Origin of the sequence: Streptomyces sp. NPDC052225, assembly GCF_040679615.1 — a bacterium.
Classification (GTDB): Bacteria; Actinomycetota; Actinomycetes; order Streptomycetales; family Streptomycetaceae; genus Streptomyces.
This window is the reverse complement of record NZ_JBFAVD010000002.1, coordinates 316,781-372,475: the sequence shown is the minus strand read 5'-3', so window position 1 is coordinate 372,475 and position 55,695 is coordinate 316,781. Positions and strand designations below refer to the sequence as shown.

At 73.3% G+C, this 55,695-nt stretch carries 50 protein-coding genes and 2 pseudogenes (2 of these 52 only partly in view); 25 read left to right on the top strand and 27 right to left on the bottom strand.

Features of this window, described 5'->3' with window-relative positions; all coding sequences use genetic code 11:
* Together AB0L37_RS04915 and AB0L37_RS04910 are read left to right on the top strand one after the other, a co-directional pair.
* Nucleotides 1–625: the 3' portion of an SAM-dependent methyltransferase gene (locus AB0L37_RS04915; RefSeq protein WP_365500185.1), read on the top strand. The gene continues 161 nt to the left of window position 1, outside the view; 625 of the gene's 786 nt are visible here — the last part of the coding sequence; its start codon lies off the left edge, out of view; it ends in the stop codon at nt 623–625.
* Between the two features lie 339 nt (nt 626–964).
* A complete protein-coding gene (locus AB0L37_RS04910) occupies nt 965–2,614 on the top strand; it encodes a GMC oxidoreductase (protein WP_365500182.1) in 1,650 nt (549 codons plus the stop codon).
* A 56-nt stretch (nt 2,615–2,670) separates the two neighbouring features.
* On the opposite strand, the gene AB0L37_RS04905 is transcribed toward AB0L37_RS04910, so the two are convergent.
* Genes AB0L37_RS04905 through AB0L37_RS04895 form a run of 3 tightly spaced genes read right to left on the bottom strand, consistent with a single transcriptional unit; the run spans nt 2,671 to nt 5,132 of the window.
* A complete protein-coding gene (locus AB0L37_RS04905; protein ID WP_365500583.1) occupies nt 2,671–3,150 on the bottom strand; it encodes a carboxymuconolactone decarboxylase family protein in 480 nt (159 codons plus the stop codon).
* Between the two features lie 5 nt (nt 3,151–3,155).
* The gene (locus tag AB0L37_RS04900; RefSeq protein WP_365500179.1) at nt 3,156–4,238 is read right to left on the bottom strand and encodes a dihydrodipicolinate reductase; all 1,083 of its coding nucleotides are present in this window, start codon (nt 4,236–4,238) and stop codon (nt 3,156–3,158) included.
* Between the two features lie 42 nt (nt 4,239–4,280).
* The gene (locus tag AB0L37_RS04895; RefSeq protein WP_365500176.1) at nt 4,281–5,132 is read right to left on the bottom strand and encodes a fructosamine kinase family protein; all 852 of its coding nucleotides are present in this window, start codon (nt 5,130–5,132) and stop codon (nt 4,281–4,283) included.
* 115 nt (nt 5,133–5,247) lie between these two features.
* Here AB0L37_RS04895 and AB0L37_RS04890 point away from each other — a divergent pair, with 115 nt between their 5' ends.
* Nucleotides 5,248–5,961, top strand: a complete 714-nt coding sequence (locus AB0L37_RS04890; protein ID WP_365500173.1) for a type 1 glutamine amidotransferase — start codon at nt 5,248–5,250, stop codon at nt 5,959–5,961.
* Nucleotides 5,962–6,544: 583 nt separating this feature from the next.
* On the opposite strand, the gene AB0L37_RS04885 is transcribed toward AB0L37_RS04890, so the two are convergent.
* A complete protein-coding gene (locus tag AB0L37_RS04885) occupies nt 6,545–7,798 on the bottom strand; it encodes a benzoate/H(+) symporter BenE family transporter (protein ID WP_365500170.1) in 1,254 nt (417 codons plus the stop codon).
* 153 nt (nt 7,799–7,951) lie between these two features.
* On the opposite strand from AB0L37_RS04885, the gene AB0L37_RS04880 reads away from it, so the two are divergent.
* Nucleotides 7,952–8,494 (top strand): XRE family transcriptional regulator, encoded by a 543-nt coding sequence (locus tag AB0L37_RS04880; protein ID WP_365500167.1) that lies wholly within the window; start codon nt 7,952–7,954, stop codon nt 8,492–8,494.
* Here AB0L37_RS04880 and AB0L37_RS04875 read toward each other — a convergent pair.
* A complete protein-coding gene (locus AB0L37_RS04875) occupies nt 8,491–9,294 on the bottom strand; it encodes a hypothetical protein (protein WP_365500164.1) in 804 nt (267 codons plus the stop codon). The two genes, AB0L37_RS04880 and AB0L37_RS04875, sit on opposite strands and share 4 nt — an antisense overlap.
* 115 nt (nt 9,295–9,409) lie before the next feature.
* The gene (locus AB0L37_RS04870; protein ID WP_365500161.1) at nt 9,410–9,880 is read right to left on the bottom strand and encodes a hypothetical protein; all 471 of its coding nucleotides are present in this window, start codon (nt 9,878–9,880) and stop codon (nt 9,410–9,412) included.
* A gap of 186 nt (nt 9,881–10,066) precedes the next feature.
* Between AB0L37_RS04870 and AB0L37_RS04865 the strand changes: the two genes are divergently transcribed.
* The gene (locus AB0L37_RS04865) at nt 10,067–11,005 is read left to right on the top strand and encodes a helix-turn-helix domain-containing protein (RefSeq protein ID WP_365500158.1); all 939 of its coding nucleotides are present in this window, start codon (nt 10,067–10,069) and stop codon (nt 11,003–11,005) included.
* A gap of 71 nt (nt 11,006–11,076) precedes the next feature.
* Nucleotides 11,077–11,463, top strand: a complete 387-nt coding sequence (locus tag AB0L37_RS04860) for a hypothetical protein (protein ID WP_365500155.1) — start codon at nt 11,077–11,079, stop codon at nt 11,461–11,463.
* On the opposite strand, the gene AB0L37_RS04855 is transcribed toward AB0L37_RS04860, so the two are convergent.
* The 4 genes from AB0L37_RS04855 to AB0L37_RS04840 all read right to left on the bottom strand — a co-directional run bounded on the left by AB0L37_RS04855 (nt 11,453) and on the right by AB0L37_RS04840 (nt 16,755).
* Complete coding sequence (locus AB0L37_RS04855; protein ID WP_365500152.1) at nt 11,453–12,094, bottom strand: DUF6629 family protein; 642 nt, start codon at nt 12,092–12,094, stop codon at nt 11,453–11,455. The two genes, AB0L37_RS04860 and AB0L37_RS04855, sit on opposite strands and share 11 nt — an antisense overlap.
* Nucleotides 12,095–12,140: 46 nt before the next feature.
* Entirely contained in the window at nt 12,141–13,556 is a 1,416-nt protein-coding gene (locus AB0L37_RS04850; protein WP_365500149.1) for an FAD-binding oxidoreductase, read from the bottom strand.
* Nucleotides 13,557–13,669: 113 nt separating this feature from the next.
* Nucleotides 13,670–16,270: an AAA family ATPase gene (locus AB0L37_RS04845; RefSeq protein WP_365500146.1), complete on the bottom strand. Its 2,601-nt coding sequence runs from the start codon at nt 16,268–16,270 to the stop codon at nt 13,670–13,672.
* A gap of 86 nt (nt 16,271–16,356) precedes the next feature.
* Nucleotides 16,357–16,755 (bottom strand): Ser-Thr-rich GPI-anchored membrane family protein, encoded by a 399-nt coding sequence (locus tag AB0L37_RS04840; protein ID WP_365500143.1) that lies wholly within the window; start codon nt 16,753–16,755, stop codon nt 16,357–16,359.
* A 220-nt stretch (nt 16,756–16,975) separates the two neighbouring features.
* Here AB0L37_RS04840 and AB0L37_RS04835 point away from each other — a divergent pair, with 220 nt between their 5' ends.
* The gene (locus AB0L37_RS04835) at nt 16,976–17,383 is read left to right on the top strand and encodes a hypothetical protein (RefSeq protein WP_365500140.1); all 408 of its coding nucleotides are present in this window, start codon (nt 16,976–16,978) and stop codon (nt 17,381–17,383) included.
* Between the two features lie 38 nt (nt 17,384–17,421).
* Nucleotides 17,422–17,934, top strand: coding sequence for a DUF5709 domain-containing protein (locus AB0L37_RS04830; RefSeq protein WP_365500137.1), 513 nt, complete (start codon nt 17,422–17,424; stop codon nt 17,932–17,934).
* A 13-nt stretch (nt 17,935–17,947) separates the two neighbouring features.
* Here the strand turns inward: AB0L37_RS04830 and AB0L37_RS04825 are convergent, their stop codons facing one another.
* Entirely contained in the window at nt 17,948–18,118 is a 171-nt protein-coding gene (locus AB0L37_RS04825; protein WP_365500134.1) for a hypothetical protein, read from the bottom strand.
* A 145-nt stretch (nt 18,119–18,263) separates the two neighbouring features.
* On the opposite strand from AB0L37_RS04825, the gene AB0L37_RS04820 reads away from it, so the two are divergent.
* Complete coding sequence (locus AB0L37_RS04820; protein ID WP_365500131.1) at nt 18,264–18,542, top strand: YkvA family protein; 279 nt, start codon at nt 18,264–18,266, stop codon at nt 18,540–18,542.
* Here the strand turns inward: AB0L37_RS04820 and AB0L37_RS04815 are convergent.
* Nucleotides 18,496–18,760, bottom strand: a pseudogene (locus tag AB0L37_RS04815) (helix-turn-helix domain-containing protein); the annotation flags it as partial. The gene AB0L37_RS04820 and the pseudogene AB0L37_RS04815 sit on opposite strands and share 47 nt — an antisense overlap.
* Before the next feature lie 175 nt (nt 18,761–18,935).
* Between AB0L37_RS04815 and AB0L37_RS04810 the strand changes: the two are divergent.
* Nucleotides 18,936–19,208, top strand: a pseudogene (locus AB0L37_RS04810) (thiamine pyrophosphate-dependent enzyme); the annotation flags it as partial.
* A 233-nt stretch (nt 19,209–19,441) separates the two neighbouring features.
* Nucleotides 19,442–22,459 (top strand): carbohydrate binding domain-containing protein, encoded by a 3,018-nt coding sequence (locus AB0L37_RS04805; RefSeq protein ID WP_365500128.1) that lies wholly within the window; start codon nt 19,442–19,444, stop codon nt 22,457–22,459.
* Between the two features lie 52 nt (nt 22,460–22,511).
* Here the strand turns inward: AB0L37_RS04805 and AB0L37_RS04800 are convergent, their stop codons facing one another.
* Both AB0L37_RS04800 and AB0L37_RS04795 read right to left on the bottom strand, forming a co-directional pair.
* Nucleotides 22,512–23,876, bottom strand: a complete 1,365-nt coding sequence (locus AB0L37_RS04800) for an MFS transporter (RefSeq protein ID WP_365500125.1) — start codon at nt 23,874–23,876, stop codon at nt 22,512–22,514.
* Nucleotides 23,877–24,059: 183 nt separating this feature from the next.
* Nucleotides 24,060–24,725 (bottom strand): TetR/AcrR family transcriptional regulator, encoded by a 666-nt coding sequence (locus AB0L37_RS04795; RefSeq protein WP_365500122.1) that lies wholly within the window; start codon nt 24,723–24,725, stop codon nt 24,060–24,062.
* A gap of 172 nt (nt 24,726–24,897) precedes the next feature.
* On the opposite strand from AB0L37_RS04795, the gene AB0L37_RS04790 reads away from it, so the two are divergent.
* From AB0L37_RS04790 to glsA, 3 genes are read left to right on the top strand one after another with little or no spacing between them, the layout of a single operon-like run.
* The gene (locus AB0L37_RS04790) at nt 24,898–25,803 is read left to right on the top strand and encodes a shikimate dehydrogenase (RefSeq protein ID WP_365500120.1); all 906 of its coding nucleotides are present in this window, start codon (nt 24,898–24,900) and stop codon (nt 25,801–25,803) included.
* Between the two features lie 35 nt (nt 25,804–25,838).
* Nucleotides 25,839–27,644 (top strand): TIM barrel protein, encoded by a 1,806-nt coding sequence (locus tag AB0L37_RS04785; protein WP_365500117.1) that lies wholly within the window; start codon nt 25,839–25,841, stop codon nt 27,642–27,644.
* A 57-nt stretch (nt 27,645–27,701) separates the two neighbouring features.
* Nucleotides 27,702–29,549: a glutaminase A gene (gene glsA, locus AB0L37_RS04780; protein WP_365500114.1), complete on the top strand. Its 1,848-nt coding sequence runs from the start codon at nt 27,702–27,704 to the stop codon at nt 29,547–29,549.
* Nucleotides 29,550–29,617: 68 nt separating this feature from the next.
* Here glsA and AB0L37_RS04775 read toward each other — a convergent pair whose 3' ends face one another.
* Nucleotides 29,618–30,349 carry a GntR family transcriptional regulator gene (locus AB0L37_RS04775; protein ID WP_365500111.1) on the bottom strand — a complete coding sequence of 244 codons (732 nt, stop codon included), beginning with the start codon at nt 30,347–30,349 and terminating at the stop codon, nt 29,618–29,620.
* Between the two features lie 169 nt (nt 30,350–30,518).
* Here AB0L37_RS04775 and AB0L37_RS04770 point away from each other — a divergent pair, with 169 nt between their 5' ends.
* The 5 genes from AB0L37_RS04770 to AB0L37_RS04750 are packed head-to-tail and all read left to right on the top strand — an operon-like array spanning nt 30,519 to nt 36,203.
* Complete coding sequence (locus AB0L37_RS04770) at nt 30,519–31,526, top strand: BMP family ABC transporter substrate-binding protein (RefSeq protein ID WP_365500108.1); 1,008 nt, start codon at nt 30,519–30,521, stop codon at nt 31,524–31,526.
* A complete protein-coding gene (locus tag AB0L37_RS04765; protein WP_365500105.1) occupies nt 31,523–33,058 on the top strand; it encodes an ATP-binding cassette domain-containing protein in 1,536 nt (511 codons plus the stop codon). The genes AB0L37_RS04770 and AB0L37_RS04765 overlap by 4 nt, the downstream gene beginning before the upstream one ends.
* Nucleotides 33,059–33,110: 52 nt before the next feature.
* Nucleotides 33,111–34,241, top strand: a complete 1,131-nt coding sequence (locus AB0L37_RS04760) for an ABC transporter permease (RefSeq protein ID WP_365500102.1) — start codon at nt 33,111–33,113, stop codon at nt 34,239–34,241.
* Nucleotides 34,238–35,164: an ABC transporter permease gene (locus AB0L37_RS04755; protein ID WP_365500099.1), complete on the top strand. Its 927-nt coding sequence runs from the start codon at nt 34,238–34,240 to the stop codon at nt 35,162–35,164. Before AB0L37_RS04760 ends, AB0L37_RS04755 begins: the two co-directional genes overlap by 4 nt.
* 43 nt (nt 35,165–35,207) lie before the next feature.
* Nucleotides 35,208–36,203 (top strand): ornithine cyclodeaminase family protein, encoded by a 996-nt coding sequence (locus AB0L37_RS04750; RefSeq protein ID WP_365500096.1) that lies wholly within the window; start codon nt 35,208–35,210, stop codon nt 36,201–36,203.
* 12 nt (nt 36,204–36,215) lie between these two features.
* Here AB0L37_RS04750 and AB0L37_RS04745 read toward each other — a convergent pair whose 3' ends face one another.
* The gene (locus tag AB0L37_RS04745; protein ID WP_365500580.1) at nt 36,216–36,977 is read right to left on the bottom strand and encodes a DUF1206 domain-containing protein; all 762 of its coding nucleotides are present in this window, start codon (nt 36,975–36,977) and stop codon (nt 36,216–36,218) included.
* 203 nt (nt 36,978–37,180) lie between these two features.
* Here AB0L37_RS04745 and AB0L37_RS04740 point away from each other — a divergent pair, with 203 nt between their 5' ends.
* Both AB0L37_RS04740 and AB0L37_RS04735 read left to right on the top strand, forming a co-directional pair.
* On the top strand, nt 37,181–37,648 hold the full coding sequence (locus AB0L37_RS04740; RefSeq protein WP_365500093.1) for a GNAT family N-acetyltransferase: 468 nt from the start codon (nt 37,181–37,183) through the stop codon (nt 37,646–37,648).
* A gap of 39 nt (nt 37,649–37,687) precedes the next feature.
* A complete protein-coding gene (locus tag AB0L37_RS04735; RefSeq protein WP_365500090.1) occupies nt 37,688–38,908 on the top strand; it encodes a 4-hydroxybenzoate 3-monooxygenase in 1,221 nt (406 codons plus the stop codon).
* 35 nt (nt 38,909–38,943) lie between these two features.
* On the opposite strand, the gene AB0L37_RS04730 is transcribed toward AB0L37_RS04735, so the two are convergent.
* The 4 genes from AB0L37_RS04730 to AB0L37_RS04715 all read right to left on the bottom strand — a co-directional run bounded on the left by AB0L37_RS04730 (nt 38,944) and on the right by AB0L37_RS04715 (nt 42,069).
* Nucleotides 38,944–40,407: a SulP family inorganic anion transporter gene (locus tag AB0L37_RS04730; RefSeq protein ID WP_365500087.1), complete on the bottom strand. Its 1,464-nt coding sequence runs from the start codon at nt 40,405–40,407 to the stop codon at nt 38,944–38,946.
* 8 nt (nt 40,408–40,415) lie between these two features.
* On the bottom strand, nt 40,416–40,997 hold the full coding sequence (locus AB0L37_RS04725; protein ID WP_365500084.1) for a carbonic anhydrase: 582 nt from the start codon (nt 40,995–40,997) through the stop codon (nt 40,416–40,418).
* A 71-nt stretch (nt 40,998–41,068) separates the two neighbouring features.
* Complete coding sequence (locus AB0L37_RS04720) at nt 41,069–41,419, bottom strand: hypothetical protein (RefSeq protein ID WP_365500081.1); 351 nt, start codon at nt 41,417–41,419, stop codon at nt 41,069–41,071.
* Between the two features lie 158 nt (nt 41,420–41,577).
* A complete protein-coding gene (locus tag AB0L37_RS04715; protein WP_365500078.1) occupies nt 41,578–42,069 on the bottom strand; it encodes an HPP family protein in 492 nt (163 codons plus the stop codon).
* 265 nt (nt 42,070–42,334) lie between these two features.
* Here AB0L37_RS04715 and AB0L37_RS04710 point away from each other — a divergent pair, with 265 nt between their 5' ends.
* Both AB0L37_RS04710 and AB0L37_RS04705 read left to right on the top strand, forming a co-directional pair.
* Nucleotides 42,335–43,660: a lipase family protein gene (locus AB0L37_RS04710; RefSeq protein ID WP_365500075.1), complete on the top strand. Its 1,326-nt coding sequence runs from the start codon at nt 42,335–42,337 to the stop codon at nt 43,658–43,660.
* A 101-nt stretch (nt 43,661–43,761) separates the two neighbouring features.
* On the top strand, nt 43,762–44,172 hold the full coding sequence (locus tag AB0L37_RS04705) for a RidA family protein (RefSeq protein WP_365500072.1): 411 nt from the start codon (nt 43,762–43,764) through the stop codon (nt 44,170–44,172).
* Between the two features lie 9 nt (nt 44,173–44,181).
* Here AB0L37_RS04705 and AB0L37_RS04700 read toward each other — a convergent pair whose 3' ends face one another.
* Nucleotides 44,182–44,649, bottom strand: coding sequence for a peroxiredoxin (locus AB0L37_RS04700; RefSeq protein WP_365500069.1), 468 nt, complete (start codon nt 44,647–44,649; stop codon nt 44,182–44,184).
* Nucleotides 44,650–44,817: 168 nt separating this feature from the next.
* Between AB0L37_RS04700 and AB0L37_RS04695 the strand changes: the two genes are divergently transcribed.
* Nucleotides 44,818–45,807 carry a hypothetical protein gene (locus tag AB0L37_RS04695; protein WP_365500066.1) on the top strand — a complete coding sequence of 330 codons (990 nt, stop codon included), beginning with the start codon at nt 44,818–44,820 and terminating at the stop codon, nt 45,805–45,807.
* Nucleotides 45,808–45,906: 99 nt separating this feature from the next.
* Here the strand turns inward: AB0L37_RS04695 and AB0L37_RS04690 are convergent, their stop codons facing one another.
* The 3 genes from AB0L37_RS04690 to AB0L37_RS04680 all read right to left on the bottom strand — a co-directional run bounded on the left by AB0L37_RS04690 (nt 45,907) and on the right by AB0L37_RS04680 (nt 51,261).
* Entirely contained in the window at nt 45,907–47,652 is a 1,746-nt protein-coding gene (locus AB0L37_RS04690; protein ID WP_365500063.1) for a GAF domain-containing sensor histidine kinase, read from the bottom strand.
* Between the two features lie 78 nt (nt 47,653–47,730).
* Nucleotides 47,731–50,403: a pyruvate, phosphate dikinase gene (gene ppdK, locus AB0L37_RS04685; RefSeq protein ID WP_365500061.1), complete on the bottom strand. Its 2,673-nt coding sequence runs from the start codon at nt 50,401–50,403 to the stop codon at nt 47,731–47,733.
* Between the two features lie 15 nt (nt 50,404–50,418).
* Nucleotides 50,419–51,261, bottom strand: coding sequence for a universal stress protein (locus tag AB0L37_RS04680; RefSeq protein WP_365500058.1), 843 nt, complete (start codon nt 51,259–51,261; stop codon nt 50,419–50,421).
* A gap of 348 nt (nt 51,262–51,609) precedes the next feature.
* On the opposite strand from AB0L37_RS04680, the gene AB0L37_RS04675 reads away from it, so the two are divergent.
* Nucleotides 51,610–52,305, top strand: a complete 696-nt coding sequence (locus AB0L37_RS04675) for a response regulator transcription factor (protein ID WP_365500055.1) — start codon at nt 51,610–51,612, stop codon at nt 52,303–52,305.
* A gap of 7 nt (nt 52,306–52,312) precedes the next feature.
* Here AB0L37_RS04675 and AB0L37_RS04670 read toward each other — a convergent pair whose 3' ends face one another.
* The 3 genes from AB0L37_RS04670 to AB0L37_RS04660 form a co-directional block, all read right to left on the bottom strand.
* Entirely contained in the window at nt 52,313–53,173 is an 861-nt protein-coding gene (locus tag AB0L37_RS04670) for a universal stress protein (protein ID WP_365500052.1), read from the bottom strand.
* A gap of 27 nt (nt 53,174–53,200) precedes the next feature.
* On the bottom strand, nt 53,201–55,570 hold the full coding sequence (locus tag AB0L37_RS04665) for a phosphoketolase family protein (protein ID WP_365500049.1): 2,370 nt from the start codon (nt 55,568–55,570) through the stop codon (nt 53,201–53,203).
* A gap of 92 nt (nt 55,571–55,662) precedes the next feature.
* Nucleotides 55,663–55,695, bottom strand: the end of a protein-coding gene (locus AB0L37_RS04660; protein ID WP_365500047.1) for a universal stress protein. The gene runs 831 nt beyond the window's last position; the window shows 33 of its 864 coding nt (coding positions 832–864); the start codon falls outside the window, past its right edge; the stop codon is at nt 55,663–55,665.

Sequence of the window (55,695 nt, the reverse complement as noted above, 5' to 3'; positions counted from 1 at the left end):
GTTCATGCAGCGGGCCACCCGCTGGCTCGCCGGACAGGGCGTCGACCAGTTCCTCGACATCGGCACCGGCATCCCCACCGCGCCCAACCTGCACCAGATCGTGCAGGGCGTCCTGCCGTCGGCCCGCGTCGTCTACACCGACAACGACCCGATCGTGCTGCGGCACGCGGAGGCGCTCCTGGTCAGCACCCCCGAGGGCACCACGGACTACATCCAGGCCGACGTCCGCGAACCGGGCACGATCATCGACCACGCCCGCACCGTCCTGGACTTCGACCGCCCCCTCGCGCTCTCCCTGATCGCGCTGATGCACTTCCTGCCGGACGAGCAGAAGCCGTACGAGATCGTCGCCGAGCTGGTCTCCGCCCTGCCCTCGGGCAGCCACCTGGTCCTCTCGCACGCCTCCTCGGACATCTTCCCGGAGCTGTCGGACCAGGTCACCGCCGAGTACGCGAAGGGCGGCATCAAGCTCGGCTTCCGCAGCCGCGCCGAGGTGGCCCGCTTCTTCGACGGCCTCGACCTGGTGGAGCCCGGCCTGGTGACGGCGACCGAGTGGTACCGCGAGGAGCCCGCCCCCGAGCAGGAGCCGAGCGGGATCTACGGCGGGGTGGCCCGGGTGCGCTGACCGGGCGGGACATCCGGGCGCTGCCGTACGGGTGGCGCGCCGCCGCCGCACTCGTCACCCCCGTGCGCCGCGTACGGGCGTGGCCTCAAGCTGACCCGTACGCTCCAGCTCACGGCCGGCGCGAGGGGGACGACGGGCTTGAGGTTCCTGAGGTCCCTGAGGGACTTGAGGCGCATGTGCCGCGGTCGCCGCCACCCGCGCGCCGTCATGATCAACGTGGTGCACAAGATCGGCAGAAGTTGGCGTGAAACGGACGCACATTACCAATCGGTATGCATTCACTTGATTCGCGATCAACAGTAGAACTCGTTCCCATTCCGTCGAGAGTGAGGAACCAGAATGACCGACGTAACACGCCCTGAAGTCGCGCGTAACGGAATCTCCCGCCGCGGCTTCCTCGCAGGAACGAGTTCTCTTCTCGGTACGGCCACGGCCATGGCGCTCAGTGGCCGCGCCGCTGCCGCCGCCGCGCCCGAACCCCGCACCGCGTCCGTCGCCGACGGCGCGCACCTGCCCGCCCTCGTCGTCGGCACCGGCTACGGCGGCTCCGTCGCCGCGCTGCGCCTGGCCGAGGCCGGGGTCGACGTCCAGATGGTCGAGATGGGCATGGCCTGGGACACCCCCGGCAGCGACGGCAAGATCTTCGCGAACACGACCAGTCCCGACTACAGATCCTTCTGGCTGCGCACCAGAACCAGGCAACCGCTGAGCAACTTCCTCGGCTTCCCCATCGACAAGGACGTGCCCCGCTACACCGGCATCCTCGACGCCGAGGAGTTCGCCGGGATCATCGTGTACCAGGGCCGCGGCGTCGGTGGCGGCTCCCTCGTCAACGGCGGCATGGCCGTCACGCCCCGGCAGGAGAACTTCGCCGCGATCCTGCCGTCCGTCGACCCCGCCGAGATGTACGGCACCTACTACCCGCGGGCCAACGCGGGACTCGGCGTCGCCACCATCGACCCGGACTGGTTCGAGTCGGCCGCCTGCTACCAGTACGCGCGCGTCGGCCGCAAGCACGCGCAGCGCTCCGGGTTCCCCTTCGTGTTCGTACCCGACGTCTACGACTGGGACTACATGGAGCAGGAGGCGGCCGGCACCGTCCCCAAGTCGGCCCTCGCCGGGGAGATCCTCTACGGCAACAACTACGGCAAGAAGACGCTGCAGAAGACCTACCTCCAGCGCGCCAGGGCCACGGGGCGGGTCTCCATCTCCGCCCTGCACAAGGTGACGGACATCGTCCCCGCCTCCGGCGGCGGCTACACCGTACGCATCGAGCAACTGGACACCGTGGGCGCGGTCATCGCGACCAAGGAGGTCACCGCCGACCGTGTCTTCCTCGCCGCGGGCAGCGTCGGCACCAGCAAGCTCCTGACCCGTCTCAAGGCCACCGGCCGGCTGCCCGCGCTGAACTCCGAGATCGGCCAGGGCTGGGGCGACAACGGCAACGTCATGTGCGGCCGGGCGAACCATCTGTGGGACCCGACCGGCGCGCTCCAGGCGTCGATCCCCACCGGCGGCATCGACAACTGGGCCGCGGGCGGCGCGTTCGCCGAGGTGGCACCACTGCCGACGGGCATCGAGACGTACGCGTCGTTCTACCTGTCCATCACGAAGAACCCCAACCGCGGCCGGTTCACGTACAACCCGGCGACCGGCGGGGTCGACCTGGACTGGCAGACCGCGTGGAAGCAGCCCGCCATCACCGCGGCCAAGACCATCTTCGACAAGATCAACGCGAAGGAGGGGACCATCTACCGCACCGATCTGTTCGGCACGTACAAGATCTGGGGCGACCATCTGACCTACCACCCGCTGGGCGGCGCCGTGTTGAACAAGGCGACCGACAACTACGGGCGGCTGCACGGGTATTCAGGGCTCTACGTGATCGACGGTGCGCTGATCCCGGGCAACACCAGCGTCAACCCGTTCGTCACCATCACGGCGCTCGCCGAGCGGAACATCGCGCGGATCGTCGCCGCCGACCTGTGACGGCTCCGGCGCGGTGAGGAAGGTGCCTGCCCAAGTCCTGAGGGCGTGAGGGGTGTTCAGGACTTGGGCAGGACGCACACGGCGTCGAGACCGAGGACGTGGTTGAGCCGTCCGAACGCCAGCCAGGAGCCGATCGCCATGCTCAGTTCCACGATCTCCGCCTGGCTGTAGCGCGCGGTCATCCGCTCCCAGAAGGCGTCGTCGAGCCCGTGGTGGTCGAGCGCGTACCGCTCCGCGTACTCGGCGGCGAGCCGGGTCCGCTCGTCGAAGGCGTCCGTCGTCCGCCACTGTTCGACGGCCCCGGCGAAGGACTCCTCGACCTTCGCGCCGTCCCGCTCGGTGCGCCAGTCCAGGCAGAACAGGCATCCGTTGATCTGGGCGATCCGCAGTCGCGCCGCCTCGAACTCCCGCAGCCCCAGCGTCGAACGGTCGTACACCGCCATCGAGAACTGCGCGGCCACGGGGCCGATCCCGGGCACCATCGTGCCCCACACGTACGGAATGGGCTCCTCGCCCTCGGGGATGTCGATCCGCAGAGCACTCATGCCTGTTTCCTTCCGAGGCGGCCGGTCGCGGGGAGCAGGGGCACATCGAGCGCGTCGTAGAGTCCGGGCTCCGCCGCCACCAGCCACTCGACGGCGCCGACGAGCCGGCCGACCGCCGTCGCGTTGCCGCCCGCCGCGTGGTTACCGTCCTCGTCGGTGGCCTGGACGGTGACCTCGATACGGGGGCGGCCCTCGATGACGACACGGTGGGCGCCGGCGCCGCCGCCGGGCGGGGTGGGCCAGTCCGGCGCGCAGGACGGATGGATGCGGGTGACGTGCTCGACGACGATGCGGGCCTCACCGGCGACGACGCCCTGCACCTCGAAGCGGACGGCACCCTGGGTGCCCGCCGCGAAGTCGCCCATGGCCGCCGTCGACACGTCGCTCTCCAGTGCCCGGCGCTCCAACGTCTCCCGGATCTCGTCGAGTTCGACGCCGAGCGCGCGGGCCATGAGCCGCAGCTGGCCTCCCCACACCATCGTCGGCACCGACTCGGCGAGCATCAGCGGCTCGTACTCCATGGGGTGCCCCATGCCGACCAGGTGACGGACCGAGTCCTCCTGGTCGTACGTCGAGTAGTCGAAGATCTCCTGGCAGCGCACCACGTCGACCCGGGAGCCGAGCCCGCTGACGAGCAGCGGCAGCACGTCGTTGGCCCAGCCCGGGTCGACGCCGGAGACGAACAGCGAACCGCCGCCCTCGGCGATCGCCGCGCGCACCGGGTCGGTGAACTCGGGCGGCGCGCTGCGCGGGTCGTACAGCGGGTAGAGCGCCGGGGTGACCACGACGGCCCCGGCGCGCAGGGCGCGGCAGACGTCGTCGAGGGCCTCGTCGGGGCGCAGATCGCCGGAGGCCGCGTAGACGACGGCGCCCGGCCGGGCGGCGAGCACCGCGTCGACGTCGGTCGTCGCGCTGACGCCGAGGGTGTGGCCGATCCCCGCGAGGTCGCCCGCGTCGCGGCCGTGCTTGGCGGGCTCGTGGACGAGCACGCCGGACAGTTCCAGCGCGGGGTGGGCGTCGACGGCCCGGATCGCCGCGCGCCCCACGTTCCCCGTGCCCCAGACCACCGTGGAAGTCATGCGCCGGAGCGTAACCTGACAGGCCGTCAGTTCATAGAGTCTTCACGCCAGTTGGGAGCGGGCGGCGGACACGGCCTGTTCTGCGTAGCCGCGACCGAAGAGGACGGTGTGCACCAGGAGAGGGAAGAGCTGGTGGAGGGCGATGCGCTCGCGCCAGCCGGCGGCGAGGGGCGTGCGCTGCTCGTAGCCCTCGACGATCCGCTCCAGGTGCGGGGCGCCGAACAGGTGCAGCATCGCCAGGTCGGTCTCGCGGTGCCCGCCGTGCGCGGCCGGGTCGATGAGCCAGGCGCGGCCGTCGTGGTCCCAGAGCACGTTGCCGTTCCACAGGTCGCCGTGGAGTCGGGCGGGGGGCTCGGCGGGCCCGGCGAGCTCGGGCAGCGACTCGCAGACCCTCTCGACGAGTTGAGCCTCCGCGCGGTCCACGGTCCCGTCGTCGACGGCGCGCCGAAGATACGGGAGCACGCGGTGCTCGGCGTACCACCGCGGCCAGTCGTCGCCCGGGACATTGCGCATGGGGGCGAGACCGATGTACGCGTCCTTCGGCCCGCCGGGGGGAGGGGAGCCGAACGCGGGCGCGCCCGTCGCGTGCAACGCGGCCAGCTCCCGGCCGAACCGGAGCGCACCCTCGGCGCTCGGCCGTCCGTCCGGGACCCGGTCGATGACCAGCCAGTGCGGGTCGTCGCCGTGCACCACGGGCACGGCGACCGTGCGCGCGGCCGCGAGCCAGCGCAGACCGGCCGCTTCCGCGCGCACCGCGTCCGGCTCGGCGGCGCGCTTCACGATCACCACGCGCCCGCCGTCGAGGGTGACTTCCGTCAGCTGACCGCTCAGGCGGCGCTCACCCCTGGCCGGGTGGCCGGTGCTGCGTGCCGCGACGGTGGAGGGCTCGGACATGCCGGACAGGGTACGGGGGACGCGGGGGCGTTGACGGGGTGCGCCGCGCCCTGATCTGCTGCGGTGATCACGCCCGGGCGATGTCCCGGCGGGCCCAGGGGAGTTGAGGCGGGGTATGGCGGCGGAGACGAGCGGACCCGGCACGGTGCTCGCCGTGCAGCACACGCCCGGCGGCGGACCCGGCCGTTTCGGCGACTGGCTGCGCGAGGCCGGACGCGACGTGCACGTGCTCCGCCCCTACGACGGTGAGGCCCTGCCCGACTCCCTCGACGGCCGTGCGCTGCTGGTCCTGGGCGGCGGCTATCTCCCGGACGACGACGAGCGCGCCCCGTGGCTCCCGTCGACCCGCAGGCTCACCCGCGAGGCGCTCGCGTCCGGCACCCCGTTCCTGGGCATCTGCCTCGGCGGGCAGCTGCTCGCCCAGGTCGCGGGCGGCACGGTGCGGGCCCGGCACGGGCGGCCCGAGTACGGCAGCACGCCGATCACCCTGCGCCCCGAGGCCGGATGGGACGCGCTGCTGCACGGCCTGGGGGAGACCGTCCCCGCGATCGAGCGCCATGTCGACGCCATCACCGAACTCCCGCCGGGCGCGGCCTGGTTGGCGTCCAGCGAGGCGTGCCCGCACCAGGCCTTCCGGATCGGCGACCGGGCCTGGGGCGTCCAGTTCCACCCGGAGGCGGACGCGGACCGGATCGCCGGGTGGGACAGCGCGGGCCTTGCGGCACTCGGCGTGGACCGTGACGCCCTGCACGCCCGCGCGCTGGCGGCCGAGCCGGCGGCGATCGCGGCGTGGTCGGTGGTGGCGGGGAGGTTCGCGGGCATGTGCTGACGCAGACACCGCGTCCGGCGCCGTGCTTTCAGCGTCCTGGGCTCGGGTACGGGCCGCGGCATCGTCCGGCGCCGCGAGGTCCTGAGGGCCCGCGGTGCCCCTCTGCCGTTCGGAAGGCGGCGTCGCGTTGCGCGTCTTGGTACGGGCCGCGGCCTTGTCCTGGCGGGCCGCAGTTCAGTGGCCCTGCCGCCGGCGGAGCCATGGCACCGCGTGCCGCGCCGCTGCGTGCTGCGGCCTGGTCCGGTGCCGCGCTGTCCTGGCGGTCCGCAGTGGTTCTGCGCTGCTGGGGAGGCGGCAGCGCGTCCTGCGGGCCGCTGGGTGCTGCTGTTTCGTCCGGTGCCGCGCTGTTGTTGCGGTCCGCGGTGGTTCTGCGCTGCTGGGGAGGCGGCACCGTGTCCTGCGGGCCGCTGGGTGCTGCTGTCTCGTCCGGTGCCGCGCTGTCCTGGCGGTCCGCAGTGGTTCTGCGCTGCTGGGGAGGCGGCACCGTGTCCTGCGGGCCGCTGGGTGCTGCGGCCTGGTCCGGTGCCGCGCTGTCCTGGCGGTCCGCAGTGGTTCTGCGCTGCTCGGGAGGCGGCTGCGCGTCTCACGCGCCGCTGCGCGCCTCCACCGGACCCGACGCCCCGACATCCTGGCCGCCCGCAGTACCCCGACGCCGCCCGAGAGACGACACCGCGCTGGTCAGGACCCCCGCGAGCAGCCCCCAGAACGCCGAGCCGATGCCCAGCAGCGTCACGCCGGACGCCGTCGCGAGGAACGTGACGACCGCCGCCTCGCGGGAGCGCGGGTCGGACAGGGCCGAGGTCAGCGATGCCTCGATCGTGGCGAGCAGGCCGACGCCGGCCACGGCGAGCACGAGGGCCTGCGGCATCGCCGTGAGCAGCGAGGCGACGGTGGCTCCGAGCAGCCCCATGCACAGGTAGAACACGCCGGCCCACACCGCCGCGAGGTAGCGCCGCCCGCGCTCCGGATGCGCCTCCTCACCCGTACAGATCGCCGCCGTGATCGCGGCCAGGTTGATGCCGAACGCGCCGAAGGGAGCGAGCACCGCCTGCACCGCCCCCGTCCAGGTGAGCAGCGGCGAGACCGGAACCTCGTACCCCGAACCGCGCAGCACGGCGACACCCGGCAGGTTCTGCGACGCCATCGTCACGACGAACAGCGGCACCCCGACACTGACGAGCACCTTCCAGTCGAACTCCGGTGCCGTGAACACCGGCTGCGCCCAGGCGAGTTGGACCCGGTCGAGATGCCAGCCGCCCGCGACGACCGAGGCGAGGACGCCACCGGCCAGCGCGACCAGGACCGCGTAGCGGGGGAGGAGCCGGCGCGCCAGCAGGTAGAGCGCGAAGACGGGGAAGGCGATGGCGAAGCTGCCGTGCATCTGCGCGAACAGGCCCGTGCCGAACCGCAGCAGCACCCCGCCGAGCAGCGCCGCCGCCAGCGGCACCGGAATCCGGTCCATGACCCGCGCGAACCACCCCGTAAGGCCGCTCACCAGGATCAGTACGGCGCTGAAGACGAACGCCCCGATCGCCTTGCCCATCGGGACACCGCTGAGACTCGTCGCGAGCAGCGCCGCACCCGGCGTCGACCAGGCCGTCACGACCGGTGCCCGGAAGCGCAGCGAGAGGCCCGCGCAGGTCACGGCGAGGCCCACGCCGAGCGCCAGCATCCACGACGAGATCTCCCGCGCGTCCGCGCCCGCGGCCCGCGCAGCCGTGAAGACGAGCGCCGCGGAACTCGTCACGCCCACCGTGACGGCGATCAGCCCGGCCGCCACGGCCGAGGGCGGAGCCAGCGCGCGGATGCGGGCGAGCGGGGACGCGGGGGAGGACATGAGGCATCACTTCCGGGCAGCCGAGGCCGAGGCCGAGGTCGGCCAGGGTGTTTCGTATGCGGCACGTTCTGTTTATGGAACGTTCTGTTTATGGAACACTAGGGACGCGGGCGACGCCCCGTCAACCAGCCGCCGACCGAGGGGAACCGGGCAATGGGCCTCAACGACGAGGTGGGACGCAGGCTCAAGGCGCTGCGCCAGGGCCGTGACCTGTCGCTGTCCGAGCTGTCCCGCCGCTCAGGCGTCGGCAAGGGCACCCTCTCGGAGCTGGAGAGCGGCGCCCGCAATCCGACCCTGGAGACCCTCTACGCACTGACCACGGCGCTCGGCGTCCCGCTGAGCGCCGTCCTCGACGACCCGCCGCCCGGCGTCGCCGAGGGGGCGGGCGGGGTCTCCGGCAGCGCCGTCACCGCGGTCCTCCTCGAACGGTACGAGGACGCCGACGCCGCCACCGACGTCTTCCGGGTCACCATCGCCGATGGCGCGACCCAGGAGTCCGCGGCGCACGTCCCGCGCACCACGGAGAGCCTGATGGTCCTGTCCGGCACCGCCGTCGTCGGCCTCCCGGACGCGCCGCAGACCGTCACCCCCGGCGGCCACGCCCACTGGCCGGCCGACGCCCCGCACCTCTACGGCGCCCCGCACGGCGAGGTCCACGGAATCCTCTTCGTGCGCTACCCGAAGGGCGGCGGTTAGGACCGCTCGGCCTGCGGCGGCGTCTGCCCGCCCGGGGCGACGTCGTGGAGCTTCGAGATGTCGACCGACTCGTCCGCCGATGGCGTCTTGCTCGGCACCGGCTTGTCGTAGTCGGTGAGCGTCATCGTGATGTTCTCGTCGGGGCCCTTCTCGGTCGCCCGCACCAACTGGTGCGGATCGTCGGCCGTGACGTAGAGGGTGATCGTGTTCTTGTCGTCGCGGCCGGTCAGCGGGACGACATCGGTGCCGGCCACCTTCGTCTCGTCGCCCTTCGTGAGCTGGTCCTGCGCGGCCCCCGAGCCGTTGTCGAGCTGCTTGCGGAACGCGTCCAGGTCACAGGTCTCCGCGAGGCCGTCGAGCATCGGGTCGTCGGTCGTGCCGTGCATGTACCGGTCGCCGAAGAGCTGCGCCGCGAGATCGCCGGCGCCGCCGGGCACCTGCGTCTTCCAGAACGTCGCGTCGGGCTTCATCCACACCTCGTCGCCCCGCTTCACGAGCTCGACGCTGCCGCCGTCCGCGCCGCCGGTGCCCATGCGCAGCGACCCGGCGCAGTTCCCGTCCTCGTCGAGGCGCAGGTCGAACGCGGCCGGTGTCCGGGCGTCGCTGGTGTCGTCCGAGCGGTTCGTGAAGGTCAGATGCAGGGAGTGCGCGTCGAGCAGCTCCTGCCGCGCGTCGTCGGCCAGTTCCCGCGCGGACGGATCCGCTCCGTCGTCGGCGACCGCGGGGCCGGCGGCGAGGACGCCCGCGCACAGCGCGGTCGCCGCCAGCAGAACCGAGGGGTGCCGGACCGTTCCGACCATGACGTCACCTCGCCGTCCCGGGCACTCCGAGCACCCGAAATACCCATAAAGTGTACGTTTCTGCTTCTGGCGCCGCACACCCGCGGCCGGCCGGCGTCCCGCACGGCGAGGCGCGTCACGCCCCCGTCGTGGAGCCGGGCCGGATGATCATCAGTACGGTGACCGTGGCCCACAGCAGGTTGAACACGCCGGTGAGCATGGCGAGCCGGCGGGGGAGCGGACTGTCGGCCACCGCCTCGGCCCGCTCCTCCACCCCGGCGAGCGCCGTTTCCTGCGCCGGCAGGATCCACAGCGCGAGAACGGCCGCGGCGGCGGTGGTGAGCACGATCGAGACGATCAGCCAGGCGCTGCCGAGCACACCGAGGCTGCTCGCCGTCGCGAACCCGAACAAGGGCACGGCGACGCCGATGCCCGCGTACACGCGGCAGATCCGGTGCAGGGTGCTCAGCGAGGCGAGGGCCGGGCCGTCGCCGGGTGAACCGAGCGCGTGGCGCAGGAACCGGGGGAACATGCTCGCCGCGACGGTGACCGGACCGACGGTCAGGACGGCGGCCAGGACGTGCAGAGAGAGCAGAAACTTGGTCATGGCCGTCGACGCTAACCAGCGGAAACGGCGCCTCCCAGTGGCATTAGCGACGACTGTCAACGGGATAGCGACAGGGGCTCCGGCCAGGTCGGTGTCGCGTCTTTTGCGCTTCCCGCAGCATCACGGGGAGAGCCCTGCGGCAGGACCCCCTGTGGCGGGATCCAGGCGCCAAGGTAGGTTCTCGCCATGCACACCGTCGCCGTCCTCGCCCTCGACCAGGTGATCCCGTTCGACCTCGCCACCCCGATCGAGGCCTTCGGCCGCGCCCGGCTGCCCGACGGGCGGCCCGGCTACACGGTCCGCGTGTGCGCGCAGCGGCCGGAGACCGACGCCGGGACGTTCACCATCAAGGCGCACCGGGGTCTTGAGGGACTCAAGGGCGCGGACACCGTGATCGTGCCCGGCACGGCGACGCCCCTCGCCCCCCTCGCCCCCGCCGTGCGCGACGCGCTGCGGGCCGCCGCCGCGGACGGCACCCGGATCGCGTCGATCTGCACAGGGGCCTTCCCGCTCGCCGCCACCGGGCTCCTGGACGGTCTGCGCGCCACCACCCACTGGATCGCCGCGGACCTGCTGGCCGCCACGTACCCGGAGGTGAAGGTCGACCCGGACGTCCTGTACGTCGACAACGGACAGTTCCTCACCTCGGCGGGCGCCGCAGCCGGACTCGACCTGTGCCTGCACATGATCCGCGGCGACTACGGTTCCGCGATCGCCGCCGACACCGCCCGGCTCTCCGTCATGCCGCTCGAACGCGAGGGCGGGCAGGCGCAGTTCATCGTGCACGACCACGCGCCCACGCCCCAGGGCTCGGCCTTCGAACCGCTGCTCACCTGGCTCCAGGAGAACCTCGACCAGGACCTCTCCCTCGCCGACATCGCCGCCCGCGAAGGCGTCAGCACGCGCACACTGATGCGCCGCTTCCGCGAACAGACCGGCACCACACCGCTCCAGTGGCTGCACCGTGCCCGCATCCGGCAGGCCCAGCACCTGCTGGAGACGACCGCGCACCCCGTGGAGCGGATCGCCGGACAGGTCGGCTTCGGCTCGCCCACCGCGTTCCGCGACCGGTTCAAGCGCACGACGGGCGTGAGCCCGCAGGCCTACCGCCGCACGTTCAGCTGACGCCGCGTAACTCCTGATCTTGTGAGGCGTTGGTCCGCCGACCGATCCACCAGCACGTTCAGGGAGTTCGCATGCGGGCCGTCCTCAAGCAGATCGTCTCCGGCGCCGGCGCGGTGGCCGCCGCGCTCGGCTGTGTCCTCGTGGCCGGACCGCCCGCCGCGGCGGACGGCAAGTGGTGCAACAACGCCGTGTGCATCGAGACGTACGACACCGGCACCTATCTCGGCCGCGTCGAGGTCTCCGTCATCAACGGCAACCAGCCGCACACCATCAGCGCCCGCGTGTGGACCACGAACGGCTGGAGCGCCCACACCAAGGTCGAGGACGTCGCCGCGTTCCGCACCTACCGCGACCAGGCCTACCCGCAGCGGCACTTCCCCGCCGGCACCCGGCTGTGCGCCGAGGGCTTCCGCGGCGGGGAGAGCGTCGGCCTGCCCTGCGTGACCATCACCGACTGACCGAGGCGCCGGCCCTACGGGGCTGCCCGCGCAGCCAGCCGTAGAGCACCACCGAGCACAGCGCGGCGCAGGCGCACCACGTGGAGACGAACTCCCAGCGCCACAACGCCGCGCACCCCGCCGCACCGACCGCGACCAGGCCGCCGAGCAGCAACAGGCCCCGCTCGCCGGAGAGCAGCAGCGAGCCGATCGTCGCCGGCAGATAGCCGGCGATCAGCCACGCGGCATGCGGCAGGCCGATCGCATAGCCCATCGTGTGGCCGCGGATCTCGGCCGTGACGGTCGTCGTCGCCAGCGCGTACGCGAGGACGGCGGCCGTCACCACGCCGCAGGCGAGCGGGAACAGGAGCCGCCCACGGGCAGGTGCGGGCGCCACGAGCAGCACCCCCACCGGCACCCACAGCGGAAGCACCGGCAGCGCGATCACCGCCCACGCCAGGGTGGCCGCGCCGGTGCCGCCGCCCCGGTGCCAGACCAGCGCCTCGATCAGCTGATGCGCGCCGAGCAGCAGGGGCAGCGCCGCCAGGAGCAGCGCCCGGGGACGGGTGCGGGCCGCCCGTACGACACAGGCGACCCCCACCGCGCCGACCGCACCGCCCGCCACGAGGTCCGCCGTCGCGCTCCAGCACATGCGGCCACGCTACGACCCCGGCGGCGGCCCCGCCCGGCAGCTCAGCTCAGGGCCGGGCCTCGAAGCGGGCCGTCGCGTCCGGCTCGATGTTCTGGTTGTGCCGGAACACGTTCTCCGGATCGAGCGCCGCCTTCACCCGGGCGAGGCGCGCGTAGTTGCCGCGATAGCTCGCCCGCACCCGCTCCTGGCCCTCGTCCATCATCATGTTCACGTACGCGCCGCCCGCCGAGTACGGGTGCAGCGCCTCGAAGTAGTCGACGGTCCACCGCTTGACGACGTCGGCCCGCGCCGGGTCCGGGTCGACGCCCGCGTACACGCTCGCCCAGCGCGCGTCGCGGTAGCTGAACGCGGTGTCGCCGGGGCGTGCGTCGTGAGCGGCGCCGTCGATCGGGTACAGATGCATCGTCGACTGCATCGACGGGGACTGCGGCCCGAACTTGGCGTGCAGGGCGACCGCGTCGTCCGGGATGTCCTTGACGAAGTCGGCGCGCCAGTACCACTGGTGGCCCGGCGGGTAGAGCCCGTCGAACATCGACTGCATCACCGGGTGCGGCATCGGCCCGACCGCGTGCAGAAGAGGCGCGGGCAGCGCGTCGAGGAGCGGGGCCATCGCCCCGGTCGCCGCCTCCGGGTCACCGCTCGTGTGGCACCACACCACCCCGCACACCTTGCGCAGATGCAGTTCCTGCGGGAACGGCGGGGCCGGTGGGACGGAGCCGTACAGGAAGAAGCCGTTCACGTCGCGCGGCGCCGACGGCAGGAACTCCCGGTAGGCGGCGAGGACTTCGGCGCCCTGCTCGGCCGGCCAGAACGTCGGCCCGGCCACCACCGTGGACACCTCGTGCAGCCGGAACGTGAAGGACGTGACGACGCCGAAGTTCCCGCCGCCGCCCCGGATGGCCCAGTACAGGTCGGTGTTCTCGTCGGCGCTCGCCCGCACGAAGGTGCCGTCGGCGAGGACGACGTCCGCGGCCAGGATGTTGTCGACGGTCAGGCCGCAGCGGCGGGTGAGGTGGCCGAGGCCGCCGCCGAGCGCGAGGCCGCCGACTCCGGTGGTGGAGATGATGCCGCTGGGTGTGGCCAGGCCGTGTTCGTGCGTCGCCGCGTCGACCTGCCCCCAGGTCGTGCCGCCGCCGGCGCGGACGGTGCGGGCCGCCGCGTCGACCGAGACGGAGTGCAGCGCCGACAGATCGGCGACCACCCCGTCGTCACAGGTGCCGAGGCCCGCGCCGTGGTGGCCGCCGCCGCGCACCGCGAGCGGCAGGCCGTGCCGGCGGGCGAAGCCGATGACGAGCGCCACGTCGTCCGCGTCCGTGCAGTGCGCCACGAGCGCGGGACGGCGGTCGATCATGGCGTTGTAGACGGCGCGGGCCTCGGAGTAACCCGGATCGTCCGGGCCGGTCAACCGGCCCTGGAACCGGGTGAGTTCGCGCTGTGCTGCCTGTGCGGGCGTGCTGGACATGGATCCCCCGAAGCATGAGTGTGGTCCGCCCTGGGACGGGTCCCCCCTGTTCTACGGCCGTGGCGCCGCACCCGGCATGCGTGGCCGTCACCCACCTCATGTCCGGCGGATACCTACGTTTCGCCGTCCGGCGCGAGCCCGAGCGCCCGGGCCCGCTCGGCCGCCCCGCGCCGGGTCGGCGCGTCGAGCTTCTCCAGGACCGCGCGGACGTGGTTGTCGACCGTCCGCACCGAGAGGACGAGGCGGTCGGCGATCTCCGCGTTGGTGCGGCCCGCCACCAGGAGCCGTACGACCTGGAGTTGACGGTCCGTCAGTCCTGCCGGGTTGCGCCGGCTCGCCGCGTACGGGCCCCGCGGCACCCGGCGCACCCCCAGCCGCCGCAGCTCGGCCCTGACCAGACGGGACAGCCGCGCCGCGCCCAGCTCGTCCAGGACAGCGAGCGCGCCCAGCTTGACCGCCGGGTCCGGGCTCTCGGCGAGCGCGGCGGCATGCTCGTACGGGCAGCCCGCCTGCTGCCACAGCGTCGCCGCCTTGTCCCACTGGCCGGCGGCCTGAAGAGCGTACGGATGGCAGGAGTCGTCCGGCGCGGGCGCCCGGCCCGCCTTGGCGAGCCAGTAACCGAGCTCCGCCCGCTGCGGCGCCGCCGACAGGCGGCGGGCCTGCGTGTACGTCCACTCGGCCGCGGCGATCACCCCCGCGGGATCGCCGCGCAGCCACGCGGCCTCCGCGCGGGCCGCGGCCACCGGCGCCGTGCGCTGGAGCTCGCGCGTGCCGAGGGCGATCTCCCAGGCCTGGTCGAGGAGTTCGGCGCCGCCCGGCTCGCCGCGCCGGGTGCGGACCCGCGCGAGGACGGTGAGCGCGGGGCAGCGCGCGGGCGGGAAACCGTCCGCGCCGAGCAGCGCGTACCGCTCGGCCGCCGCCCAGTCACCGGCCGCGAACTCCCGCAGCGCCAGCTCCACATGGAAGTACGTGAGGAAGCCGAGGTGCTCGGCGCGGTCGGCGAAGTCCATGGCCGGGGCGAGGAACCGGTCGGCCTCGGCGAAGCGCAGCTGGTCGAGGAGGAACCAGATGATGTTGGCGTAGGCGCGGCACGCGTGCTCCGCCTCGTCCGCACCCAGCGCCACCTCCAGGCTCTCCTCCAACTGCCGTTGCCCGGCCGGGTCCCCGGAGCGCCAGCGGGCGGAGCCCACGTTGTTCAGGGCGTGCGAGAGGATCGCCGCGTCGCCCGCCCGGCGAGCGAGTCCGATGGCCCGTTCCCCGTAGCTGATGGCCTGCGCGTAGGCGTCCGACAGCATCCGCAGCTGCGCGGTGTTGCTGAGGGCGAGCGCCAACAGGCGGTCGTCCCCGGCCTGTTCGAGGACCTGGAGCGCTTCGCGGGCCGCCGTCCGCGCCGCGTCCGCGTCCCCGGCCCACCAATGCATGCGCGACAGCCAGCGCAGATCGGCGCCGAGCGCCCGCAGATCGCCGAGCGTGCGGCGCAGGCCCACCGCCTCGGTCTGCGCCGCGACCGCGGCCGACCAGTCCGCCACCGTATAGCTCTCCACCGCGAACTGCTCAAGGAGACCGGCGAGTTGCTCCGGGCCGTAGCGGGCCCGTTCGCGCAGGACGAGCCGCAGATGGGCGGCGGCCTCCCGGTGCGCGCCCGCGCGGGCCGCGTCCCGTGCGGCGTCGGGACCGTACCGGGCGATCGCGTCCCGGTCCCCGGCCGCCGCCGCGTGGTGCACGATCCGCGAGCGGTCGGCGTCCGGCGCCGCGATCAGCGCGGCCAGGACCGCCCGGTCCAGGGCGATGCGCCGGGCCGCGGGGAGCGAGTCGGCGAGGGCCCGCCGGATGATCTCGTGCCGGAACGCCACACGCTCGGGCGCCACCACGAGGAACCCGCCCTGCTCGGCCGCCGCGAGCGCCCCGTCACCGCCCGGCAGGAGCGCGTCGACCAGCCGCCGCTCCACCGCGGACGGCACCACGGCCAACTGCTCAAGGGCGTCCCGCGTGACGGCGTCGAGGCGGCGCAGCCGCGCCAGCACCGCGTCGACCACCGTCGGCGGCACCTCGCCCGTGCCGCCCGCGGCCACGACCTCGGCGACGAAGAACGGATGCCCCGACGTCGCCGCGTACACCTGCGCCGGATCGAGCCCGGCGGCGGCGCTGAGCACGGCGACCGCGCCCCGGGACAGCGGCGCGGGCCGCAGCCGGTGCACCCGGGCCGCGCCCGAGACCTGCCCGAGCAGCTGGCGCAGCGGGTGTCCCCGGTCCACCTCGTCGTCACGGTAGGTGAGGACCAGCACGGCCGGCAGCCGCTCGATGCGGCGGGCCAGATAGCGCAGCGCGTCGAGGGATGCCTCGTCCGCCCAGTGCACGTCCTCCACGACGAGCACCGCGGGGTGCGGCGCCCCGGCCAGTTCCGCGTACAGCGCCTCGTAGACCCGGTGCCGGTCCCCGGCGTCGCGCACCGCCCGCGCCAGCTCGGCGCCGACGCTCCCGACGAGATCCCGCAGCGGCCCCAGAGGGCGGCCGGTCGCCAGGTCGTCGCACTCGCCGACCAGCAGCCGCGCCCCCGGCGGCAGCACCCCGGGCAGCGCCCGCACCAGACTGGACTTGCCGATGCCGGCCTCACCGAAGACGAGCACCACGGAACCGGCACCGCCCGCGGCCTCCCGCACGGCGGCGGCCAGCCGCCCCAGTTCGAGATCCCGCTCGAGGATCCCCCCGTCCACGCCGGGATTCTCCCACCGGACGGCGGCCGCGGGAGCGCTGAGCGGCCCAGGTACGCACAACGCCCGACGCGCGCCGATGCGGGACGCTACGAAGGCGCGGGGCCGGTCCGCACGGAGCGCACCGCCGGGCCCACGGTGAACGACCCGCTGTAGGCCCGCGTCGCGCCGTCCTTGCTGACCAGCTCGATGGCGTACCCCTGGCCCTCGGGGACGTCGGGCAGCACGGTCGCCGTCTCGCCGGTCGGCCCGTCGCCGAGCTTCGACGCGAGCTGCACCACCCGGGCCGCCTCCCCGCGCACGAGCCACATGTCCACCTCCTGGCCGGTGGCGTTGTCCCAGGCGACGAAGAGGCTGCCGTGTGCCTGGTGCACGGAGCCGGCGACCGGCTCGGTGACGCTGAGCGCCGCGCCTGGTTCGGCGGCGGGGGCGAAGGCGAACAGCAGGGGAGCGGCGGCGGCCAGGGACAGGAATCCGGTGCGGCGCATGCGACGACCTCGTTCCGGGAGGAGAGGGGAGCGGTCATGACACTTCTGCCACCCGGGCAAGATCACGTAAGGCCGCGGCGGGTACCCCCACCCCGACGAGGGACGCCACTGTCCCCGAAGCGGTGGCCCCGGCAGGACAGAACGGCCGGGTCCGGGCATCCTCGCGCCCGCGCGCGAGGGCGCCGCCGGGCCGGGCGACGACGCGTGCGAGGATCTCCCGATGGCGATCGAGTACGTGCGTTTCCAGTCGGCGGTCCCGGACCAACACGGCCATTTCAAGGGCGTGTTCGGGCTGGTCAACAATCTCGGGCGCAGCGGGCGCCTCACCGAGGAGCAGGAGCGGTTCCGACGCGAGAACAACGCCTGGTTCGACGCGGCGTACACCGACCCGTCGACCGTGGACGCGTCGGTCTACGACCCGGAGGTCAACCCCGGCGCCGTGGCCTGGTTCAAGCCGACCGCGGTCCATCTCATCGACCGGGTCGAGGGCTACCTGGAGATCCTCTCCGCGCACGACGTCGCCTGTCACCGGGTCACGTCCGCCGATCCGGGGCAGGTGGTCTACGAGGACGACGTCCAGATCGTCGTCGTCCCGCAAACCGCATCAATGCCGCAAACTAGTGAGTAGAACGCATACGGGGGCCAGGGAGACGAGGTGAGCGCAGGATGACCGAGCGGAGCGACGACGTGGTCATGGGCGACGAGGTGTACCAGCCCGGCGACCCGGACGCGCGGGAGGACGAAGGCATCCTCGACGTGGAGGACACCCTGTACGACCGTGGCGTGGACCCGTACGACGAGGGGTGGTCGCCGCCCGAGCGTCCGCTGGGCGTGGAGCACACCGGCACGACCGCCGCCGAGCAGCACCACGGCGAGAGCCTCGACGAACGGCTCGCCGAGGAGAACCCGGACACCGCGCTGGAGGAACTGGAGGCCCTGGAGTCCGACGACGGCGACGGTGACGACGGCGTCGGCGACCTGCGCGACGGAGACGGGGAACCGCTCGACGACGAGGTCGGCGTGGCCCGGTCGGGACGCCTGGTGGCGGAGGACGAAGGCGCGCACGAGGACGCCGAGAAGGACATGCTGGCCATGGACGTCGGCATCGACGGTGGCGCCGCGTCGGCCGAGGAGGCCGCCGTGCACCTGGTCGACGAGGACGGCGACGCGGTGCTGTAGTTCCCGCCCCGGGTCAGTGGCCCAGGGCCGTGGACAGCAGCATCAGCCCGGCCGAGGCGAACGCCGTGAGCAGTGCGGCGGCCGGCGGGCCGATCGCGATGTCGTCCGCCGCGACCTGCCGCGCCGTCACGCCTATGCACGCCACACTGAAAGCTCCCAGGATCATCGCGACGATGATGAGCACGACCGGGTCCTCCTCGGGTTCGTGACCGTGCCGGGGCCGGTGGAGGCCCCGAACCGGCCTCCATCCTCGCGTGCGTCGCGGCGGGCCGCGACCGGGCGCTTACCGTGGAACCCGACGCACCGCACGACGAGCAGGGGGAGGACCGATGGACAACAGCACCTGGGTATGGCTGGCCGGGGTGGCCGCGCTCGTCATGCTGGTCGCCGCCGTGATCCTGCTGGTTCGCGTGTTCCGTGCCCGCAAGCTTCTGATGGACGCCGGCATCCCCGTCCGCGACAAGGCCCTGTTCTGGGCGGCCGTCGTCTACACGATCTCCCCGGTCGACCTGCTGCCCGACCCGATCTACCTGGACGACATCGGCGTCCTGCTCCTGGCGCTCAAGGCGCTGCACTCCGCCGCACGCAAGGCCGGACTCCAGCGCTGACCCGGGCGCACGACGTAGGGCGCAGCGCGAACCACGGCTCCATCCGGACACCGGGGTCGTCGAGATCGGCGGCGACCAGACGCGCGCGTGCCGATGCGCTGGCACACCGTGTTGCGGTGGATGCCTGGCGCCACCCCGGTGCGGCCCCAACTCCCGTGCGCCGCGCGCCAGTTGCGCAGCGCCTCGACGAGTGCGGGGGAGTCGAGCAGCGGGGTGAGGGCGGCCGGACCCGTGGCCTCGCGCCGATGCCCTGGCGACGCGCCCCGCCGGCCCGGCCGTCCTCGCGCACTGGCGCGAGCGCCTCGCCGGACGCGGAGAACAGGCGACCCGGACGCGGAGAACAGGCGACCCGGACGCGGAGAACAGGCGATACGGTCCGGTTCGGGCGCCGGGCGGGAACGGATCGACGGGCAGGAACTCGCCCTGTAGCAGCAGGTGTTGGCGGCGGTAGGCGCGGCGCCGCCGCCACACGCCCCGTCCTCCTGGGACAGGACGGTCCTCGCCTGCTGGGCCCGGTCGGCGTGGCCGGGCGTGATGCACTCGGCGCAGGGCGCGGGCGGCCTCGGCTACGGCTTCCCCGCCGCGCCCGGCGCCGCCGCGGCCGACCCGGGCACGCCCGTCCTCGCGGTCTCCTGCGACGGCGGCGCCAGCGTCACCCGGGCCGAACGTGGTCGTCCTGCCCGCACCGCTGCGGACGTTCGCGCCGACCCGGCCTTGGCTGACGCCGTCCCGATGCGCCCGCCCCGGCCGTGTTCGCGCGACCGGGGCGGAGCCATGTCCTGACCCGTGTCCGAACCCTTTACGGACTTGTCATGGGCAAGTAACCTCCTGCCGCGCATGCAAGAAGTTTCAGCAACTTTCTGAAGTCGTTTGAATGCTTCGGCCCCGAGGAGCCCCCCATGAGTCCCGTTCCGAGCCGCACCCCCAGACGCAGACACCTCGGGCGCCATCGATCGGCGGGCCTGGTGTTCGCCCTCCTGGCGGCCCTGCTGGCGACCGTCCTGCCCGGACTGCCGCTCGGCGGCGCCACCTCCGCCCGGGCCGCGAGCGCCTCCACCGCCACCGTCTACTACTCCACGTCCAGCACCAACTGGTCCGCGTACAAGCTGCATTGGGCGCCGACGGGCGGTTCCTGGACCGCAGTCCCGGGCGTCGGCATGGAAGCGGCCTGTACCGGCTGGGTGAAGAAGACCGTCGACCTGGGGGCGGCGACCACCTGGCAGGCGACGTTCAACAACGGCAGCGGCACCTGGGACAACAACGGCGGGAACAACTACCAGTTGGGGACCGGGACGATCACCGTCAAGGACGGCGTCGTGGCCCACAGCGACCCGTGCACGGACACCGATCCGGCGCCCGGCAACGCCGCCACGGTCTACTACAACACCTCCACTCTCAACTGGTCGGCGTACAACCTGCATTGGGCGCCGGCCGGCGGTTCCTGGACGACCGCCCCGGGCGTCCGCATGGAGCCGGCCTGTACCGGCTGGGTGAAGAAGACCGTCGACCTGGGCACCGCCACCACCTGGCAGGCGACGTTCAACAACGGCAACGGCACCTGGGACAACAACAACGGCGCCAACTACCAGCTCAAGCAAGGCGTTTCGACGGTCAAGAGCGCGACCGTCACGCAGGGCGCCAAGGATCCCTGCGCCACCGCCGCGCCCGACATCACGGCGCCCTCCGCGCCCAAGAACACCAAAGCGACCGCCACCGGCACCGCCATCGTCCTGAGCTGGGACGCCGCCACCGACGACACCGCGGTCACCGGCTACCAGGTCACCCGCACCGGCGGCAGCAAGGGCACCTCCGTCATCGCCACCACGTCAACCGTCTACTCCGACACGGGACTTGAGGAGAAGACCGCTTACACGTACACCGTCAAGGCGCTCGACGCGGCGGGCAACGTGTCGGACGCGAGCGGCGCGGCGACCGCGACCACCGGCGAGAAGCCCGCGCAGACCACCGGCACGCCGCTCGGCGGCGACCCGCGCAAGGACCCCATCTACTTCGTGCTCACCGCCCGCTTCTACGACGGCGACAGCTCCAACAATCGCGGCGGCAGCCAGCACAAGAAGACGGGCAACGAAGCCAACAACGACCCCATGTTCCGGGGCGACTTCAAGGGTCTCGTGAACAAGCTCGACTACGTCAAGGGCCTCGGCTTCTCCGCGATCTGGATCACCCCGGTCGTCCTGAACCGGTCCGACTACGACTACCACGGCTACCACGGCTACGACTTCTACAAGGTCGACCCGCGCCTGGAGTCCGCCGGCGCCTCCTACCAGGACCTGATCGACGCCGCCCACGCCAAGGGCATGAAGATCTACCAGGACGTCGTCTACAACCACTCCTCGCGCTGGGGCGCCAAGGGCCTGTTCACGCCGACCGTCTACGGCGTCCGCGACAGCCAGTGGAGCTGGTACTACGACCAGAAGCAGGACGGCTTCGAGTACGACGGCCTGACCGTCGAGCCGGTCTCCGGCAAGTCGTACTACAACGGCGACCTGTGGTCGAAGGACGAGCCGACCGGCAACACCTGCGTCAACTGGGGCAAACCCACCGGAGCGAAGAGCCCCGAGGGCTACACCATCTACAACTGCCAGTGGCCGAGCCCCACGTCGGGGATGTTCCCCAAGTCGCTCTACCACCAGTGCTGGATCGGCAACTGGGAGGGCGAGGACTCCCGTTCCTGCTGGCTGCACGAGGACCTCGCGGACTTCAACACCGAGAACGCGCAGGTGCAGAACTACCTCATCGGCGCCTACGACAAGTACATCGACATGGGTGTCGACGGCTTCCGTGTCGACACGGCCGTGCACATCCCGCGCGTCACCTGGAACCGCCGCTTCCTGCCGGCCATCGAGGAACGCGTCACCCAGCGGTTCGGGGCCGCCAAGGCCAAGGACTTCTTCGTCTTCGGCGAGGTCGCGGCGTTCGTCAACGACAAGTGGAACCGCGGCTCCGTGAACCACTCGGCGCAGTTCTACACGTGGAAGGAGCGCAAGGAGTACAGCGCCGACGACGAGAAGGCGGCCCTCGAACAGTACGACTACGAGGAGCAGTTGGGCACCGGCAACCAGCCGACCTCGACCAACGCCTTCCTGGAGGGCAACAGCTACCACACGCCCGACCACAGCAAGTTCTCCGGCATGAACATCATCGACATGCGCATGCACATGAACTTCGGCGACGCCTCCAACGCGTACAACAACGGAAAGGACTCCGACGACTCGACCAACGACGCCACCTACAACGTCGTCTACGTCGACAGCCACGACTACGGCCCCAACAAGAGCAGCGAACGGTACGCGGGCGGCACCGACGCCTGGGCCGAGAACATGTCGCTGATGTGGACGTTCCGCGGCATCCCGACGCTGTACTACGGCTCGGAGACCGAGTTCCAGAAGGGCCAGAAGATCGACTGCGGGACCACCTGCCCGCTGGCCACGACCGGCCGCGCGTACTACGGCGACAAGCTCGAAGGGACCGTCACCGCCTCGGACTTCGGCACCGTCTCCAGCGCCACCGGCGCCGTCGCCACCACCCTCGCCGCGCCCCTGGTCAAGCACGTCCAGCGGCTCAACCAGATCCGCCGGGCCGTGCCCGCACTCCAGATGGGGCAGTACTCCACGGACGGCATCTCCGGGAACATGGCGTACAAGCGCCGCTACACCGACGCGGCGACGGGCGTCGACAGCTTCGCGCTCGTGGCGGTCACCGACGGGGCGACGTACAAGGGCATCCCGAACGGGACGTACAAGGACGCCGTCACCGGTGACGTGAAGACCGTCACCGACGGCACCCTGACCGTGGCCGCGCCCGGCAAGGGCAACCTGCGGGTGTACGTGCTCGACCTGGGCGGCAAGAACGCGGCGCCCGGCAAGGTCGGCACGGCCGGCCCCTACCTGAAGTAGCAGCAGGGGGCGGGCTGTCGAGCCCGCCCCCTCGTCTTGTCGTGCGCGGCTCTCAGACCGTCGCCTGCCGGGTGTCCTCGACGCGGGCGGCGGTCTCGGCCTTCCGCTCGCCGAGCCGCTCGGTCGGCACCCGGTGCGTCTCGCGCGCGGTGAGCGCGGCGATCACCGGCGGCACGCACAGCGCGGCCGTGAACAGCGCCACCGCGGACCAGTCGTCACCGTCGGGGCCCGCGATCTGCGCCGCGAACGTCACCGCGAACCCGGCCACCGCGAAACCGATCTGCGTCCCGATCGCCATGCCCGACAGACGCACCCGGGTCGGGAACATCTCGCCGTAGAACGACGGCCAGACCGCGTTGGCCGCGCTGTAGACGACACCGAAGGCGAGGATGCCGAACGTGAACGTCAGCGCGTACGAGCCGGTCGAGATCGCCCACAGGTAGCCGAACATCAACAGCGCGCTGCCCGCGGCGCCCGCGAGGTAGACGGGGCGGCGGCCGATCCGGTCGGCGAGGCGGGCCCACAGCGGGATCGCGCCGAGCGCCACGAGGTTGGCGAGCGCGCCCACCCACAGCATGGCCGAGCGGTCCATCCCCACGGCGTCGCTCGTCGCGTACGACAGCGCCCACACGGTGAAGATCGTGGAGACCGACGCGACGAGCGCGCCGGCGATCACCCGCAGCACGTCCTGCCAGTGGTCGCGCAGCAGCACCACGAGCGGCAGGCGCGCCACGCCGTCGGACGCCTCGGACTGCCGCGAGAACTCCGGCGTCTCCTGAAGGGTGCGCCGGATGACGTAGCCGACGACGGCGACGACCACGCTCAGCCAGAACGGGATCCGCCAGCCCCACGACAGGAGTTGGTCCTCCGGGAGCGCGGCGATCGGCAGGAACACCAGCGTCGCCAGGAGCTGTCCGGCCTGCGTGCCGCTGAGCGTGAAGCTGGTGAAGTAGGCGCGGCGGTGCGGCGGCGCGTGCTCCAGCGTCATCGAACCCGCGCTGGCCTGCTCGCCGGCCGCCGAGATGCCCTGGAGGACACGGCACAGCACCAGGAGGACCGGCGCGAGGGAGCCGACCTGGTCACGGGTGGGCAGACAGCCGATCAGGAACGTCGACAGCCCCATCAGGATCAGCGTGAACACCATGATCTTGCGGCGGCCCAGCCGGTCGCCGACATGGCCGAGGAAGAACGCGCCGACGGGGCGGGCGGCGTAGGCGACACCGAACGTGGCGAGCGAGAGCAGTGTGGCGTTCGCCGGATCGGACTCGTCGAAGAACACCTTGGGGAAGACCAGCGCGGCGGCGCTGCCGTAGATGAAGAAGTCGTAGTACTCGAGGGCGCTGCCGATCCAGGCGGCGAGCGCGGCCTTGCGCGGCTGGCCCTGCAGGACGCGGGGCGGTGCGGCGGGGACGGACACACGGGCTCCTTCGGGGACGGAAGGACGACAGAAGCGGGAGGGCCGGAAGAGCGGAGGCGTGGGGCGTGGGGCGTGGGGCGCGTCCGGCTAATTAACCCACTGGATAGTTAGTAGTGGGTGGCTACGGATGTTGCGCCGGTGTTTCCCGCCTGTCAAGAGGTCGTACCGCAGGAGATGACGCGTCTAGTCCGCGGAACCGGCCGTCGTCAGATAGGCGATGACCATGTCCCCGAGCATCGTGCGGTAGTGCTCGCGCCGGTCCCGCGCCGTCAGATCGCGGCCGAACAGGGCGCCGAAGGTGTGCCGGTTGGAGACCCGGAAGAAGCAGAACGAGCTGATCATCGCGTGCAGGTCCACGGCGTCCACGTCCGCCGTGAACGTGCCCTCGGCGCGGCCCGCCTCCAGGATCCGCCGGATCACGTCGATCGCGGGCGAGTTGAGGGAGCTGAGCGTCTCGGACGCGGCGATGTGCTCGGCGTCGTGGATGTTCTCGATGCTCACGAGCCGTATGAAGTCCGGGTGGGCCTCGTGGTGGTCGAACGTCAGCTCCGCGAGCCGGCGGATCGCGGAGACCGGGTCGAGGTGCTCGACGTCGAGATCGCCCTCGGCCTGCCGGATCACCGCGTACGAGCGCTCCAGGACGGCGGTGAACAACTGCTCCTTGCCGCCGAAGTAGTAATAGATCATCCGCTTCGTGGTGCGGGTGCGGGCGGCGATCTCGTCGACGCGGGCCCCGGTGTACCCGGCGCGGGCGAACTCCTCCGTGGCGACCTTGAGGATCTCGGCCCTGGTGCGGGCGGCGTCGCGGATGCGGCCCTCGCGTCGCGCCGGCTCTTCGACAGTGGTCATCTGGATCCTTCGGGCGGGCGGACGGCTGGCCTGTGCAGCGATTGTAGAAGCAGCGCCGGCGGCCGGCCGTGCGCCGGCTCTTCCCCTGCGGCGCCTCGCTTTGATATGAGTAACGAACCAGTTCGTACATTAGCCGGGCGCTGAACCCTCGAACCCGGCCAGGAGGTCCCACGTGCCCCACCAGGACTCGTATCTCGTCGGCCTGATCGGAGCGGGTATCGGCCCCTCGCTCACCCCCGCCCTGCACGAGCGCGAGGCGGACCGCCAGGGCCTGCGCTACCTGTATCGCCTGCTGGACATCGACGCCATCGGGATGCGCCCCGAAGCCGTGGGGGAACTGCTGCGCGCCGCCCGCGACACCGGCTTCGACGGACTGAACATCACCCACCCCTGCAAGCAGCTCGTCATCGAACACCTCGACGCGCTGTCCCCGCAGGCCGAGGCGCTCGGCGCCGTGAACACCGTGGTCATCGCCGACGGCCGCGCCACCGGGCACAACACGGACGTCACCGGGTTCGCCGCCTCCTTCGCCCGCGGCCTGCCCGACGCCGCCCTCGAACGGGTCGTGCAGCTCGGCGCCGGGGGAGCGGGCGCCGCCGTCGCCCACGCCGTCCTGACCCTCGGCGCCGGACGGGTCACCGTCGTCGACCCCGCCCCCGAGCGGGCCGCCGCGCTCGCCGACACCCTCGACCGGCACTTCGGCGCGGGCCGCGCCGTGCCCGCCGCACCCGGGGACCTCGCCGCCGTGCTCGCCGACGCCGACGGCATCGTGCACGCCACCCCGACCGGCATGGCCGCCCACCCGGGCCTGCCGCTCCCCGCCGAGCTGCTGCACCCCGGACTGTGGATCGCCGAGGTCGTCTACCGGCCGCTGGAGACGGAGCTCGTCACGACCGCCCGCGCCCTCGGCTGCGCCGTGCTCGACGGCGGCGGCATGGCGGTCTTCCAGGCCGTCGACGCGTTCCGGCTCTTCACCGGCCGCGAGCCCGACGCCGACCGCATGCTCGGCCACTTCGCCGACCTCACGTCCGCGAGCGCGGAGTCGGCCCGCTCGGCGGCAGTCGGCCGCCTCTCCTGACGTCCTCCTGTCGCGCCTCCCGGAAGGAACCCGTCGTGCGCACCTCCATCGCCACCGTCTCCCTCAGCGGATCGCTCACCGAGAAGCTCACCGCCGCCGCCCGCGCGGGCTTCGACGGCATCGAGATCTTCGAGAACGACCTGCTCGCGAGTCCCCTCACCCCCGAGCAGATCCGCGACCTCTGCGCCGACCTCGGCCTGAGCATCGACCTCTACCAGCCGATGCGCGACATGGAGGCCGTCCCCGACGACGTCTTCGCCCACAACCTGCGCCGCGCCGAGCACAAGTTCCGGCTCATGCGCAGGCTCGGCGCCGACACCGTCCTCGTCTGCTCCAGCGTCTCCCCGCTCGCCTTGGACGACGACGCCCTCGCCGCCGGCCAGCTGCGTGAACTCGCCGAGCTCGCCGACGGGTTCGGGATCCGCGTCGCCTACGAAGCGCTCGCCTGGGGCCGGCACGTGAACACGTACGACCACGCCTGGCGCATCGTCGAGGCCGCCGACCACCCGGCTCTCGGCACCTGCCTCGACAGCTTCCACGTCCTGGCCCGCGGCAGCGACCCCAAGGGCATCGAGGACATCCCCGCCGAGAAGATCTTCTTCCTTCAGCTCGCCGACGCCCCGCTGCTCGCCATGGACGTGCTCCAGTGGTCCCGCCACTACCGCTGTTTCCCCGGACAGGGCGGCCTGGACGTCGCCGGGCTGCTGCGGCACGTGTTGCACGCCGGATACACGGGGCCGCTGTCCCTGGAAGTGTTCAACGACGTGTTCCGGCAGGCCGAGGCCGGGCCTGCCGCCGTCGACGCGCTGCGCTCCCTGATCACCCTCCAGGAGGCCGTCGGCGCCGGTGAGCTGCCCGGGCCCGTCGTCCCCACCGGGATCGCCTTCGCCGAACTGGTCACCCCCGACGTCGAACCCGCAGCCGCGCTCCTGTCCGCGCTCGGCTTCACCCGCACCGGACGCCACCGCGGCAAGCCCGTCGACCTGTGGGAGCAGGGCGACGCCCGCGTCCTGCTCAACACCGGGCCCGCCGCCCGCCGCGACGGCACCGTGCTCGCCGCCATCGGCCTGGAGACACCCGACCCGGCCGCCGCCGCCCGCCGCGCCGAGGCGCTGCTCGCCCCCGTCCTGCCGCGCCGCCGCGCCACCGGCGACGTCCTCCTCGACGCGGTCGCCGCCCCCGACGGCACCGAACTCTTCTTCTGCGCCACCGGAAGGCCCGAACTCCCCGACTGGAAGGGCGACTTCGAGCCCACCGGCGAGCAGACCGCCGACGCCGAGGCGCGGGGCATCGGAGCGGGCGTGCGGGGCATCGACCATCTCGCCCTCACCCAGCCCTGGCACCAGTTCGACGAGGCGATCCTCTTCCACAGCGGCGTCCTCGGCCTCGACGTCCAGGAGAGCGTCGACGTCGCCGACCCGTACGGGCTCCTGCGCAGCCGCGCCGTCTCCACCCCGGACGGCGCCGTCCGCATCGCCCTCGGCGCCGGCCCCGCCCCCGGCGACGACCAGGACCGCGCCCAGCACATCGCGCTGACCACCGGCGACGTCGTCTCGGCCGCCCGCCGCTTCCGCGCCGCCGGCGGACAGCTGCTCCCGATGCCGGGCAACTACTACGACGACCTCGCCGCCCGCCTCACCTTCGAGCCCGGCGAACTGGAGACGTACCAGGAGCTCGGCATCCTCTACGACCGCGACGCCCACGGCACGTTCCGGCACTGCTACACCCGCACCGTCGGCCGTGTCTTCTTCGAACTCGTCCAGCGCGACGACGGCTACCGCGGATACGGCGCCCAGAACGCCCCCGTACGCCTCGCGGCGCAGCACACGCTCGCGGGATGACGGCGCGCCCGCCCGCCCCGGTGCGCACGGCCGGGACGGATGGGGTTCGATGGACGGGTGCGAGACGAGGAGCGGACCCCACGACATGACGACGACCCGGCGTGCGAGCGCGGCCCGGTGCGGGCCGGCGATCCGCTGACCGGACTGCTCGACCGGGTGCGCGCACACCTGCGCGACCTCGACGACGGCGAGCCCGCCTCCTACATCCCGGAGCTGGGACGCGTCGACCCGACCCTGTTCGGGCTGAGCCTGTGCACGCTCGACGGCCAGGTCTACGGCAGCGGGGACACGGCCGTGCCGTTCACCGCGCAGTCCGTGTCGAAGCCGTTCGTGTTCGCGCTCGCCCTCGCCGACCGGGGCGTCGACGACGTCCTGGCCAGGGTCGGCGCCGAGCCCAGCGGCGAGGCGTTCAACTCGATCCGGCTCGAACCCGGTACCGGACGGCCGCCCAACCCGATGGTCAACGCCGGGGCCATCGTGACCAGTTCACTCGTCGCGGGCGCCACCCCCGACGAGCGGTTCGCCCGCATCCTGGACGGGCTCGGCGCCTTCGCCGGGCGGCCCCTCGCCGTCGACGAGGCCGTCTTCGCCTCCGAACGTGCCACCGGCGACCGCAACCGCGCCCTCGCCTACCTCATGCACAACGCGGGCTCCCTCACCGGCGACGTCGAGGAACAGCTCGCCGTCTACTTCCGCCAGTGCTCCGTCCTCGTGACCTGCGACGACCTCGCCGTCATGCACGCCACGCTGGCCGGCGGCGGCGTCAACCCCGTCACCGGCGAACGCGTCGTCGCCCCGCGCCACGCCCAGCACGTCCTGGCCGTCATGGCGACCTGCGGCATGTACGACGCCTCGGGCCAGTGGATGCTGCGCGTCGGCATGCCCGCCAAGAGCGGGGTCTCCGGCGCGATCGGCGTCGCCCTTCCCGGCCAGTTCGGCATCGGCGTGTTCAGCCCGCCGCTGGAGGAGAAGGGCAACAGCGTGCGCGGCATCGCCGCCTGCCATCTCCTGTCCGACCAGTTCGGGCTGCACCTGATGCGGGCCACCGCCCCCGAGCGCCGCCCGCTGCCGCCGCGCTCCCTGCATCCCTCGCCGCTGCGCTCCCTGCGCCACCGCCCGCGCGACCAGCGCGCCGCCCTCGACGCCCACCCGGACCGCATCCGCGTCCACGTCCTCCAGGGCGACCTCGACTTCGCCACCGCCGAACAGACCCTGCGCGCCGCGCGTGAACTGGCGTCCGCCGTCGGCTGGTTCGTGCTCGACCTCACCCGGGTCGGCCGCATCGAACCCGTCGCCGCCGACCTGGTGCGCGCCCTCGGCGAGGACCTGCGCGGGCGCGGGGTGCGGATGGTGCTCGCCGACCCCGACGAACGCCAGCCGATGAGCCGCACCGGCGACGAGTTCCCCGACCTCGGGCGCGCCCTGGAGACCTGCGAGGACGCGCTCCTGGCCGAACTCGGACTCGACCCCGGCGCGCCCGTGCCGCTCGCCGACTGCGACCTGTTCGGCCGCGCCGACGCCAGGCTGCGCACGGCCCTCGCCGACGCCTTCGGCACCCGGCACCTCGCCGCGGGAGAAGCCGTCGAGACCCCCCGCGCGCCCCGGGCCGACCTGAGCGACCGCATCGTCCTCTGGTACGTCGAGTCCGGCCGGCTCGCCGTCCGCGCCGACGCCCCGGGCGTCGTCGTCCGCCGCACCTGGTCCGCGGGCCCCGGCGCGGCGCTCACCCCCGCCGACTTCCCGCCCCGCTTCGCCCGTCAGGTCGTCGCCGAGCGCGACACGGTGTGCCGCACCCTCACCGCCGCGGGCCTGGTCGAGCTGCGCACCCAGGTGCCGGAGGCGGTGGCGTTCCTGGAGCGGGCACCGCTCGACGGTGCCGACACCGTGGAGCGGCCGGTCGTCTGACCGTCACGAGGGGGGGAGCGGCCGGTCCTCCGACCGTCACGAGCGGGGAGCGGCCGGTCCTCCGACCGTCACGAGGTGCGGCGCCGCCTGCGCGCCGCGACCTCCTGCGGGTCGATCTCCGGGTGCGACCAGCGGGCCGCCAGGGCCAGGGACTCGGCGCGGCCGTCGGCGACATGGGCATGCGCCACGGCGGCCGCGCGGTCCGCGTCACCGGCCGCGATCGCCGCGTACAGCTCCTCGTGCTCGGCGCACTGCCGGGCCGGGTCGCGCTGCGCGGTGAGCCGGAACAGCCAGTGCGTGCGCGCTTCGAGGGGCCGCATCATGTTCGTCAGGAGCGGGTTCGCGGACAGCTCCACGATGTCGGTGTGGAAGCCCGCGTTGGCGGCGGCGATCGCCGTGCGGTCCTGCTCGCGGGTCGCGGTGCGCGCGGCGTCGAGGCGGGCGGCGAGCCGCGCGAGCCCGTCGGCGTCCGACCGCTCGGCCGCGAGCCGCGCGGCCAGGGACTCCAAAGATTCCCGTACGTCGAAGAGGTCGCGGACGTCGGCCGGGGTGAACGGCGCCACCAGCGCGCCCCGGTGCGGCACGAGCAGCACGAGCCCCTCCGCCTCCAGGCGGCGCAGCGCCTCGCGCAGCGGGATGCGGGAGACCTCGAGGTCGGTCGCCAGATCCCGCTCCACCAGGCGCTCGCCCGGCTGGAGTCGGGCATCGAGGATGCGCCGCCGCAGCGTGTCGTACGCACGGTCGCGCAGCGAACCGCGCCCCGCGCCCGCCGGGCCTGCCGCTGTCGCTGTTCCTGCCACCAAGGGGGTCCTCCGCTCCATCGCGGTTCCCACAGTAAGCGGACCGGGCGCGCGGCACCGCACTCCTAACCGGGCGCTAACAAGCGGGAAACACGGGGATCCCAGACTGAGGGCGCGTAACGGTATACCGCTAACGGGCCCGCGGGCCCCTCCCTCTGGAGGCACCTCAGTGGCACTCACCCCCTCCCGACGTGCGGGCGCACTCCTCGCCGCCGGCTGTCTGGCACTGCTCACCGGCTGCGGCGGCGAGTCCGCGGCGAAGGGCGGCGACTCCGGCTCCGGTGCGCTCAAGGTCGGCGTGCTGTTCCCCGGTTCGCTCTCCGACGACGGCTTCATGGAATCGGCCCACCGCGGCTACCAGCGGGCCGCCAAGGACCATCAGGGCAAGGTCGCCTTCAGCAAGGTCGAGCAGGTCCAGGCCGCCGACTACGAGCAGGCCCTCGTCCGCTTCGCCACCACCTCCGACCTGGTCATCTCGCTCGGCGGGCAGACCGACGCGGACGTGCGCAAGGTCGCCGCCCGGTTCCCGAAGGTCAAGTTCGCCGAGATCGGCGGCCCCGCCGACGGCAAGCCCACCGCCAACCTCGCCCTCTACGACCCGCAACAGGCCCAGGCCGCCTATCTCTCGGGCGCAGCCGCCGCGCTGCTGTCCCAGAAGAACACCGTCGGCTTCGTCGGCGGCGCCGAACTGCCCGCCATCGTGAATGCCGCCAAGGAGTTCGAGCGCGGCGCGCAGCAGGCGAAGCCCGGCGTGAAGGTCCTCGCGCCGCAGTACGTCGGCGACTTCAACGACGCGGCGAAGTCCAAGCAGTCCGCGCTCGCCGACTTCGGCGCGGGCGCCGACGTCCTCGGCCAGATCCTCAACCTCGGCCACAAGGGCCTCGCCCAGGCCGCCACCGGCCGCGGCGGCCGGCTCATCGGCGGCCCCATCGCCCACCCCTGCGGCAGCGAGAAGGCGTACGCCGGATACGTCGAGACCGACATCGGCGCCGAACTCGAATACGCCACCGACCAGTTGGTGAACGGCACCTGGAAGGCCGAGGCCGTCCACTTCGGGCTGACCTTCGAGAAGCCACAGAACGACCTCGTGCTCTGCGACGGCGCCGACCCGGCGGTGACGAAGAAGCTCGACGCCATCAAGGCGAAGCTCGTGTCCGGGAAGATCACGACCCGATGACCGGGCCGGCCCTTGAGGTGTCCGGGCTCGCCAAGTCCTATGGCGCGCTCCGGGCGTTGGACGGCGTCGACTTCACCGTCGAGGCCGGTACGGTGCACTGCGTCCTCGGCGAGAACGGCGCCGGCAAGTCGACACTGTGCCACGCCATCGGCGGCTCGCTCACCCCGGACGCGGGCGCACTGCGCCTGTACGGCGAGGTGTACGCGCCGCGCCGGCCCGCCGACGCGCTCGCCGCCGGTGTCGCGATGGTGCACCAGCACTTCAGCCTCGTCGCCACCCTGACCGTCGGGGAGAACCTGCGCCTCCTGCGCCTGCCCGGTCTACCGGAGCGGATCGCCCGGGTCCGTGACACGTACGGGCTCGACCTCGAACTGGACGCCGTTGTCGGGGAGTTGCCCGTCGGGGTGCGCCAGCGCGTGGAGATCGTCAAGGCGCTGCTGCGCGAGCCGCGGCTGCTCGTCCTCGACGAACCCACCGGCGTGCTCGGCCCGGCCGAGACCGACGCGCTGCTCTCCACGTGCCGGCGCATCGCCGACGCGGGCCGCGCCGTCGTCCTCGTCACGCACAAGCTCGGCGAGGCCGTACGCGCCGGGGACGCGGCCACCGTGCTGCGCGGCGGCCGTGTCGCGGGCGGCGGACCCCTCGCCGAACTCCCTGCCGAGCGCCTGGTGCCGCTGATGATCGGCCGCCCGGTGGCAGACCTGGACGCGGCCCTCGCCGGGGCCGTCGGCCTCAGCGGGCCCGGCGCGCGGGAGTCCGGGGCGCGTGAGCGCCCCGCCGAGGACGCGCTGCGGCTCAGCGGCGTCACCGTGCGCCGCGCCGACGGCACCCACGCCCTCGACGGGGTCGAACTCGCCGTCGGCGCCGGGGAGATCGTCGGCGTGGCCGGGATCGAGGGCAACGGGCAGAGCGAGCTGATGGCCGTGCTCGGCGGCGCCCTCGCCCCGGGTGGCGGACGGATCGAACTCGCCGGAAGGGACGTCACCGCGGCGGGCCCGGCCGCCCGCGCCCGCGCCGGACTCGGCGTCGTCCCCGAGGACCGGCACCACGAAGGCTGCGTACCGGCGCTGTCCGTCGCCGAGAACCTGCACCTCGGGCGGCTGCGCGACTTCCGGCGCCTCGGCGTCCTCCTGGACCGCCCGGCCCTGGCCCGCGCCACCGCCACGGTCCTGGACGACCACGGCATCCGGGCCGCGGGTCCGGGCGCGCCGATGGCCTCACTGTCCGGCGGCAACCAGCAAAAGGTCGTCCTGGCACGGGAGTTGGCCCTCGCACCACTGGTCTGCCTCGCCGCGGCGCAGCCCACGCGCGGCCTCGACATCGGCGCCGTCGACGCGGTCCACACCCGCATCCGCGAAGCCGCAGCCCGCGGCGCCGGCGTCCTGCTCCTCTCCGCCGAACTCGACGAACTCCTCGCCCTGTCCGACCGCGTACTCGTCGCCTACCGGGGCCGCCTGCTCGGCCCTGTCGACCCGCGCGAGCCCGGCGCCCGGGAACGGATCGGCGAGCTGATGGTCGGCACGGCCGCCTGAGCACCTGCCTTCGAACCCCCGCCCCGACCCGTCTCACCGCCCCGAGGACCCCATGCCCGTACCCGTCGCCACGACCTCACCGTCCCCACCGCCGCTCGCCCCACCGCCGGCGCCCTCGCGCCGGTCCGCACTGCGGACCCTGCCTCGCCACCCCGTGTCCGTCGCCGCGCTCGCCGCCGTGTGCGCCGTCGGCGTCGGGATCGTCCTCGTCGTCGCCGCCGGAGCCGACCCCGCGACCGCGTGGCAGGCGCTCGACGAGGGGATGTTCGGCTCCGCGTACGCCGTCGGCAGCTCGCTGAACTCCGCCGCCGTCCTGGCCCTCATCGCCACCGGGTTCACCGTCGCCCACCGGGCCGGGCTCGTGAACGTAGGCGGAGAAGGGCAGTTGTGCGCCGGAGGGGTCGCCGCCGCGGCGGCCGGGCTCGCGCTGCCGGCCGCGGTGCCCGCCGCACTCGGCATACCCGTCGTGCTCGTCGCCGGGTTCGTCGCGGGCGCCCTGTGGGCCGGGATCGCCGCGTGGCTCAAAGCGCGGCGCGGCACCAGCGAGGTCATCACGACGCTGCTCCTGAACTTCGTCGGCACCGGGCTCGTCGCCGTCGCCGTGCACGAACAGGCCCTGCTGCGCCAGCCGGTGACGTCGGCGGAGACCCTGCCGCAGTCCGCGCCGCTGCCCGCCGGCGCCCAACTCCCTTTGATCGGCGGCCCGGAGTCGCCCGCGACGGCCGTCGTCGTCATCGCCGCCGTCGTGGTCGTGGCCACCGGCATCGCGCTGAAGCACACCTCGGTCGGGGTGAAGCTCGCCGCCGTCGGGCACACCCCGGCCGCCGCCGCGCGGCTCGGCCTTCCCGTACGGCGCCTCGAAGGCGGCGGCCTCGCCTTCGCGGGCGGTCTCGCCGGGGTCGCGGGCGCCGCCCTCGTCGCCACCGCCCCCTATGTGCTGGCCGAGCACTTCTCCTCCGGCTACGGGTTCTCCGGCCTCGTCGTCGGACTGCTCGCCCGCGGCTCACTGACCGCGGTCGCCGCCGCCTCGCTCCTGTTCGGCTTCCTCACCAGCGGCGGCATCAACCTCCAACTCGCCGCCCAGGTCCCCGCGTCGACCGTCCAGATCGTGCAGAGCGTGCTCGTCCTGTTCATCGCCGCCGCCATGCTGTTCACCACCCGCCGTACGAGGAGCACGCCATGAGCGCCGTCGTCGACGAACTCGCCTCCGGCGGCGTCCGGATGGCGCTGCCGCTGCTGCTCGCCTCCTCCGGTGAACTCCTCAGCGAACGCGCGGGCGTCCTCAACCTCTCCGTCGAAGGCATGATGCTCACCGGCGCCTTCGCGGGCGCCGCCGGTGCCCACGCCTCCGGCAGCGCGGGCGTCGGCGTCCTGGCCGCGCTCGCCGCCGGACTGCTCTTCGCCGCACTCCAAGCGCTGCTCAGCGTCACGCTGCGCGCCGACCAGATCGTCACCGGCATCACCGCCAACGCCCTCGCCCTCGGCGCGACGACGTACGGCTCCCGGCTCCTGTTCGGCGACGGCGCGGGCGACACGACACTGCCCGGCTTCGACCCGCTGCCCGTGCCCGGACTGCACCGCATCCCCGTCCTCGGGCCCGCCCTCTTCGAGCAGAGCGTGCTCGGCTACGCGGGCTTCGCCGTCGCCGCAGCCCTCGCGTTCGCCCTGAGCCGCCGGACGACCTGGGGGCTCGCCCTCGACGCCGTCGGCGAGGACGCCGTCACCGCCGACCGCTGCGGGCTGCCCGTACGGCCCGTGCGGTACGCGGCCGTGCTGCTCACCGGCGCCACCTCCGCCCTCGCCGGCGCCCACCTCGCCCTCTCCGAGGTCCACGCCTTCAGCGACAACATCACCGGCGGAATGGGCTATCTCGCCGTCGTCGCCGTGATCGCGGGCCGCTGGCGGGCCTGGCCCACGCTCCTCGCCTGCCTCGTCTTCGGCCTCGCACAGGCCCTCCAGTTCGCGGCACCCGCCATCGGCCTGCACCTGTCGGCGCCGCTCCTGACCACCCTCCCGTACGTCTTCGCGCTCCTCGCGGTGAGCGGTCTGGTCGGCCGCAGCCGTGCGCCGTCCGGGCTCACCGTCCCGTTCGTACGCGGCAGTTGACCTCCGCACGCTCCACCCACCCGCACTCGGGAGAACCCGCACGATGACCCTGATCCTCACCCGCTCCACCATCCGCGCGCTGCTCGCCGACGCCACCGAGGACATCGCCGCCGCCGTCGCGCGCGCCCACCGCGACCTCGCCCTGGGGCAGGCCGTGCTGCCCGCGCCGCCGGCCATGGGCCTGCCCGGCTCCGACGGTGCGTTCCTCGCCATGGCGGCGGCCTCCGCCACCGACGGCCTCGCCACCGTGAAGCTCCTCGCCGACCTGCCCGGCAACCGGGCCCGCGGGCTGCCCGCCCAGCGATCCACCGTCCTGGTCGCCGACACCGACACCGGCGCCTGCCTCGCCCTCCTCGACGGCGCCGAGATCACCCGGGTCCGTACCGCCGCCGCGACCGCCGTCGCCACCCGGGCCCTTGCCCGGCCCGACGCGACGACCCTCGGCCTGATCGGCACCGGGCCGCTGGCCCGCGCCCACGCCCGGGCGCTGCTGCCCGGCGGCCCGTACGGCCAGGTCGTCCTGTGGGGCCGCACCCCGGAGCACGCGCAGTCCCTCGCCACCTGGATCGGCGCCGAACTCGGCGTCCCCGCAAAGGTGTTGGCCGACCCCCGTGCAGTCACCGAGGCCGCCGACGTCCTGTGCACCCTCACCCCGTCCCGCGACCCCCTCGTGCACGGCGCCTGGTTCGCGCCCGGGCAGCACATCAACGCCGTCGGCGCCCCGCCCCGACCCGACCACAGGGAACTCGACACCGAGGCCGTCGTGCGCGCGACCGTCGTCGTCGACGCCTACGACACCGCCCGCGCCAAATCCGGCGAGATCCTCGTGCCGCTGGCCGAAGGCGCCTTGCGCGAGGACGACTTCCGCCGGGAACTCGGCGACGTCCTCACCGGCCGCGCCCCCGGCCGCACGTCCCGCGACGAGATCACCCTGTTCAACTCCGTCGGCGTCGGGCTCCAGGACCTCGCCGTGGCACGGCTGGTGATCGACCTGGCGCGGGAGCGCGGCGCGGGCACGGAGGTCGATCTCACCGGGTGACCTGGATGACCGTCACAGCCGCCGCCACCGGGCCTGCGCCCACGAGAACACGCCGAACACGGCGAGCCCCACCGCCACGGCCGCGAGCAGCCACGGCCCGGCGGGGGTGTGGCTGAAGGAACGCAGCGCGTCGTCCACGCCCTTGGCCTCGCCGGGCTTGTGCCGCACGGCCGCCACGAGGACGGAGGCGCCGACCGCGGCGAACACCGCGCCGCGCGCCGTCCCGCCGACCGTCCCGAGCACGTCCACGGCGCGGCGCTGCGCGGGCGACATCTCCCCGGTCCGCAGATGCTTGCGGTACTTGCGCAGCACCGCCCGCCCGGCGATCCACAGCCCCGCCCCGGCGATGCCCGCGCCCGCGGCGCCCACGATCCACTGGCCGCCGGGCCAGCCGAGCGCGGTCGCCGTGAGGTCCTTGGACTGCTCGTCGGAGCCGCCGCTTCCGCTGCCCCGGTCCCCGGCCGCGTAGGCAAGGACCGAGTAGGCGACCACTCCGTAGAACACGAAGCGGCCGGCGGCCATCAGCCGGTGCCCCGCACCGTCCCGGTCGAACAGTGCCTGGGAGAGCCGCCACAGGGCGAGGCCCACGATGCCCAGGCCCAGGGCCCACAGCAGGAAGCTGCCCAGCGGCTTGTGGGCGACCTCCGCCATCGCCCCGCCCCGGTCGGCCTGGCGCCCGCCGCCGTCGGAGAACGCGATGCGCAGCGCCAGGACGCCGATCAGCAGGTACACCACCCCGCGCGCAACGAAGCCCGCCCGGGTCACCGTCTCCATCGTCTTGCCGTCGGCCACCCGGCGTGCCTGGTAGCCGGCCCGACGTGTACTCGCGTCCATTCCCATGGTCGCCGGGTTCCCCGGGCGGGCCCGCCGACGCGTAAGGGAAAAGAGGTCGTGCCCGGGGTGATGAGGGTAGGGGACTCGGTTGGGACGGCCGCGCCGTCACTTTTCAGCAGGCAGACGTACGCCGGATCGACGAGGTGCTCGCTGTCCTCGACGACGCGGCCGGCCGGCTCGCTGCCCGCGGCATCGCGCAGTGGCCCGCCCGCTTCGAGGCGGAGTGGATCACCGACGCCCTGCGGCGCGGGGAGACCTGGCTCGTCGGCGTCGACGGCGACACCGCAGGGACCGTCACCCTGGACCGCTCCGACCCGCTGTGGGCGGACACCGGGGGAGCGGCCGGCTACGTCCACCGCATGGCCGTGCGCCGGACCGCCGCCGGACTCGGCGCTGTCGTCCTCGACTGGGCCGCCGACACCGTACGGCAGCAGGGCGCGCAGGCGCTCCGGCTGGACTGCGTGCGCTCCAACTCACGCCTGCGCGCCTACTACGAGAGCCGGGGCTTCGTCCACCGCGGCGACGCGGCCGTGGGCAGAGCCCCAGGTCAGCGCGGAGTCGAGGGGCCCGCGACCTGGGTGAGCCGCTACGAACGGGTGCTGAATCCGTGACTGCCCGCATGCCGTCGCCCGCGTCGGGATAATGGCTGCGTGACCGCACACCGCCACCCCAAGTCCCTTCCCCCGCACGGCACTTCGGTCGTCATCGTGGGCGCGGGGCCCGCCGGGCTCACCGTCGGCTGCGTCCTGCGGGCCGCCGGGATCGACTGCGTCGTCCTGGAGTGCGAGACGCGGGCGTTCATCGAGAGCCGCCCCCGGGCCGGCGTCATCGAGGAGTGGGCCGTGCGCGCCCTGGAGGAGCGCGGCCTCGCGGACACCCTGCTCAAGCGCGCTGAGCGGCACTCCGCCTGCGAGTTCCGCTTCGGCGGAGAGCAACACCGCTTCGACTACACCGAAGTGACGGGCTGTCACCATTTCGTCTATCCGCAGCCACTGCTCGTGACGGACCTGGTGCGCGAGTACGCCGACGTACGCGGCGGCGACATCCGGTTCGGCGCCCGCGACGTCCGTGTGAAGGGCATCGACACCGACCGGCCGACGGTCGCGTACACCTGCCCGGACACCGGCCGTCGCCAGGAGCTGCGCTGCGACTTCGTCGCGGGCTGCGACGGCGCGCGCGGCGTGAGCCGCTCCGCGCTGCCCGCCCGCCGGATCCGCGTGGCCCGCCACGACTACGGCATCGGCTGGCTCGCCCTGCTCGCCGAGGCGCCGCCGTCCGCCGACTGCGTCCTGTTCGGCATGCACCCCGACGGCTTCGCCGGTCAGATGCCGCGCAGCCCCGAGGTCACCCGCTACTACCTCCAGTGCGCGCCCGGCGACGACCCGGACAAGTGGAAACCCGCCCGCGTCTGGGACCAGCTGCACCGGCGGCTCGCGGCGGCCGGTGCCCCGCCGCTCATCGAGGGCACGCTGCTGGAGAAGCGCGTGCTCGACATGCACGACTACCTGGTCGAACCGATGGCGTACGGGCGGCTGTTCCTCGCGGGCGACGCGGCGCACCTCGTCGCGCCGATCGCGGCCAAGGGCATGAACCTCGCCCTGCACGACGCGTTCCTGCTCGGCGACGCCCTCGCCGCGCACTTCGCGGGCACCGGCGACGAGGGGCTCGCCACGTACTCGCGTGACTGCCTGCGCCGCGTCTGGGACTACCAGGAGTTCTCGCAGTGGCTGTCGGAGGTCTACCACGGGGTGTCGAGCCGCGACGCGTTCCGCGCGGGCACCACCCTCGCCCGGCTGCGCCGCCTTTTCACGTCCCCGGTGGCCGCGGCCGCCTTCGCCGAACAGTTCCTCGGCACGGCCGCACGGTACTGAGCCCGCGCCCCGGTGTCGGGGCGCGGGCTCCTTTCTCACGCGGCGGTGACCTTCACCGGCTCGGTACCGGCGCTGCTGTGGCGCGCGGCCCAGTTCTCCAGCGCGGTGCGGCAGGCGTGGTCCAGATGGTGCACGCCCGACAGATCCAGCTCGACGGGACGGTCCGCCGGCAGCGCCTCCAGGCTGTCCAGTATCTTCGGCAGCCGCAGGAACGTGGCGTTGCCCGACAGGTACGCCTGGATGGGACCCGCCCCCTTGTCTATGACGTCCAGCTTGATGTGCGAGGCGTCCCAGGCCGTCTTCATCACGGACAGCGCGAGGCCCACCAGGACCCCCTCGAACATGCTGACCGCGACGATCGACACGGCCGTGACCACCACGACGAGCACCTCGCCGCGGTGCTCGCGCCACAGCGTCACGAGGGCCCGTACGGGGATCAGCTTGGCGCCCGCGTGCACCAGGACACCCGCGAGCGCGGGGATCGGGATGTACGCGAGGACGCCCGGCAGCAGCGCCGCGAACAGCAGCAGCCACACGCCGTGCAGCACCCGGGACGCCTTGGTGCGCGCGCCCGCCTGCACGTTCGCCGAGCTGCGCACGATCACCGCGGTCATCGGCAGCGCGCCGAGCACGCCGCACACGGCGTTGCCCGCACCCTGCGCGACGAGTTCCTTGTCGTACGCGGTCCGCGGCCCGTCGTGCATCCGGTCCACGGCCGCCGCGCTGAACAGCGACTCCGCCGACGCGATCAGCGTGAACGCGACGATCGTGCCGAGCAGGCCGACACCGGCCAGTTCCCCGAACGCGTCGAGGGACGGCGGCTGGATGGACCCGAGCAGCCCGCTGACCTCGACGGTCGCCACCGGCGCGCCGAACACGAGCGCGGCGAGCGTCGCGAGGCCGACCGCGGCCAGCGGCGCGGGCACGACCCGGACGCGGCCCGGCAGCCGCCGCCAGAACACCAGCACCAGGACGGTGCCCGCGCCCAGCGCGAGCGAGGCCAGCGCCCGGGTGCTGCCGAGCGCGTCGACGAACGCCTCGGGCAGCCCCGCTATTTTGCCGAGCCCCGACTCGGGCGCCTTCGCGCCGACGAGCGAGTAGAGCTGGCCCGCGATGAGGACCAGGCCGATGCCGGCGAGCATGCCCTCGACCACGGACACCGAGATGGCCCGGAAGTAGCGGCCCAGCTTCAAGGCGCCCATCGCGATCTGGAGGACTCCGGTCGCCAGGACGACGACGCCGAGCACCGGCAGACCGAACGCGCGCACCGCCTCGTAGACGAGCACGGTCAACCCGGCTGCGGGGCCGGACACTTGCAGGCTGCTGCCGCGCATCAGGCCGGTGACGATGCCGCCCACGATGCCGGTGATCAGGCCGAGTTCGGCGGGGACGCCGGAGGCCACGGCGACCCCGACGCACAGCGGGAGCGCGACGAGGAAGACGACGAGGGACGCGGTGAAGTCCGCCTTGAGGTGCGGATACCTGGTCGACACGGTCATGGCGGCCCTCACAGCGTCTCGAACGTGTCGCTGTCGGCGCGGTGTTCGCGGACACCGCCGGTGTGCACCTCGTAGTACCAGGCGCGCAGCCGCAGGCGGCCGTCGGCGAGCCGCCGCTCGACGCACGGGTACGAGCGCAGCCGCAAGACCTGCGCGAGGACGTGCTGTTGGACGGCCGCGGAGACCGTGGGATCCGACGGGTCCTGCGACGAGGGCTCGTCGGCCGCGTGCGCGAGCCAGTCGCGCACGGCGGGCACCGCCGCCAGGTCGTCGCCGCGCACCAGCGCGCCGATCGCGCCGCAGTGCGAGTGACCGCACACGACGACGTCCTGGACGCCGAGGACCTCCACGGCGTACTCGATGGTCGCGGCCTCGCCGCTGGGGCGGCCGCTGGGATAGGGGGGAACGATGTTGCCCGCGGTGCGCAGCTCGAAGAGCTCGCCGGGGCGGGCGCCGGTGATGAGGGCCGGGACGACGCGTGAGTCGGAACAGGTGATGAACAGAACCTGCGGGGACTGGCCGTCGGCGAGCCGGGCGAACTCCTCAGGGCTCTTGCCGAACATTCGGGCGTGGTCGATGAGGGGCTGCATGTATGTGATTCCTCCTGGCGCGCTGTGGGGGCGCGTCGGGCGTGCAGGACAGGTAAGAAGGGCTGTCTCTGTCAGCAGCGGAAGACCTGAAGGGCCGCCGCCGTGAGGGCTCTTGAGGATCTCGTCGGCCGGAGCCGTGCGTCGCCGTGCGGCGACGGGTCCGGCGGGGTCACGGTGTCGGCCGCCACCGACACCACGTGCGGGCAGGGCGCTCCGGGAGAGGCCTGGGCGCCGCGCTGCCGGTCGCGGAAGCGGAGCCCCTCGACCGGGGCGGGCGCGTCCGTGCAGTCGACGGCGGACACGCTGCGCTCGTGCGTATGTGCGGGCGCGAACGGGTGTGCGGCCGTGAAGAACGGGAGAGCGAGCAGTACGGCGACGAACAGCGCCACCGCGCCGCGGCCCTGCCTCCCACCTCGGAACATGCACCCCCCTCTCGACCGTCCGCATGTCAAGACGATGCCAACGGTTGGTCAACCGAAGGTCAAGAGGCAGATTAACTCTGCAAAGTTGATCGGCGGGTTAACGGGATGTTGCGGCGCCGAGGAAGCGTGAAAAGTGCCGCTGGTTTGGCGTGAACCGACTACCAGGACAGCGGATAGCGCACCGGGTGGCCGCCCACACGGCCGGGCAACAGGCCGATCAGGACCAGGAGTACGGAGGCGAGCCCGAGCAGCGGGAGGAACGGCAGCGGGTGCGGGGCCTGGAGCACGACGATGACCGCGGTGGCCACGGCGGGGGAGTGGGAGAGGTGGGTGAGCATCATCGCGCCCACCGAGAGTCCGGCGGCGACCGCGGCGCTCCAGCCGTTGCTGCCGGCCGCGGCGAGGGTTCCGTAGCCGATGACGGCGGCTGTCAGGTGGCCCGCGACGAGGTTGCGGGGCTGGGATATCGGCAGGCCGGGCGCGCTGTGCACCAGGGCGGCGCTGGCCGCGAGCGGCGGGATGAGCAGCGGCTGGCGCAGGACGACCCCGACGGCGACGAGCAGCAGCAGGGTGCCGCTCGCGAAGACGGTGGTGCGCAGGACGTGCAGGGGGTGCGGTCGTGCGGGGGCGGCGGACGGGGGCGTGGACATACAGAGGCTTCCGGGGGCAGGGGAGGCGGGGCCCGGTGATCATAAACAGATTGTTGAATTCGAGGGGAAGTGTCTTGCCTCTCGGGCAAGGCGGCCGAGGGGCGGCCCGGGTGCGCCAGGTCCGCTCCGCAACAAGTTACTCAACCGTAACTCTCCTGGTGCTACCCGCGGTAACCCCGTTGCGGATAGCGTCCCCGCGGCGCGTGGGGACGGTGGGACGACCGGCCGCACGCCTCAACTCCCGCCTGTTCTCAGGAGGTTCGTCATGCCCGCACCCACCCGCCTGCTGGCCGCCGCCGTCACCGTCGCCGCCTGTCTGGGCGCGCAGGCCGTGCCCGCCGCGGCCGCCACCGGAGCCGACGAGGAGGTCTCGCGCGGCGTCACCATCCCGGCCTTCTACAACGCGCCCGCCGAACTGCCCGCCGCCGACGGCGCCCTGATCCGCAGCGAGCCGCTGCCGCTCGCGCTGAGCCTGCCCTCGCTGCACGGCCCGCTGCCCGGCACGGCGACGCGCCTGATGTACAAGACCACGGACTCGAACGGCAGGCCGGCCGCCGCGACCGGCGCCTACATCGAGCCCACCGCGAGATGGCGCGGCGCGGGTGCTCGCCCGCTCGTCGCCCTCGCCCCCGGCACCCAGGGACAGGGCGACCAGTGCGCCGCCTCGCTCGGCCTGGAACACCCCCTCAGGCTCAACGGCCGGACGGTCTCCGTCGGTTACGAGGACCTGGCCGTCTACCGCCTGCTCGCCAGGGGCGTCGCCGTTGTCGTGGTCGACTACATCGGACTCGGCGCGACCGACCGCCTGCACACCTACGTCAACCGGCTCGACGAGGCCCACGCCGTGCTCGACGCGGTGCGCGCCGCGCGGGGCCTGCGCCGGGCGACCGTCACGGGCGACTCGCGCGTCGGCCTCTTCGGCTACAGCCAGGGCGGCGGCGCCACCGCCGCGGCCGCCGAGATCCAGGCCACGTACGCGCCCGACGTCCGGCTCTCCGGCACCTACGCGGGTGCGCCCCCGGCGGACCTCACCGCGACGACCAAGGCCATCGACGGCACCGACCTGGTGGGCGCACTCGGCTGGTCGCTCAACGGGTTCCTCCAGTCCGACCCCGAACTGCGGCCCATCGCCGAGAAGTACCTCAACGACAAGGGGCGCGCGGCGCTCAAGGACCTGTCGACCATGTGCGTCGGCGACGCCATCTTCGGCTACTCCTCGCGGCGCAGCACGTCCTGGACCACCGGAGGCCGGAGCCTGGAGCAGATCATCCAGGCCGAGCCGCGCCTTCAGGCGTTCCTCGCCGAGCAGCGCATCGGCACCATGAAGCCGTCCGGGCCCGTCCGCGTGGCCACCGGCGTCAGCGACAACCTCGTCCCGCACGGGCAGGCGCGCGAACTCGCCGTCGACTGGTGCGGACGCGGTGCGCAGGTCACGTACAAGCCGGTCGTCCTGCCCGATGTCGGCCGCGCCCTGATCAACCACTTCGCGCCGCTCCTGACCGACCAGGGGCCGGCCGTGGACTGGCTGACCGACCGGCTGTCCGGCGAACCGACGGGCTCGAACTGCGGGACGCTGCCCAGCAGGCCGTGACGCCGTGACGGCGGAAAAGGAGAGGTGACGGCGGCGGCGCCGTGGCAGCATGCCCGGGCTTCCACGCCTTGCTGTTCATGCCGCCCGAAGGGAATCCCCGCGTGCCCCGTGCCGTCACCCTGATCCGCTCCGCCGCCCTGTCCGACGTCGCCGAGTACGCGTACGCGGCGACCGCCCCGGCCGAGGCACGGCTCGTCTTCCTCGCCGGGGCCTGCCCGCTGGAGAAGGACGGGTCGACCGCCGCCGTCGGCGACTACGCGGGCCAGGCCGCCAAGTGCGTCGAGAACCTGCGCACCGCCCTCGCCGCGGCGGGCGCCGACCTCGGCGACGTCATCAGCACCCGCGTGCTCGTCGCCTCCACGCGCCGGCCGGACCTGGTCGCCGCCTGGCAGGTGGTGCGCGACGCCTTCGGTGAGCACGACGTGCCCAGCACCCTGATGGGCGTGACGGTCCTCGGCTACCACGATCAGCTCGTGGAGATCGAGGCCGTCGCCGCCGTGCTCGACGACTGACCGGGACCGCTACCGCTCGCGCAGCGCGGCCAGGGCCTTGTCCGCGTGCGCGCTCATCCGGAACTCGCTGCGCACGACCTCGCGCACCCGCCGGTCGGTACCGATCACGAAGGTGGCGCGCTTGGTCGGCAGCGGCCCGAACCCCCGTGCCACACCGAACCGTTCGCGCACGACGCCCTCCGGGTCGGACAGCAGCGGGAACCCGAGCGTGTGCCGCCCGGCGAACTCCCGCTGCTTGTCCACCGGGTCGGAGCTGATGCCCACCGGGCGCGCCCCCACCGCCGCGAACTCGGCGGCCAGATCCCGGAAGTGACAGGCCTCCGCGGTGCAGCCCGGCGTCATCGCGGCGGGGTAGAAGAACACCACCACGGGCCCCTCCGCCAGCAGGGACGACAGACTCGTGGGCGTGCCCGTCTCATCGGGCAGCGTGAAGTCCTCGACGACGGAACCGACGCGGATACGGGGCGATGCGCTCATGGGGTCTGTCTCCCGACGGGTGGGATCGGCTGTCCGTGCCCCGTGATCCTACTCAGCGGTAGGAGGGCGGGGGCCGGCCGGCGGCCGCGCCGGGACGTACGGCCCCTGACCCGGGCGGCCCCGCCTCCCGCACCCTGAGGACGGATGCACACGCGGGAGGTGGGGGTCATGAACCACAAGGTGCTGAACGCGGCGGAGCTGGAGAAGTGGATCTCGGCGGCGGTCGCGGCGCCGTCCCTCCACAACTCCCAGCCGTGGACGTTCCGCCTCGACACCGACACCACGTCGCTCGAAGTGCGTGCGGCTCCCGAGCGGGGGCTGCGCGCGGTCGACGCGACCGGAAGGGCGCTGCACCTGTCGGTGGGCGCCGCCGTCTTCAACCTCCGTGTAGCGGTGGCTCATTCGGGCTGGCTGCCGCTGACCCGGCTGCTGCCGGACCCGGACGACCCCGGTCTGCTCGCGCGGGTGCGGATCGCTCCCGCCGTCGTACGCGCCACCCCCGGGCACCGCCCCGATCTGTTCGACGTGATCTGGCGGCGGCACAGCAGCAGGTTCCCGTTCTCCGACCGCCCGGTCCCCGCCGACGTACGGGCCGAACTCGCCGAGGCCGCCCATGCGAACGGCGCAGTCCTCACCTTCCCGGGCCCCGCCGAGCGGGCCGTGGCGCTGCGCCTCACGGCCGAGGCCGAACAGCGCAACCGCAAGGACGCAGTGCGCGGCGCGGAGAGCCGGCGGTGGGTGCGCAGGGACGGCTGCCAGGACACCGTCGGGGCCGGCATGCCGCGCGCCGTCCTCGGCCCGCAGGACGCGCGCGATGTGGTGCCGATGCGGGACTTCACCGCACGCCGGCACCGCGACACTCTCCCCGCCCAGGACTTCGAACGCACGCCTGCCATCGCCGTGTTGACCACCTCGCACGACCGGCGCGCCGACTGGCTGCGCGCGGGACAGGCCCTGGAGCACGTCCTCCTCGTGGCCACCGCCCACCAGGTGCGCTCCTCGCTGCTCCACCAGGCTATGGAGTGGCCCGACCTGCGCAGGAAGCTCAGCGCCTCGCCCGACCACCTGGGCCACGCGCACATGGTCGTACGCCTGGGATACGGACCCGAGGGGCCCGCCACGCCGCGCCGCCCCTGGGGCGATGTGTACGCGGAATGAGGTGCGCCCCGCTCAGAGCCTGTCGTTGACCCCCGCCTGCGCCCCGACGTCCGGTGCGCCCGCCCTTCGGGCGAACGACGCGGGTTCAAAGACAGGCTCTTACCGGCCGGGTACGGCCAGCGGCACCGACCAGTCGAGGACCGTGCCCGCCGGTTCGCCGGACGACAGCGTGAACGTACCGCCGAGGTTCTCGGCGCGGGAGCGGATGTTGGCCAGGCCGCTGCGGCGCACGGCGGACGGCGCCATGCCGCGCCCGTTGTCCGTGACGCGCAGCCGCAGCCGGCCCTCCCCGGCCTCGGCGGCGATCTCCACGGCGGTGGCGCCCGCGTGCCGCGCCACGTTCGACAGGGCCTCGCGCACCACGGCGAGCAGGTGCTGGGCGCGGTCGTCGCTGACCGAGGTGTCGAGCAGGCCGCTCATCCGCAGCGCCGGGGTGAACCCGAGGGTCTCCGTCGCCCGGCCCACCTGGGCGACGAGCCGGGCGCGCAGCCCCGCCGCCTCCGCGCGGTTGCTCTCGCGCAGCGCGTAGATCGTGGAGCGCACCACCTGGATCGTGTCGTCCAGATCCTCGACCACGCGCCGCACCCGGTCGGCGGCCTCGGGCCGGTCGGTGATCCGGCCGAGCACCGACTGAAGGCTCAGGCCGCTCGCGAACAGCCGCTGGATGGCCAGGTCGTGCAGGTCCCGCGCGATCCGGTCCCGGTCGTTGAGGACGAGCAACTCCTCGGCTTCCCTGCGGTGTTCGGCGATCTCCAGGGCGATCCCCGCATGCCCCGCGAAGCCGGTGATCATGTCGATGGTGGGTTCGGGGAAGACGGGCCCGCCGTGCCGGTTCGCGACCTGGAGCACCCCGCGCACATGCTCGCGCGTGCCGAGCGGCAGCAGGAACGCCGAGCCGAGCCGGGGCCCTGTCGCCTGCGCCGGCTCGTCCCGGGCGTCCTCGCTCAGGGCCGCGCTGATCAGCGTCTCGCCGGAGCCGAACACCTTCGCGGCCAGACTGGTCCCGGCGGGCAGCGCCAGACCGCGCAGCCGCTCCGCGTCCTGGCCGTCCGCCGCCTCCACCACGAGATCGCCGGTGTCGCCGACGGGCACCGCGAGCGTGACGAGATCCGCCTCGGACAGCTCGCGCACCGTGGCCGTGAACGAGTGCAGGACCTCGGTGGGATCGGCGCCCGACAGCAGCGTGCGGGTGAGGTCGCTGCTGGCCGCGAGCCACCGCTCGCGGCGCCGGGCGTCCTCGTACAGGCGCGCGTTGTCGATCGCGACCCCGGCCGCGGCGCCGAGCGTGCGCAGTATCGCCTCGTCCTCCGAGTCGAAGGGCCGGCCGCCGCTCTTCTCCGTCAGATACAGATTGCCGAAGACGCGGTCCCTGACCTGGACCGGGGTGCCGAGGAACGTCGTCATCGGCGGATGGCCCTCGGGAAAGCCCACCGAGTCCGGATGGTCGCTCAGGACGGGCAGCCGCAGCGGGTACGGCTCCCGGATGAGCAGGCCCAGGATGCCCTCGCCCTGCGGGTAGTGGCCGATGCGGGCGATGGTCTCCTCGTCGATGCCGACGGTGATGAACTGCTTGATGCCGCCTTCCTCGCCGACCACCCCGAGCGCGCCGTACCGGCAGTCGACCACCTGCGTCGCCGACTCCACGATCCGGCGCAGCACCACGTCGAGATCCAGGTCGCTGCCGATCGCGAGCACCGCGTCCAGCAGGGCGTGCACCCGGTTCTGGGTGCCGCGTACCCGCTGCACCTGCTCCTGGAGCTCCTCCAGGAGCACATCGAGCCGGAACGAGGGCGTCGCCGCCGCGGCGGACTCCGGCCCCGGTGGATCTTCTGCGCCCAGGCTCATGACCGCCCCCCCAACTCGCCCCGGAATGCTGCCATGATGCCTCATCCACGCGGCCGCTGTTCGAGCATGTGTGTGAAGTCAGAGGGTTACCGGCCCCTCGTCAGCCGCGAGCGCCGCCCGGCCCGCCTCCAGCCGGGCCACCGGCACCCGGAACGGCGAGCACGAGACGTAGTCGAGCCCCGCGTCGTGGAAGAAGCGCACGGAGGCCGGGTCGCCACCGTGTTCGCCGCACACGCCGATCGTCAGCCCTGGGCGGACGGCCCGGCCCTCCGCGACCGCGGACTCCACGAGCCGGCCCACCCCCTGACGGTCGATCGTCTCGAACGGCGAGACGGGGAAGACGCCCTTGGCGAGATAGGCGGAGAAGAACGCCGCCTCGACGTCGTCCCGCGAGAAGCCCCACGTCGTCTGCGTCAGATCGTTCGTGCCGAAGGAGAAGAACTCGGCCACCGCGGCGATGTCGCCCGCGGTCAGCGCGGCCCGGGGCAGCTCGATCATCGTGCCCACAGGGCAGTCGACGCCGACGCCCGACGCCTGTGACACCTCGGCGAGAACCCGCTCCACCTCCTCGCGGACCAGGCGCAGTTCCTCGACCGTGGCGATCAGCGGCACCATGATCTCGGCGCGCGGCTGTCCGCCCGCCGACCGGCAGGCCACGACGGCCTCCGCGATCGCCCGTACCTGCATGGCCACCAGACCGGGCACGACCAGACCGAGGCGCACCCCGCGCAGCCCCAGCATCGGATTGCGTTCGTGCATTCGCTCCACCGCGTCGAGCAGCGCGACGTCGTGCGGGTCGGGCTGCTTCGCGGTGGCGACGCGGACGGCCAGTTCGGTGCGGTCGGGCAGGAACTCGTGCAGCGGCGGATCGAGCAGCCGGATGGTGACCGGCATCCCGTCCATCGCCGTCAGGATCCCGACGAAGTCCGCCCGCTGCAGCGGCAGCAGCGCGTCCAGGGCCGCCGCGCGCTCGGCGTCCGTGTGCGCCAGGATCATCGCCTCGACCAGCCGCCGCCGCTCGCCGAGGAACATGTGCTCGGTACGGCACAGACCGATGCCCTGCGCCCCGAACCGCCGCGCCCGCGCCGCGTCCTCGGGGGTGTCGGCGTTGGCCCGCACCTCGAGACGGCGCACCTGGTCGGCCCGGCGCAGGGCGCCCGCCACCGCCTCGACGACACCGTCCGCCTGCTCGCCGGTCTCGAAGTACCGCATCACCGCGGAGTCGGTGAGCGGGACCGCACCGGCGTACACGGCGCCGTCCGTCCCGTCGACCGACAGCACGGTGCCCTCCTCGACGACGACGCCGTCCACGACGAGCCGCCGCCCGCGCGCGTCCACCGTGAGCCGCTCGGCGCCGCACACGCACACCTTGCCCATGCCGCGGGCGACCACCGCGGCATGGCTGGTCTTGCCGCCGCGTGCGGTCAGGACGGCCTGCGCGGCGACCATGCCGGGCAGGTCGTCGGGGGTGGTCTCCTCACGGACGAGGATCACCCGCTCCCCGGCGGCCGCCCGCCGCACGGCCGCGGCGGAGTCGAACACGGCCGCGCCCACGGCGGCCCCCGGCGACGCGGGCACCCCGTGCGCCAGCGGTTCGCCGGTCGCCGACGCGTCGAAGCGCGGGAACATCAGCCGCGCGAGACCTTCCCCGCCGACCCGGGTCAGCGCCTCGTCCGCGTCGATGCGCCCCTCGTCGGCCAGCGCGGCCGCGATGGTGAACGCCGCCTCGGCGGTGCGCTGCCCCACCCGGGTCTGCAGCATCCACAGCGTGCCCCGCTCGATGGTGAACTCGACGTCGCACAGATCCCGGTAGTGCTGCTCCAACACCCGCAGATGGCCCATGAGTTGGCCGTAGGCGATCGGGTCGATGTCCTCCAGGTCGGCCAGCGGCACCGTGTTGCGCACGCCCGCGACGACGTCCTCGCCCTGCGCGTCCGGGAGGTAGTCGCCGTACGCGCCCCGGCGCCCGGTCGCCGGGTCCCGGGTGAACGCGACACCGCTGCCGGATCCGGCGCCCAGATTGCCGAAGACCATGCGCTGCACGGTCACGGCGGTGCCCAGGTCGTCGGGGATGTGCGCGCGGCGCCGATAGAGGCGGGCCCGCTCCCCGTTCCACGACGCGAACACGGCGCGCACGGCGCGGCGCAGCTGCTCGGCCGGGTCCTGCGGGAATTCCTCGCCGGTCACGTCGCGGATCAACGCCTTGTACGTGACGGTGAGTTCGGCCAGATCGGAGGCGCTGAGGCTGACGTCGTCCGGCGCGCCCACGAACTCCTTGAGCCGGGCGAGGGCCCGCTCGAACAGCTCCGCGTCGACGCCCATCACCGTACTGCCGAACATCTGGAGCAGCCGGCGGTAGGAGTCCCAGGCGAATCGGTCGCTGCCGGACACCTTGGCGAGGCCAGCCACCCCGGCGTCGGTCAGGCCCACGTCCAGGACCGTCTCCATCATGCCGGGCATGGAGAAGCGGGCCCCCGAGCGCACGGACAGCAGCAGCGGATCGTCCGGCTGCCCGAGCCTGCGCCCGGCGGACGCTTCGAGCGCGGCCAGGTGATCGGCCAACTCGCCCGCCAGGGAAGGCGGTTCGGCTCCCGTGGTGAGGAAGACGCGGCAGGCCTCGGTGGTCACGGTGAAACCGGGCGGCACCGGCAGCCCCAGGCGGGCCATCTCGGCGAGCCCAGCTCCCTTGCCGCCGAGCAGGGCGGCCATGGACCGGCTGCCCTCGGTGAAGTCGTACACGTAGGGGACCATGACGGGTCCGCCTCCTCAAGGCTGGGGGACGACGGCGACGGGCGCCGCGGCGTGGTGGAGCATCGCGTGGGTCACCGAGCCGATACGTGGCCCGAGCGCAGGACGGTGCAGCCGTCGCCCCACCACGACGAGCCCGGCGTCCCGGGTGGCCCGGAGCAACACCCCGGCGCCGTGGCCGAGTTCGACGGTGAGCGCGACCGGGACCTGGGGGTGGCTGTCCTGCCACGGGGCCAGCAGGTCGATCAGTGCCTTCTCGGCGGCGGTCAGACCATCGCCGGTCTCGTGGCGGGGCTGCGCAGGCGCCGGGACGTGGACGACCCGCAGCGCGGCCGTGCGCGCGTCGGCCTCCGCGAACGCGAACTCCAGGAGCCGGCCCGCCGACCGGTCGAGACGCGACAGGCCGACGACGACCTCGGCGCCGTCCGGGACGGCGTCCGGGCGGGCGTGCGGCCGCACCAGGACCACCGGCGTGTGCGCGTGGGCGAGCACCTGCTGCGCGACGGAGCCGAGCAGGAAACCCGCCACGGCCCCGTGCCCGCTGGAGCCGAGGACGAGCATCTCCGACGTCTCCGCGCGGTCGAGGAGCACCTCGCGGGCATCGGAGGCCACCTGCTCCGTGCTGACCGTCAGCCGCGGATGCAGGGCGAGCAGGTGCTGCTCCGCCTCGCGCAGGATCCGCTGCGCCCAGTGTCGCCGGGTCTCGGGATCCTGAGCGGCGGGGATGTCGTGCGGCTGCCAGGCCCAGGCCTGCACGAGCCGCAGCGGCAGGGAGTGCCGGACGGCCTCGCGGGCGGCCCACTCGGCGGCGGCCAGGCTCTCGGGCGAACCGTCGAGACCGACGGTGACGGGGCGGATCATACGGGCGACCTCCGTAGCGGCGGTGATGCCGAAGCGTTACTCCCGATGCCGCCGGCACTCGGCAGGGTCCGGGCGAGGTGCAGGGAAGGGCCGCGGCCCTCGGCTCCAGACTCCCGACCCGGGGCGTCGGGCGACATGGGCCGGTCGGTCCGGGCCGGGGCCGGGTGGCCCCGCTTCCCCTCGGCGAAGTCGGCGACCCCGTACGGGACGCCGGAGGCCAGGCCGTCAAGGGACCGAACGGCCCTGGCTTCCGTGCGGCGGAACGCGAAGGATCAGAGCAGGCAGGACGGGTGCCGTCGTACGGTGGCCGGACCGAGGCAGAGACGATGCGCAGGACAGGAGCCGTCCATGACGGAGAACGGCCGCCCCGACACCCCGCGGACCCCGATACGGGTCTTCCTCCTCGACGACCACGAGGTGGTCCGCAGGGGAGTGCACGACCTCCTGGAGGACCAGGAGGACATCAGCGTCGTCGGCGAGGCGGCGACCATCGCGCAGGCCCTCGCGCGCGTGCCCGCGCTGCGCCCCGACGTCGCCGTGCTCGACGTGCGGCTGCCCGACGGCGACGGCGTGACCGTGTGCCGGCAGCTCCGCTCGGACATGCCGGGCCTGGCCTGTCTGATGCTCACGTCCTTCGACGACGAGGAGGCGCTGCTCGACTCGATCATGGCGGGCGCCTCCGGGTACGTCCTCAAGCAGATCCAGGGTTCCGACCTGGTGAACGCCGTACGTACCGTGGCGACCGGGCAGTCCTTGCTCGACGCGACCGCCACCACCCAGCTGATGGCCCGGCTGCGCGGCGAGCACGAGAAGGACGCGGAGCCGGACGCGCTGGACGGGCTGACGCCGCGCGAGCGGGAGATCCTCGGCCTGATCGGCGAGGGCCTGACCAACCGCCAGATCGGACAGCGGCTCTACCTCGCCGAGAAGACGGTCAAGAACCACATCTCCCGCCTGCTCGCCAAGCTGGGCGTGGAGCGCCGCATCCAGGCCGCGGTGATCGCGACCCAGACCCAGGGGCGTCACCGGGGCGGCGACAACTGACCTGCGCTCAGTCGTGGGGCACGACCGCGACCGGGCAGGCCGCGTGGCGGATCAGCGTGTGTGTCGTCGGGCCCAGATGCGGGCCTGCCCCGACGGGCCTGCCGACCAGTACGAGCCCGGCCGCCGTGGACGCCTTTACCAGCTGATGCCCCGGATGCCCGTAGACGAGCCGTTCCCCGGCGTCGACCTGGGGGAACTTGTGCCGCCAGGGGTGCAGGGCCCGGTCGAGCGCGGTGAACTTCGCGCTCTCGCGCGCGGTGGCGTCGCCCGGCAGCGCCGCGCCGGGGGCGTAGCCGCGCAGCGCGGGCAGCGTCCAGGCGTGCACCACCCGCAGCGGCACCCCGCGAGCCGCAGCCGTCGCGAAGGCGGCCTCGAACAAGGCGTCGCTCGGGTGCGCGAGATCCAGGCCGACGACGACGGGCCGCAGGTCGTCGCCCCCGGCGGCCGCGCCGCCCGCCCGCACAAGCACCACGGGCGTCGCCGCCCGCTCGCAGACGGCCGTCGCCACCGAACCCACCAGGTGCCCGGCGAGTCCGGTGAGCCCGCGCGACCCCAGGACCAGCAGCGTCGCGTCGGCCGCCGCGGCGATGAGCGCCTCCACCGGCGCACGCGCGTCCCGCTCCGCCCGGATCTCCAATGCCGGGTGCGCGTAGGTAAGTTGGAGCGGGATCTCCCGCAGCGCCGCCTCGGCGCGCGCGGCCGGCGCGTCGAGTTCGGGCAGGTGCGCGGGGCCGGCGCCGGGGTCCGCCCCGGCGTGCAGCACGTGCAGGGGCAGCCCGCGGCGCAGCGCCTCACGGGCCGCCCAGTCGGCGGCGTCCAGGCTCTCGGCGGAGCCGTCGACACCGACGGCCAAGGGGCGGCGGGACATGGCGGATTCCTTCCGGTTCGGTGCTCGTCAGCCCGCCCAGGACCACTGGGCGATCTCCGGCAGGTCGGTGCCGTGCTCGCGGATCCAGGCGTGGTGGCGGGTCCGGACGTCGGCCATGGTCTGCCGGACGGCCGCGGCGCGCACGGCGAGACCCGGGACCCGGTCGATGACGTCCATGACGAGGCGGTAGCGGTCGAGGTCGTTGCGGACGACCATGTCGAACGGCGTGGTCGTGGTGCCGGACTCCTTGTAGCCGCGCACATGCAGATGCCGGTGCCCGGTGCGCCGGTAGGCGAGGCGGTGGATGAGCCAGGGATAGCCGTGGTACGCGAAGATCACCGGCTTGTCCGCGGTGAACAGCGCGTCGTACTCGAAGTCCGGCATGCCGTGCGGGTGTTCGTCCTTCGGCATCAGCCGGGCCATGTCGACGACGTTGACGACACGGACCGCGAGCTCCGGCAGATGCGTGCGCAGCAGCCCGGCCGCGGCGAGGACCTCCTGGGTCGGCACGTCGCCCGCGCAGGCCAGCACGACGTCCGGGTCGCGGCTGCCGTCGTCCGTGCCCGCCCAGTCCCACACGCCGGCGCCGCGCGCGCAGTGGGCGCGGGCCTCGTCCAGGGAGAGCCAGTCGAACGTGGGCTGCTTGCCGGCGACGACGACATTGACGTAGTCGCGGCTGTGCAGCACGTGCTCGGCCACGGACAGCAGCGTGTTGGCGTCCGGCGGCAGATACACCCGTACGACGTCGGGACTCTTGTTGAGGACGTGGTCCACGAACCCGGGGTCCTGGTGCGAGAACCCGTTGTGGTCCTGGCGCCACACGTGCGACGTGAGCAGGTAGTTGAGCGAGGGGATGGGGGCGCGCCACGCCAACTGCCGTGAGGTCTTGAGCCACTTGATGTGCTGGTTGACCATCGAGTCGACGATGTGCACGAACGCCTCGTACGACGAGAACAGGCCGTGCCGGCCGGTCAGCAGATAGCCCTCCAGCCAGCCCTGGCAGAGGTGTTCGGACAGGATCTCCATCACGCGGCCGTCGCGCGCCAGGTGCTCGTCGGTCGCCACGGTCCGCGCCTGCCACGCCTTGCCGGTGACATCGAAGAGCGCGTCGAGCCGGTTGGAGGCGGTCTCGTCGGGGCCGACGACACGGAAGTCGCGGCGGTCAGCGGTGTCCGCCATCACCTGCGCGAGCAGCCCGCCGAGGACCCGGGTGGGTTCGTGCAGCGTGGTGCCCGGTTTGTCGACGGGGACGGCGAAGCGCTCCAGCGGCGCCGTCGGCAGGTCCCGGGTGAGCAGGCCGCCGTTGGCGTGCGGGGTGGCGCCGAGACGCCGCGTCCCGGCCGGCACGCACTCCAGGACCTCGGGCACGGGCCGCCCGTGGGCGTCGAAGAGTTCCTGCGGGCGGTACGAGCGCAGCCACGCCTCCAATTGCCGCAGATGCTCCGGGTTCTCCCGGACCTGCGCCAGCGGCACCTGGTGCGAGCGCCACGTCCCCTCGACCGGCTCGTCGTCGACCGTGCCGGGCCCCGTCCACCCCTTGGGGGTGCGCAGCACGATCACCGGCCAGCGGGGCCGGCCGAAGTCCTTCGCGCCGCCCGCGCGTGCCTCGCTCTGCAAGGCGTGGATCCGGCTGACGGCCCGGTCCATCGCGCGGGCCATGTCCCGGTGGACGCGCATCGGGTCGGAGCCGCTGACATGGATCGGCTCATGGCCGTAGCCGCGCAGCAGCGCGTCGAGTTCCTCCTCGGGGAGCCGGGACAGCACCGTCGGGTTGGCGATCTTGTAGCCGTTCAGATGCAGGACGGGCAGGACCGCCCCGTCGTGCACCGGGTCGAGGAACTTGTTGGAGTGCCAGGAGGCGGCGAGCGGCCCGGTCTCCGCCTCGCCGTCGCCGATCACGCACGTCACCAGCAGATCGGGGTTGTCCAGGGCGGCCCCGTAGGCGTGCGCGAGGGAGTAGCCGAGCTCGCCGCCCTCGTGGATCGAGCCGGGTGTCTCGGGCGCGACATGGCTCGGCACGCCGCCGGGGAACGAGAACTGCTTGAACAGCCGCGCCATGCCGGCCGCGTCCCGGGTCACGTCCGGGTACGTCTGCGTGTAGCTGCCCTCCAGCCAGGAGTTGGCCAGCACGGCCGGGCCACCGTGCCCGGGACCCCACACGCACAGCGCGTCCAGGCCGCGTTCCTTGACGACCCGGTTGAGGTGGGTGTGCACGAGGTTCAGGCCGGGCGACGTGCCCCAGTGGCCGAGCAGGCGCGGCTTGATGTGCTCGGCGGAGAGGGGCTCGGTCAGCAGGGGGTTGTCGAGCAGATAGATCTGGCCGACGGCCAGGTAGTTCGCGGCGCGCCAGTGCGCGTCGAGCGCGGCGAGCCGGCGCTTCGACAGGTCCTTCGCCATCAGGGCTCCTCGGTTACGGGGTCGCAGCGTGATCGTTGGGATCTACGGGTTCGGGGCGCGGGTTTCCCGCAGACCTCGGGTCAGTCAGCCGGTCAGCCGTGCGGGACGATCGCCACCGGGCAGGC

What these genes read in the sequence shown, in the direction of transcription:
- AB0L37_RS04910 (WP_365500182.1), top strand. Translation starts at nt 965, where the DNA reads ATGACCGACGTAACACGCCCTGAAGTCGCGCGTAACGGAATCTCCCGC.
- AB0L37_RS04900 (WP_365500179.1), bottom strand. Translation starts at nt 4,238, where the DNA reads ATGACTTCCACGGTGGTCTGGGGCACGGGGAACGTGGGGCGCGCGGCG.
- AB0L37_RS04895 (WP_365500176.1), bottom strand. Translation starts at nt 5,132, where the DNA reads ATGTCCGAGCCCTCCACCGTCGCGGCACGCAGCACCGGCCACCCGGCC.
- AB0L37_RS04890 (WP_365500173.1), top strand. Translation starts at nt 5,248, where the DNA reads ATGGCGGCGGAGACGAGCGGACCCGGCACGGTGCTCGCCGTGCAGCAC.
- AB0L37_RS04885 (WP_365500170.1), bottom strand. Translation starts at nt 7,798, where the DNA reads ATGTCCTCCCCCGCGTCCCCGCTCGCCCGCATCCGCGCGCTGGCTCCG.
- AB0L37_RS04880 (WP_365500167.1), top strand. Translation starts at nt 7,952, where the DNA reads ATGGGCCTCAACGACGAGGTGGGACGCAGGCTCAAGGCGCTGCGCCAG.
- AB0L37_RS04875 (WP_365500164.1), bottom strand. Translation starts at nt 9,294, where the DNA reads ATGGTCGGAACGGTCCGGCACCCCTCGGTTCTGCTGGCGGCGACCGCG.
- AB0L37_RS04870 (WP_365500161.1), bottom strand. Translation starts at nt 9,880, where the DNA reads ATGACCAAGTTTCTGCTCTCTCTGCACGTCCTGGCCGCCGTCCTGACC.
- AB0L37_RS04865 (WP_365500158.1), top strand. Translation starts at nt 10,067, where the DNA reads ATGCACACCGTCGCCGTCCTCGCCCTCGACCAGGTGATCCCGTTCGAC.
- AB0L37_RS04860 (WP_365500155.1), top strand. Translation starts at nt 11,077, where the DNA reads ATGCGGGCCGTCCTCAAGCAGATCGTCTCCGGCGCCGGCGCGGTGGCC.
- AB0L37_RS04855 (WP_365500152.1), bottom strand. Translation starts at nt 12,094, where the DNA reads ATGTGCTGGAGCGCGACGGCGGACCTCGTGGCGGGCGGTGCGGTCGGC.
- AB0L37_RS04850 (WP_365500149.1), bottom strand. Translation starts at nt 13,556, where the DNA reads ATGTCCAGCACGCCCGCACAGGCAGCACAGCGCGAACTCACCCGGTTC.
- AB0L37_RS04840 (WP_365500143.1), bottom strand. Translation starts at nt 16,755, where the DNA reads ATGCGCCGCACCGGATTCCTGTCCCTGGCCGCCGCCGCTCCCCTGCTG.
- AB0L37_RS04835 (WP_365500140.1), top strand. Translation starts at nt 16,976, where the DNA reads ATGGCGATCGAGTACGTGCGTTTCCAGTCGGCGGTCCCGGACCAACAC.
- AB0L37_RS04830 (WP_365500137.1), top strand. Translation starts at nt 17,422, where the DNA reads ATGACCGAGCGGAGCGACGACGTGGTCATGGGCGACGAGGTGTACCAG.
- AB0L37_RS04820 (WP_365500131.1), top strand. Translation starts at nt 18,264, where the DNA reads ATGGACAACAGCACCTGGGTATGGCTGGCCGGGGTGGCCGCGCTCGTC.
- AB0L37_RS04805 (WP_365500128.1), top strand. Translation starts at nt 19,442, where the DNA reads ATGAGTCCCGTTCCGAGCCGCACCCCCAGACGCAGACACCTCGGGCGC.
- AB0L37_RS04795 (WP_365500122.1), bottom strand. Translation starts at nt 24,725, where the DNA reads ATGACCACTGTCGAAGAGCCGGCGCGACGCGAGGGCCGCATCCGCGAC.
- AB0L37_RS04765 (WP_365500105.1), top strand. Translation starts at nt 31,523, where the DNA reads ATGACCGGGCCGGCCCTTGAGGTGTCCGGGCTCGCCAAGTCCTATGGC.
- AB0L37_RS04760 (WP_365500102.1), top strand. Translation starts at nt 33,111, where the DNA reads ATGCCCGTACCCGTCGCCACGACCTCACCGTCCCCACCGCCGCTCGCC.
- AB0L37_RS04755 (WP_365500099.1), top strand. Translation starts at nt 34,238, where the DNA reads ATGAGCGCCGTCGTCGACGAACTCGCCTCCGGCGGCGTCCGGATGGCG.
- AB0L37_RS04750 (WP_365500096.1), top strand. Translation starts at nt 35,208, where the DNA reads ATGACCCTGATCCTCACCCGCTCCACCATCCGCGCGCTGCTCGCCGAC.
- AB0L37_RS04745 (WP_365500580.1), bottom strand. Translation starts at nt 36,977, where the DNA reads ATGGAGACGGTGACCCGGGCGGGCTTCGTTGCGCGCGGGGTGGTGTAC.
- AB0L37_RS04730 (WP_365500087.1), bottom strand. Translation starts at nt 40,407, where the DNA reads ATGACCGTGTCGACCAGGTATCCGCACCTCAAGGCGGACTTCACCGCG.
- AB0L37_RS04725 (WP_365500084.1), bottom strand. Translation starts at nt 40,997, where the DNA reads ATGCAGCCCCTCATCGACCACGCCCGAATGTTCGGCAAGAGCCCTGAG.
- AB0L37_RS04720 (WP_365500081.1), bottom strand. Translation starts at nt 41,419, where the DNA reads ATGTTCCGAGGTGGGAGGCAGGGCCGCGGCGCGGTGGCGCTGTTCGTC.
- AB0L37_RS04715 (WP_365500078.1), bottom strand. Translation starts at nt 42,069, where the DNA reads ATGTCCACGCCCCCGTCCGCCGCCCCCGCACGACCGCACCCCCTGCAC.
- AB0L37_RS04710 (WP_365500075.1), top strand. Translation starts at nt 42,335, where the DNA reads ATGCCCGCACCCACCCGCCTGCTGGCCGCCGCCGTCACCGTCGCCGCC.
- AB0L37_RS04700 (WP_365500069.1), bottom strand. Translation starts at nt 44,649, where the DNA reads ATGAGCGCATCGCCCCGTATCCGCGTCGGTTCCGTCGTCGAGGACTTC.
- AB0L37_RS04695 (WP_365500066.1), top strand. Translation starts at nt 44,818, where the DNA reads ATGAACCACAAGGTGCTGAACGCGGCGGAGCTGGAGAAGTGGATCTCG.
- AB0L37_RS04690 (WP_365500063.1), bottom strand. Translation starts at nt 47,652, where the DNA reads ATGAGCCTGGGCGCAGAAGATCCACCGGGGCCGGAGTCCGCCGCGGCG.
- ppdK (WP_365500061.1), bottom strand. Translation starts at nt 50,403, where the DNA reads ATGGTCCCCTACGTGTACGACTTCACCGAGGGCAGCCGGTCCATGGCC.
- AB0L37_RS04680 (WP_365500058.1), bottom strand. Translation starts at nt 51,261, where the DNA reads ATGATCCGCCCCGTCACCGTCGGTCTCGACGGTTCGCCCGAGAGCCTG.
- AB0L37_RS04675 (WP_365500055.1), top strand. Translation starts at nt 51,610, where the DNA reads ATGACGGAGAACGGCCGCCCCGACACCCCGCGGACCCCGATACGGGTC.
- AB0L37_RS04670 (WP_365500052.1), bottom strand. Translation starts at nt 53,173, where the DNA reads ATGTCCCGCCGCCCCTTGGCCGTCGGTGTCGACGGCTCCGCCGAGAGC.
- AB0L37_RS04665 (WP_365500049.1), bottom strand. Translation starts at nt 55,570, where the DNA reads ATGGCGAAGGACCTGTCGAAGCGCCGGCTCGCCGCGCTCGACGCGCAC.